Source organism: Mycoplasma sp. 13536 (assembly GCF_055523495.1).
The window spans coordinates 346,029-403,699 of the sequence record NZ_JBVFVC010000001.1 but is presented as its reverse complement, the minus strand read 5'-3'; the positions used below and the strand labels follow the sequence as shown (position 1 = coordinate 403,699).

45 protein-coding genes (2 of these 45 cut by a window edge) are annotated in these 57,671 nt (G+C 28.3%); 14 read left to right on the top strand and 31 right to left on the bottom strand.

The features are described from left to right. From AC0B4N_RS01580 to AC0B4N_RS01515, 14 genes are all read right to left on the bottom strand, one after another. Positions 1–540, bottom strand: partial view of a nicotinate-nucleotide adenylyltransferase gene (locus tag AC0B4N_RS01580; RefSeq protein ID WP_465102151.1) — the 5' portion only. The gene continues 534 nt to the left of window position 1, outside the view; only the first 540 of its 1,074 coding nucleotides appear in the window; its start codon is at positions 538–540; the stop codon falls past the left edge of the window. Positions 541–548: 8 nt separating this feature from the next. Further along, positions 549–1,790, bottom strand: coding sequence for a Y-family DNA polymerase (locus AC0B4N_RS01575; RefSeq protein ID WP_465102150.1), 1,242 nt, complete (start codon positions 1,788–1,790; stop codon positions 549–551). Beyond that, on the bottom strand, positions 1,774–2,205 hold the full coding sequence (locus AC0B4N_RS01570) for an iron-sulfur cluster assembly scaffold protein (protein ID WP_465102149.1): 432 nt from the start codon (positions 2,203–2,205) through the stop codon (positions 1,774–1,776). Before AC0B4N_RS01570 ends, AC0B4N_RS01575 begins: the two co-directional genes overlap by 17 nt. Further along, positions 2,195–3,352 carry an aminotransferase class V-fold PLP-dependent enzyme gene (locus AC0B4N_RS01565; RefSeq protein WP_465102148.1) on the bottom strand — a complete coding sequence of 386 codons (1,158 nt, stop codon included), beginning with the start codon at positions 3,350–3,352 and terminating at the stop codon, positions 2,195–2,197. Before AC0B4N_RS01565 ends, AC0B4N_RS01570 begins: the two co-directional genes overlap by 11 nt. Beyond that, on the bottom strand, positions 3,352–3,780 hold the full coding sequence (locus AC0B4N_RS01560) for a hypothetical protein (protein WP_465102147.1): 429 nt from the start codon (positions 3,778–3,780) through the stop codon (positions 3,352–3,354). The genes AC0B4N_RS01565 and AC0B4N_RS01560 overlap by 1 nt, the downstream gene beginning before the upstream one ends. Next, on the bottom strand, positions 3,781–4,233 hold the full coding sequence (locus AC0B4N_RS01555; RefSeq protein ID WP_465101275.1) for a transcription antitermination factor NusB: 453 nt from the start codon (positions 4,231–4,233) through the stop codon (positions 3,781–3,783). A 327-nt stretch (positions 4,234–4,560) separates the two neighbouring features. Next, entirely contained in the window at positions 4,561–6,318 is a 1,758-nt protein-coding gene (locus tag AC0B4N_RS01550) for a hypothetical protein (protein ID WP_465102146.1), read from the bottom strand. A 522-nt stretch (positions 6,319–6,840) separates the two neighbouring features. Continuing rightward, positions 6,841–8,025 carry an IS30 family transposase gene (locus tag AC0B4N_RS01545; protein WP_465102145.1) on the bottom strand — a complete coding sequence of 395 codons (1,185 nt, stop codon included), beginning with the start codon at positions 8,023–8,025 and terminating at the stop codon, positions 6,841–6,843. Positions 8,026–8,137: 112 nt separating this feature from the next. Beyond that, positions 8,138–10,627: an MYPU_1760 family metalloprotease gene (locus tag AC0B4N_RS01540; RefSeq protein WP_465102144.1), complete on the bottom strand. Its 2,490-nt coding sequence runs from the start codon at positions 10,625–10,627 to the stop codon at positions 8,138–8,140. Positions 10,628–10,778: 151 nt separating this feature from the next. Further along, a complete protein-coding gene (gene fusA / locus AC0B4N_RS01535) occupies positions 10,779–12,869 on the bottom strand; it encodes an elongation factor G (protein ID WP_465102143.1) in 2,091 nt (696 codons plus the stop codon). 26 nt (positions 12,870–12,895) lie between these two features. Further along, complete coding sequence (rpsG, locus tag AC0B4N_RS01530) at positions 12,896–13,366, bottom strand: 30S ribosomal protein S7 (RefSeq protein ID WP_099309118.1); 471 nt, start codon at positions 13,364–13,366, stop codon at positions 12,896–12,898. A 48-nt stretch (positions 13,367–13,414) separates the two neighbouring features. Next, complete coding sequence (gene rpsL / locus AC0B4N_RS01525) at positions 13,415–13,825, bottom strand: 30S ribosomal protein S12 (protein WP_099309117.1); 411 nt, start codon at positions 13,823–13,825, stop codon at positions 13,415–13,417. Between the two features lie 319 nt (positions 13,826–14,144). Continuing rightward, a complete protein-coding gene (locus AC0B4N_RS01520; protein ID WP_465102142.1) occupies positions 14,145–14,951 on the bottom strand; it encodes a hypothetical protein in 807 nt (268 codons plus the stop codon). Beyond that, positions 14,926–16,164, bottom strand: a complete 1,239-nt coding sequence (locus AC0B4N_RS01515; protein ID WP_465102141.1) for a S8 family serine peptidase — start codon at positions 16,162–16,164, stop codon at positions 14,926–14,928. The genes AC0B4N_RS01520 and AC0B4N_RS01515 overlap by 26 nt, the downstream gene beginning before the upstream one ends. A gap of 391 nt (positions 16,165–16,555) precedes the next feature. On the opposite strand from AC0B4N_RS01515, the gene AC0B4N_RS01510 reads away from it, so the two are divergent. From AC0B4N_RS01510 to AC0B4N_RS01490, 5 genes are all read left to right on the top strand, one after another. Beyond that, positions 16,556–17,740, top strand: coding sequence for an IS30 family transposase (locus tag AC0B4N_RS01510; protein ID WP_465102140.1), 1,185 nt, complete (start codon positions 16,556–16,558; stop codon positions 17,738–17,740). 298 nt (positions 17,741–18,038) lie between these two features. Beyond that, positions 18,039–19,385 (top strand): BMP family ABC transporter substrate-binding protein, encoded by a 1,347-nt coding sequence (locus tag AC0B4N_RS01505; protein WP_465102139.1) that lies wholly within the window; start codon positions 18,039–18,041, stop codon positions 19,383–19,385. Positions 19,386–19,483: 98 nt separating this feature from the next. Next, entirely contained in the window at positions 19,484–21,751 is a 2,268-nt protein-coding gene (locus AC0B4N_RS01500; protein WP_465102138.1) for an ATP-binding cassette domain-containing protein, read from the top strand. Beyond that, positions 21,751–23,364, top strand: coding sequence for an ABC transporter permease subunit (locus AC0B4N_RS01495; protein ID WP_465102137.1), 1,614 nt, complete (start codon positions 21,751–21,753; stop codon positions 23,362–23,364). Before AC0B4N_RS01500 ends, AC0B4N_RS01495 begins: the two co-directional genes overlap by 1 nt. A 1-nt stretch (position 23,365) precedes the next feature. Further along, positions 23,366–24,313: an ABC transporter permease gene (locus tag AC0B4N_RS01490; RefSeq protein WP_465102136.1), complete on the top strand. Its 948-nt coding sequence runs from the start codon at positions 23,366–23,368 to the stop codon at positions 24,311–24,313. Between the two features lie 163 nt (positions 24,314–24,476). Here the strand turns inward: AC0B4N_RS01490 and aspS are convergent, their stop codons facing one another. Together aspS and hisS are read right to left on the bottom strand one after the other, a co-directional pair. Beyond that, on the bottom strand, positions 24,477–26,183 hold the full coding sequence (gene aspS / locus AC0B4N_RS01485) for an aspartate--tRNA ligase (protein ID WP_465102135.1): 1,707 nt from the start codon (positions 26,181–26,183) through the stop codon (positions 24,477–24,479). Then, the gene (gene hisS, locus AC0B4N_RS01480) at positions 26,184–27,527 is read right to left on the bottom strand and encodes a histidine--tRNA ligase (RefSeq protein ID WP_465102134.1); all 1,344 of its coding nucleotides are present in this window, start codon (positions 27,525–27,527) and stop codon (positions 26,184–26,186) included. 246 nt (positions 27,528–27,773) lie between these two features. On the opposite strand from hisS, the gene infC reads away from it, so the two are divergent. The 3 genes from infC to rplT are packed head-to-tail and all read left to right on the top strand — an operon-like array spanning position 27,774 to position 28,985. After that, positions 27,774–28,409 carry a translation initiation factor IF-3 gene (gene infC / locus AC0B4N_RS01475; RefSeq protein WP_465102564.1) on the top strand — a complete coding sequence of 212 codons (636 nt, stop codon included), beginning with the start codon at positions 27,774–27,776 and terminating at the stop codon, positions 28,407–28,409. Further along, positions 28,390–28,578, top strand: a complete 189-nt coding sequence (rpmI, locus tag AC0B4N_RS01470; RefSeq protein ID WP_465101248.1) for a 50S ribosomal protein L35 — start codon at positions 28,390–28,392, stop codon at positions 28,576–28,578. Before infC ends, rpmI begins: the two co-directional genes overlap by 20 nt. 56 nt (positions 28,579–28,634) lie before the next feature. Then, positions 28,635–28,985 (top strand): 50S ribosomal protein L20, encoded by a 351-nt coding sequence (gene rplT, locus AC0B4N_RS01465; protein WP_465101249.1) that lies wholly within the window; start codon positions 28,635–28,637, stop codon positions 28,983–28,985. Positions 28,986–29,031: 46 nt separating this feature from the next. On the opposite strand, the gene whiA is transcribed toward rplT, so the two are convergent. Next, positions 29,032–29,898 (bottom strand): DNA-binding protein WhiA, encoded by an 867-nt coding sequence (gene whiA / locus AC0B4N_RS01460; protein WP_465102133.1) that lies wholly within the window; start codon positions 29,896–29,898, stop codon positions 29,032–29,034. Positions 29,899–30,695: 797 nt separating this feature from the next. After that, positions 30,696–32,228: a transposase family protein gene (locus AC0B4N_RS01455; RefSeq protein ID WP_465102132.1), complete on the bottom strand. Its 1,533-nt coding sequence runs from the start codon at positions 32,226–32,228 to the stop codon at positions 30,696–30,698. 232 nt (positions 32,229–32,460) lie between these two features. Between AC0B4N_RS01455 and AC0B4N_RS01450 the strand changes: the two genes are divergently transcribed. Together AC0B4N_RS01450 and AC0B4N_RS01445 are read left to right on the top strand one after the other, a co-directional pair. Further along, a complete protein-coding gene (locus tag AC0B4N_RS01450) occupies positions 32,461–34,530 on the top strand; it encodes a S8 family serine peptidase (protein WP_465102131.1) in 2,070 nt (689 codons plus the stop codon). Further along, a complete protein-coding gene (locus AC0B4N_RS01445) occupies positions 34,523–35,377 on the top strand; it encodes a hypothetical protein (protein WP_465102130.1) in 855 nt (284 codons plus the stop codon). The genes AC0B4N_RS01450 and AC0B4N_RS01445 overlap by 8 nt, the downstream gene beginning before the upstream one ends. 308 nt (positions 35,378–35,685) lie before the next feature. Here the strand turns inward: AC0B4N_RS01445 and pyk are convergent, their stop codons facing one another. Beyond that, a complete protein-coding gene (gene pyk / locus AC0B4N_RS01440; RefSeq protein ID WP_465101253.1) occupies positions 35,686–37,119 on the bottom strand; it encodes a pyruvate kinase in 1,434 nt (477 codons plus the stop codon). Positions 37,120–37,353: 234 nt separating this feature from the next. Between pyk and AC0B4N_RS01435 the strand changes: the two genes are divergently transcribed. Further along, a complete protein-coding gene (locus AC0B4N_RS01435; protein WP_465102129.1) occupies positions 37,354–39,282 on the top strand; it encodes a DNA gyrase/topoisomerase IV subunit B in 1,929 nt (642 codons plus the stop codon). 39 nt (positions 39,283–39,321) lie between these two features. Here AC0B4N_RS01435 and AC0B4N_RS01430 read toward each other — a convergent pair whose 3' ends face one another. From AC0B4N_RS01430 to AC0B4N_RS01395, 8 genes are all read right to left on the bottom strand, one after another. Then, on the bottom strand, positions 39,322–40,311 hold the full coding sequence (locus AC0B4N_RS01430) for a ribose-phosphate pyrophosphokinase (RefSeq protein ID WP_465102128.1): 990 nt from the start codon (positions 40,309–40,311) through the stop codon (positions 39,322–39,324). 357 nt (positions 40,312–40,668) lie between these two features. Beyond that, on the bottom strand, positions 40,669–41,043 hold the full coding sequence (locus tag AC0B4N_RS01425; protein WP_465102127.1) for a hypothetical protein: 375 nt from the start codon (positions 41,041–41,043) through the stop codon (positions 40,669–40,671). Continuing rightward, the gene (locus AC0B4N_RS01420) at positions 40,976–41,485 is read right to left on the bottom strand and encodes a hypothetical protein (protein WP_465102126.1); all 510 of its coding nucleotides are present in this window, start codon (positions 41,483–41,485) and stop codon (positions 40,976–40,978) included. Before AC0B4N_RS01420 ends, AC0B4N_RS01425 begins: the two co-directional genes overlap by 68 nt. Continuing rightward, positions 41,475–41,855, bottom strand: a complete 381-nt coding sequence (locus tag AC0B4N_RS01415; RefSeq protein ID WP_465102125.1) for a hypothetical protein — start codon at positions 41,853–41,855, stop codon at positions 41,475–41,477. Before AC0B4N_RS01415 ends, AC0B4N_RS01420 begins: the two co-directional genes overlap by 11 nt. Positions 41,856–42,270: 415 nt before the next feature. Continuing rightward, positions 42,271–43,803 (bottom strand): transposase family protein, encoded by a 1,533-nt coding sequence (locus AC0B4N_RS01410; protein ID WP_465102124.1) that lies wholly within the window; start codon positions 43,801–43,803, stop codon positions 42,271–42,273. 61 nt (positions 43,804–43,864) lie between these two features. Beyond that, positions 43,865–45,553: a S8 family serine peptidase gene (locus tag AC0B4N_RS01405; RefSeq protein ID WP_465102123.1), complete on the bottom strand. Its 1,689-nt coding sequence runs from the start codon at positions 45,551–45,553 to the stop codon at positions 43,865–43,867. A gap of 571 nt (positions 45,554–46,124) precedes the next feature. Continuing rightward, on the bottom strand, positions 46,125–47,030 hold the full coding sequence (locus AC0B4N_RS01400) for a hypothetical protein (RefSeq protein ID WP_465102122.1): 906 nt from the start codon (positions 47,028–47,030) through the stop codon (positions 46,125–46,127). Then, the gene (locus tag AC0B4N_RS01395; RefSeq protein ID WP_465101259.1) at positions 47,030–47,947 is read right to left on the bottom strand and encodes an RluA family pseudouridine synthase; all 918 of its coding nucleotides are present in this window, start codon (positions 47,945–47,947) and stop codon (positions 47,030–47,032) included. The genes AC0B4N_RS01400 and AC0B4N_RS01395 overlap by 1 nt, the downstream gene beginning before the upstream one ends. Before the next feature lie 50 nt (positions 47,948–47,997). Here AC0B4N_RS01395 and ffh point away from each other — a divergent pair, with 50 nt between their 5' ends. After that, positions 47,998–49,347, top strand: a complete 1,350-nt coding sequence (gene ffh, locus AC0B4N_RS01390; RefSeq protein ID WP_465102121.1) for a signal recognition particle protein — start codon at positions 47,998–48,000, stop codon at positions 49,345–49,347. Between the two features lie 66 nt (positions 49,348–49,413). Here ffh and AC0B4N_RS01385 read toward each other — a convergent pair whose 3' ends face one another. Together AC0B4N_RS01385 and AC0B4N_RS01380 are read right to left on the bottom strand one after the other, a co-directional pair. Beyond that, positions 49,414–50,328 (bottom strand): hypothetical protein, encoded by a 915-nt coding sequence (locus AC0B4N_RS01385; RefSeq protein ID WP_465102120.1) that lies wholly within the window; start codon positions 50,326–50,328, stop codon positions 49,414–49,416. Then, positions 50,321–52,291 (bottom strand): S8 family serine peptidase, encoded by a 1,971-nt coding sequence (locus AC0B4N_RS01380; protein WP_465102119.1) that lies wholly within the window; start codon positions 52,289–52,291, stop codon positions 50,321–50,323. Before AC0B4N_RS01380 ends, AC0B4N_RS01385 begins: the two co-directional genes overlap by 8 nt. Before the next feature lie 163 nt (positions 52,292–52,454). Here AC0B4N_RS01380 and AC0B4N_RS01375 point away from each other — a divergent pair, with 163 nt between their 5' ends. Both AC0B4N_RS01375 and AC0B4N_RS01370 read left to right on the top strand, forming a co-directional pair. Further along, positions 52,455–53,639, top strand: a complete 1,185-nt coding sequence (locus AC0B4N_RS01375) for an IS30 family transposase (RefSeq protein WP_465102118.1) — start codon at positions 52,455–52,457, stop codon at positions 53,637–53,639. A gap of 271 nt (positions 53,640–53,910) precedes the next feature. Continuing rightward, positions 53,911–54,903, top strand: a complete 993-nt coding sequence (locus tag AC0B4N_RS01370) for a TMEM164 family acyltransferase (protein ID WP_465102117.1) — start codon at positions 53,911–53,913, stop codon at positions 54,901–54,903. A gap of 777 nt (positions 54,904–55,680) precedes the next feature. On the opposite strand, the gene AC0B4N_RS01365 is transcribed toward AC0B4N_RS01370, so the two are convergent. Further along, positions 55,681–56,490 (bottom strand): hypothetical protein, encoded by an 810-nt coding sequence (locus AC0B4N_RS01365; RefSeq protein ID WP_465102116.1) that lies wholly within the window; start codon positions 56,488–56,490, stop codon positions 55,681–55,683. Beyond that, positions 56,453–57,671: the 3' portion of a S8 family serine peptidase gene (locus tag AC0B4N_RS01360; RefSeq protein WP_465102115.1), read on the bottom strand. It continues 563 nt past the right edge of the window; the window shows 1,219 of its 1,782 coding nt (coding positions 564–1,782); its start codon lies off the right edge, out of view; the stop codon is at positions 56,453–56,455. The genes AC0B4N_RS01365 and AC0B4N_RS01360 overlap by 38 nt, the downstream gene beginning before the upstream one ends.

The following is a 57,671-nucleotide window of genomic DNA, read 5'->3' as shown; positions in this document are numbered from 1 at the left end:
TAAATATAGGCCTTTGCTTTGGATATATTTAGCTACTTTGGCATCCACTATATTTAAATAACCTTTTTTGTAATCAGTTGATGAATATTCATAAAGTTGATTATTAAGTAAAATACCACCGTATTTTTTAAGATTTATTTTATTAATTTTTTTAGTACGTTTGACACAAACTATTTGAGTTAATTTGCTAATTAACTCAATATCTTTTCATTTATCTAATTTAGGTAAGTTATCTGATCCAATAATTAAATATAATTCGTCATTTTTATATTTATTTTTTACATATTTTACAGTATCAATTGTATAACTTACCGTATTACGCTTTATCTCAAAATCACATAGCTCCATTTTATCTTCTAAAACTAAGTTAATCATATTAAGTTTGTCAGTTGGTGAAATTGTTTTTTGTTTAAAAGGCGAATTGTAAGTTGGCACAATTAATAATTTATCTAAATTAAGCTCATTAATAACATACTTTGCAATTTCAATATGACCTTTGTGAATTGGATCAAAAGAACCGCCATAAATTCCTATTTTCATGTTTACTCCTATTTTTTAAAAATTACACTGCCAAGTGGATTATCACCATAGCGATTCTTACGATTTTTAATCTTTTGATAATCAGATAAAGTATAAATTTTATTTGTTTTACTCTTATGTTTTAATTTTGAAATAATGAAATCAATTTGTGAAAGATCTTTAACATCATTAGAGAATAATGAAATTTTTTCATAGTTATTATAACTTTCACTAAGGCCAGAAATACGAACCCCAATACCAAGAATTTCTTTATCTAAAAAGTATTTTTGATAAAGAAAATATGCTTGTTTTTTTATATCTTGGTATTTAAAAATATTAAAGTCTAATTGTTTATTTTTTGACACTCAGTTTTTTGTTGGCATCCGCACAACTAATGTAATTAAATTACCAACTTTTTCATATAGATTTAATCGATTACTAACTTTTTGAATCATTTTGTTTAATGCATTGTAAATAATCAATTCGTCTCGAGTAGAATTTCCAAAAGTTACTTCATTACCGATTCCTTTTAATGTTTCTTCTATTGATATATCATCTTGTAAATCAATATTTAAAGCATCGTAATATTTAAAAGCGGTTGTTCCTAAAACTGATTTTAAAAGTGGATTAGATAAATCAAAAGCATAAAAATCTTTAATTTTATAAATTCCAATTTTGTTTAATTTAGTTGCAAGTTTTGCCCCAATTCCATGGAATTTAATAATATCTAAATCAAAAAATTTTTCTCGATAATTGTCTTTATTTGTCAAACCAACTCCAAAGGGTTTGGAAATATTTGTTGTCATTTTTGCATAAAATTTATTCAAAGAAATTCCAACGGTAACAGGTATTTTAAATTTTTCTAAAACGTCACGTTGAATCTCTTTGGCAATTTTTAGAGCCATTTCATCATTATCAATTGTATCTTCCTCAAAATAAATATAACATTCATCAATTGATGCAATTTGTAATTTAGCTAAGTATTTATTACGTAAATATTCAAAAATAGCACTTGAAAGAGTATTATATAAATCATAGCGCGAAGCAACTACCGCAGTCTTTGGTTCAATATTTTTGATTTCGTAAATTTTTTGTCCAGATTTACAACCAAGCACACGCAATTCATAACTAATTGATTCAGCCACAGCGTGAACTGCATTTTTCGCTATGGCAACAGGTTTATTATTTAATTCAGGATAAATGGTTCTAATCGCACTAACGAAAAAACTGTCAAAATCGACATGAAAAATATAACTATAACGTTTTTTCAAATTCTTCCTTAATGGCATTGGCTGTTAATAAACTACATGATAATCTACTAAGGTGTTTTTTAACATTAAAAAACACTCATAAATATTCTAAAGGTTTTAATTCTTCATTAGAATATTTTGAAGGCTCATTTAAAAATTTTTCATATAAGTTTATCACATTGATTATTTCTTCTTTAGATTTATTTAATAATGTTTTTAATAATATATCTGTTGAGGCTATAAAAATAGCACAGCCATGGCCATCAAATTTAGCATTTGTTAAGACATTATTATCTCAAGTTAGTTTAAGCTCTAATTTATCAGAACAAGTATTTGAATAATAGGTATTTGCTCCTTCACTAACCTTAGATTTGAGCAAAGGATTCTTATAATGTTCCATAATTATTTCACGTGCTTCATTTGGATTAAAAAGCATAAAAATCACCTCCATGTTCTAATTCATAAACTAATTTATCAATATCCTCATATGTATTATAAATGCCTAATGAAATTCTTAAATATGAATATTCGCTATGCAAATTACGCAAGTATTGTGCACAAAAGATTCCAGAAATAGTATAGATATTTTTAGATCCTAAATAAGTAGCAACATCTTGGGGGTTTATCCCCTTAACATTAATTAGACAAATGTAATCCCCAGGTTTTGAAAAAATTTCAATATTACTTAACTTACTTAATTTATCATGTAAATACATTGATAAATTAAGTAATATTTCTTGAGTTTTTTGGTAACCAATACTCTTAAAAAACTCGAGCGATTGATCAAACATATATATGCCAGCTAAATCGGGAGTCCCTGGTTCAAAAGCACTGATATGCTTTTTTAATTTTCATTCTAAATCATCTTTTACTTCAGCCACACTACCTCCACCATATTTAGCAGGTGATAATTGACTTAATAAATCATCTTTAATTATTAAAAGACCAAGTCCAGTAGGACCATAAAATTTATTAGTACTAAAAACAATTATGTCACAAAATTTAGTGCTAACTTGATAATGACTAATAGCTTGTGCTGCATCATTTAAAACATAAGCACCTTTGGATTTTGCTAATTTATAAATTAAGTTTAAATCAAAATCTTTTGCAAAATTATTGGTTTCCTGGCTATATGAAACTAATTTTATATTATTATATTTTTTTAAGTCGGAAACTAAATCAATGCTCATGATTATCTTTGATTTAGTTTCCTTTGCAATTTCCATTCATGGAATAATGTTTGAGGAATGGTTGTATGCACTTAATAATATTATGTCTTGAGGTTTTAATAACCGACCAAACATCCTTGCAAACAAATTAACTGATTCAGTAGTTCCGCTTGTAAAAATCACTTCAGTTTTTTTAGCATCAACTAATTTGGCAATTTTTTCCCTAACATCGTTAATCTTTTGGTTAATAAATGAGCCAAGTGGAGTGTCCGCAGTTCTTGAAGAAATTGACTTAGAAAGATAAAATTCATTTAAAGCATTAATAGCACAAAGTGGTTTTAAAACTAGTGCTGCGCTATCAAAATATGTTAACTCTTTCAAGATAGGAAATTGATCACGAATATCTTGATTCATTATAAAGTATTCCTTAAAATGATTCTAAGTTGTGTATTATAATTATCTAATTCTTTAATTTGATTTAAAAAAGCATAGTAAAAATTACGTTTTTGGTGATTAAACTCAATTAAATTTCGTTTGGATGATAAATCAACTTCAGTTTCAATTCTACCTCATAATAAGTTATTATTACCAACTTGATGGTAAATATAAAAACATAAAAAATTATATAAAATCTCTTTATCTATATTTTGGGTAATATATTTCTCAAAAAGTGAATAAAGGTGATTGATAAAACCATTAAGTTTAAAATGCACCTTAGGATGCAAATCAAACGTTACATTTTTTACAGCTGAGTTAAAGATTTTTAAATCAATAAAGGCTTGGATGATATTACAAAGTCGTTTTTTTAATCTTTGAAAATAAATCAACTGAATTAAATTCATTTATTTAGAAACAGATTCAAGTTTAATTAAGAATTTATAAAAATTTTCTAATAAACCATTAACAAATTTATAAATTCTATTTTCAAGCAATTCTTTGCCATTTTTTTCAGGCATACTAAAAAACAACTTTGTAATAATAACAGCTTCACTAATCACAATCTTTGGATCTAAACTTCAAAACTCATTTGCTCCGCTAATTAAAATAGCTTTAACTAACGGGCTAATTCTATCTCACTCTCACTCTAAATTAATTAACTTTTTATAAACATCAATGATAAAGTGGTATCTTTCTTGAATTTCATGCAATTTAGTAATTTGCTGCAATGTTAATTTTTGGTTATTTTGGGCAATTAACTTTGCATCTATATTTTGTTCTAAAAGTTCGCAAGTATAAATTTCTGAAATAACTTCAATTCTTTGCTCTCGCATACTTTTTTGTTTCGTACGTTTCAATATTCCTCCCTGTTATTATAAATATATAATATATATTATATATTAAACTTTATATATTAATAAAAAAAGTAGTATCACTAAACCCTGGCACAAAAAAGCTAACATTTTTACAGTGTAAAAATGTCTAAATTTTATACCCTTTAGTTAATCAAAAGTGGTTTTAGTTAACTAAAGGTGTAAATATATTATTTGACATTAGTACACTATTTTGTATTAGCTTTGCCATGCAACTATCTTAATATATTTTTACATTATTTTATTATTTTTCGTTAAAACAGTGAGTATCAAGAAAAATACAAGCATAAGACATCTTATGCTTGTATTATATTATTGAGTAATTATTTCGACTTTACCTTTAGAAGTTTTAAAAGTAAGAGGTTTGTTTAGGAAATTATGATTATCTCCATCTTTATAAAGTCCAATTAGTGTAAAAGTTCCTGAGAAATCATTTCTCCCAGCTGTTCATGGGGTTGTAGTGGATAATTGAAATGTCACTTTACCATTTTGTTCACTTATTTTCTTGTCAGTATGTGTGGGAGCTCATGCATTGGCCTTATCTTTGTATACCTCTGAATTTGAACCTTCATCACCTTTTATAATATATGCAGTTCATCACTTTCTACGAACTTCATTATCATACATAGATTTATCAGATACTATTTCGAATAATACATAGGAATCAGCACTTGAATCTACTTTTATAGTAACACTGTCAAATTTTCTTTCCTGTGCGGGAGGAGTTTCACTTGTAGATCCAGCATCAGAACTACCTTGAGCTGTGCTAGTAGATTCCTCGTTTGTTGTTTCGCTATTGCCTGATGTTCCATTATTCTCAGTACCTGGTGTAGTACTAGTACCTTCAGTGGAAGCAACACTACCTGGGTTTTGGGCATCTTGCTGTTGACTATCTTGTACATTAGAATCAGTTGATCCGTCATTTTCTGAATTTTTACTGTCAGCTACTTCAGTTTTAGTAGAATCTTGGCCCCCTATTGCACTATTTCTAGGGGGAATAGGTTCTTCTTCTTTTGCAGAGTTAGAATTATCTTTTGATGTATCTCCATCTGTTGAACTACTTGGATCTTGCCCTGGTGTTTCGGTAGTTTTTTGATCAGAAGGTTGATTACGGTTAGTGCTTTCTGGATTATCAGTAGGCTGAGATTTAGTATCTTCTTCCTTAGTTATTGTTCCTGTATCTGTTTCTTGATCATCATTGCCTTGAATTGGTTTCTCTACTGGTTGATTAGGAGCAGAATAGTGCCCTGGTTGGGCATTATCTCTCGAATCATCTGCACCGCTTGAACCATTATCAGTACCATTGTTTGGTTTTTCTTCATCTGGTTGTTTTACACCAGTTTCAGGTTCTTTTGTTGCTGGTTCTTTTGGAGATGGGTCATTGGCCCCTGGGTTAGATGGTGTATTTTCTTCTCTTGGAGTTTCTTGGGTGTTATCACTATTACCTGGCTCTGTAGTTGGATCTTTAGGAACTGGAGTAGGGTTTGGTTCAACCTTTGATGGTTCTTGGGCATCATTACCAGTACTTGTCTCCTTTGGTTCTGTCTTAGGAGGTTGTTGGGTGCCGTTAGTTGGGTCTTTTGGAGCAGGGTCACTAGTTCCTGGATTCGATGGTTCATTTTCTTCTCTTGGTAGATTAGGATTTGCTGGCTCTTCTTGTTCTCTATTTTCAATAGGTGGATTTGTAGCTACTACATCAGTTAAGGTTGTAAATGGGCGTTTGACATTAAATAATGTGTCATTGTTTACCTTAATGGTATCTAATAAATATGTAGTTCCTTTTGTTAAGCCAGTAATAGTAATTTTATATTCATTATCAGCTGGTTTGTTTAAACTTGAAACTGTAAAATTATGAGTTGTATCATTAATTTTTACATTAAGTTGATCATTTGCTTGTAGACCAGTAATTTTAGCGGTGAATTCAGCACTTGTTTGAGTTACTGTAATTGCACTAACATTCTGAATTCTAAATACTCTTTTGTCTGGTTGCTTTGCATTGCACGAAACAGCTGTAACAGCGGAAATAGTAACTAAGTTTGTTGTTACTAATAAAAATTTACGTAATTTCATAACGTATCTTCCTTTCATATAAATATATTTATATAATAATTAATTTGTCTAAAATCAAACTAATAGATTTGTTAATCTACTTTAATTTTAATATATATATATATATATATATATGAATAAAGTTAAAAAACTTAACAGTTTAAAAATATTCAAGAGAATATTAATTGGAAATGTCACATGCAAGTTTTTTTGCATGTGACATTGTTTTTGTCTGCCTTGTAATAAAATAGTTGTATTAATAAATTTTAAAAAATGAAAGAAGACTTTAAAATTATATGAAAAATTTAGAAAAATATATTTGTGTTTTTGACAAATATCGAAAAGAAAATAAATATGTTTTTTGGAAAAGTCACTTGCGAGATGTTAACAAAATAATTGTCTTTTAATTTTAACATAATTTTTAGATAAAAAAATGTATGAGAAAAACAGAGAACACGGCAGTGTTTTCTCGTTGGTTTTGCTTACTTTTGCCAAAAGTAAGGCCCCTTTGATTGCAATCAAAGGCGGGGGATTAAAAAAATTTTAGGTTATCTTATATTTCCGGACAACTTGCCGATAGTTATTTATTTTTTCCATCATATAATCAATTTCTTGCTGAGAGTATTTATCTAAGCTTTTTCCTTTGGGAATGTAATACCTAATTAAGCGGTGCATATTTTCTATTGAACCTTTTTGTCATGAACTATATGGTTGGCATTTAAATAATCTTTCAGTTGGAATGACCTGGTGCAATAAGACATTTTCACTACCATTATCAACTGTTAAAGTTTTAATGTCTAAGTTATGTTTCTTGATTAGTTTGAGAAGAGTTTGTTTTGTAGCTTTGGAGTTGCGTTTTGAGAGCATAGCATAAGACATTCTGGTTTGCCGTTCAATTATGGTCACAATACAATATGTATCATTGATTTTACCAATAACGGTGTCTAATTCAAAATGTCCGTGTTCAGTGCGATCATTAATATAAGCTGGACGTTTCGAAATTTCTGTAGCATATTTTAATGTTTTAGGTTTGGTTTGCTTCTTGTTCCTTATGCCATATTTTCCTTCAGATTTTTTAACAATGTGGTCAAATTCAAGGAAATAAGGGTATTTTTTGATTATTTTATAAATTGTACTAGGTGAAGGAACAAATTCATCAGGGGAGAATTTTTTAAAAGAATTCACAAGATAGGTAACTGATTTCTTAACTTCTTTTTGCTGCAAATTCTTTTTATTTCTATTTTTATTGTATGTATTAAGTTCACTATACCAATACTTTCTGTAGGCCTTTCATTTCTCTTTAATTGTATCACTTACAAAAAAGAGTCGCGAAAATGAATAGCCTAATAAATGTTCGTATAGCTTGGTAAAATTAAGGGTTTTAACCCGCATTACTCTTTTTGAACACTTAGGACAAACATAACGATTTTGTTTATCTAAACCAAGTGGTCTGCGATTTGTAATAATTTGGATTTTACTTTTTATACTTCGAATGTCTCTATCAAAAATCTTGGCTACTTCTTGGATTGAGAAGCCTTCAGAAAGTTCTTGTAAAATATTATAAAGTTGTTCTAGATCGATTTGATCTGATCGTAATTTTCGATGCGACTCAAGAGCTCCTTGCATTTTCAAGATAGTGTTGTAATTCTCTTCAATTTTAAAATGTTGATATTTATTTTCTTTTCGATATTTGTCAAAAACACAAATATATTTTTCTAAATTTTTCATATAATTTTAAGGTCTCCTTTCATTTTTTTAAAATTTATTAATACAACTATTTTATTACAAGGCAGACAAAAACAATGTCACATGCAAAAAAACTTGCATGTGACATTTCCAATTAATATAGTTTTTTAACAACTGTTTTACCATCAATATTTTTTATTATAAATTTATCAAAGTTAGAAACATTATGATTTGTGTTTCTTTGGTTTGTTACAGGACGTTGAGTTGGCAAGGTTATTTGTGATGAATTTAACTCATTTTCTGTAACCTTGCCATCTTTATTTAGATCTGTTCAAAGGTATACTTCTGAGTTTTCTTTCACTTCTAAAAAGTCCTTGGTAATATAACTTAAATAATTATTATATCCGATATTATTTGGGTATAATCTATTACTAATTTGTTTTTGACGGTCCTGAGTAACTATTTTTTCTCCCTTATCATCTTCAGAATATAAATTAGCACCTTGATCAAAGTTTTGAAGACCAAAGAAGTTAAAACTGTTAGAATATTCCAATAAACTATGTTTATATTCACCATTAGCATCCTTTATAACTAAACCATCAACTTTTTGATTTGCATCGATAAAGCCAGAAAATTTAAGCCTATCTGGTCAACCTACAACACCTGCACCATATCCTGGTTGACCATCTGTTACATCTGAACGATAAAATACTTGACTAATAGTTTTACCATAGCCCATAGTATCTAAAAATAATTTATAAAATTCTTTTGATCGAGATCTAGTTTTTTCTGGTGCTAATTCACCTATTTCACTTTCAGATCCTTCCTTTTTAAATCTAAATTCATTTATTTCAAATACTGAATTAGGCATAATTGCAACATTATATTTAGTTGGATTATCTAAGCCATTGCCCAATTTATCAAACCAATATCTCGCAGTTAAAGAATCAAAATTATTTAAATATGTATGTGACCAATCCTCCGTATTATGACTTGGATAAAAAAACACCATTCATTGATTATTTTGATTTTGAGTATAGTATCTAAGTCCAAATCAATTAACCGTGCTTTGCCTTGCATCATGCCTTTGTTCTGATTTATTAAGATCATTAATTGAAAAGTATGATTCATAAGCATACTTAGTATATTCTCTAGGAACTAATTCAGTCATGCTAAAAGTATATTTTAACCTGTTAATACTTGTAGTATATACCCCACTAGGTGATACACTTAAAGTTTGACTTTGAGATTTATTTTTTAAATGTTCTGGTGTATTTAATTCATTGGCTAAACGTCACATATCATTGATTGATAAGTTGTTGTACAATAGATTCTCTTTGTTCGTAATATTTAATTTATCTAAAACTTCATCACTTAGATACCCTTTTTGCGATACATCATAATTTAATAAATTGTAAAAATTACTTACAAAATAAGAATTTCAAAATTGCCTTTGGCCATGCGAATGACCTTGATGACCAAAATTAGCTGCAGGATTATAATAAAGTTCAGTAGTTTTCATTTGGTTAATATCTTTTGCTTCTTGGTCTGTAACATTTAATTTATTGCCTTCAATTAAACCTGTTTCAGCATAAGACATGGTTCAATGGTGCATATATTCATGAAAGATTGTTTGCATTAAACTACCAACTATTTCATATAATGAAAAGCCTTTATTATTTAGGTTTGTTCCGTTAACATAAATCCTTTTTTCAAGTGGACGATATAAACCAAGAGATTGACTAGTTATTTCAGATACGTTATTAATAGTAATAGAATCCAAATCCTTTACTTCTTGCCCATACGGTATTTTACGCTTAAATTCATGGGCTATTAGTAAAAGGACTTCTTTATTAAGTAAGTATAGAGGGCCACTTTGGTTATAACCATAACTATATTCTTTAAAGATAATTCCAGTTATTTTATCTTTATATTCTAAATATGATAAACCATTATAGGATTTTTGTTCAACTTTATTTAGATCTTCATATAAGATATAGTTTAATTCATTTAAATCTTTTTGCTTTTCTTGCGAGTTTAAAAAAGAAAAATATCTTTCACCTTCATTTATTGGAAGAAATTTATTTATTACTGCTTTTTCTTGTTCAAGTGGTTTTTCTGGTTGGGTGGATCCTGGATCTTCAACTGGTGTTTTTTCTTGGTCTTTCCCTCCAGGTATTTGGACACTATTATATTGCTTATCTTTATCATTGCCCAAGTCTGGATCAGTTGTACTAGTGTTTTTGTTGCTTGGCGGCTTTTGGCTTCCAAGATTTTGACCTGGTAAATTAGTTTGATTAGCTTGAGATTGCTTAATTTCTGCTATTTTAGCAAGCAAATCATCTAATAAACTTTTTTCTGCAGTAAGTAATTGTTTAACATTGTCCTCTAATAATGAAAAAGCATTTAAAGCAACATTCACACTATTTTCATCTTCCAGGGTAATATTATCTTTATTTTTGCTTAAAACTACTGCATAAGCGGTTTTAAAATTATTTACTGCAATTTCGGATGGATCATGCTGTGGCTGTGGAGCTGGTTGGTCTGGTTTTTGCGGTTTTTCAACACTCGCACATGATACAATTGCAAATGATGAAATTGCTACTAAATTTGTAGATATAAGTAAGAATTTACTTCGTTTCATTTTATTATTCCTTTATTAAACTTTACCTATTAATTATATAATTAAATAGATATTAATAAAGGAATTTAAAATATTTTTCTAAGAAAACTTTATGTTGGCTAACTAATTAATAAAAAATATCTTGCAAAGCAAGATATTTTGATTCAAAGAATTAATCCTCGTCTTTAGATTGTAAGTTTCTTCTCTTAATAATTTCATCAGAAATGTTTTTAGGTGTTTTTTCGTAGTGATCAAATTGCATTTGGTAAGTTCCACGACCTGAAGTCATTGATCTAAGTTCTGTTGAATAACCAAACATTTCTGAAAGTGGAACCTGTGCTCTAACAACAACGGCTCCATCGTTTCTTTGTTCTTGGTCATTAACAAGCCCTCTACGACGTGATAAATCACCAATTACATCTCCCATGTGATCTGAAGGAACAACAACTGAAACATCCATAATTGGTTCAAGTAATACTGTTCCAATTTGGTCTTTAGCTTTAGTAAGAGCTTTAGAAGCTGCTATTTTATAAGCCATTTCTGAAGAGTCAACGTCGTGGTATGAACCATCAAATAAGGTAGCTTTAATATCAATCATTTGATATCCAGCTAAAATACCAACAGCCATTTTTTCTTCAAGACCTTTCTGAATTGATTTAATGTACTCTTTTGGAATTTTACCACCAACAATTTTATCAACGAATTCAAACCCACCATCTGGGTTAGGTTCAAATTTAATTCATACGTGACCATATTGACCTTTACCACCAGATTGTTTAATGTGTTTTCCTTCAACATCAGCTGTTTTGGTGATAGTCTCACGATATGAAACTTGTGGAGCTCCAACTTTAGCTTGAACACCAAATTCACGTTTTAAACGGTCTACAATAATATCAAGGTGTAATTCACCCATACCAGCAATAATTGTTTGACCTGTTTCATCATCTGTATAAGTTCTAAAAGTTGGGTCTTCCGCTGCTAATTTTTGTAACCCTAATGAAAGTTTTTCAGTAGCAGCTTTTGATTCTGGTTCTAAAGCTTGTGAAATAACTGGCTCGGGGAAAACCATTTTTTCTAGTACAAGTTTTGGTGATTTTTCATCAATTAAAGTATCACCAGTTGTTGTGTATTTAAGACCAACCGCTGCTGCAATATCTCCAGCACGACATTCATCAATTTCAACACGGCTGTTGGCATGCATTTGTAGCACACGTCCAATACGTTCTTTTTCACCCTTAGTTGAGTTAAATACGTAGCTTCCTTTGTTTAATACCCCACGGTATACACGGAAGAAAGTTAATGAACCAACAAAAGGGTCATTCATAACTTTAAATGCTAAAGCAGCAAAGTTTCCTTCATCGCTAGCTTCAACACTAACTTCATTTTCTCCTTCGTGTGCTCTAATAGCAGGAATATCTAAAGGTGAAGGTAAATAATCAACAACCGCATCGATCATTTTCTTAACACCTTTGTTTTTAAATGAAGTTCCACAAACTACTGGGAAAAATTCAGAAGTTAAAGTTGCTTTTCTAATTGCAGCTTTAAAAGCATCAAGTTCTACTTCTTGTCCTTCTAAAACAGCCATCATTAATTCTTCATCAAAAGCAGCAACTGCTTCTAATAATTCTTGACGTTTAATTTCAACAATTTCTTCTAAGCCAGCAGGAATTGCTGTTGGGAATTCTTCTTCTTGAGGCTCCCCATTATATGTATAAGCTTGCCTTGTAACTAAATCAATAACCCCTTTAAAATCTGATTCAGCTCCAATAGGTCATTGAATTGCTACTGCATTTCCACCTAATCTTTGTTTTACGGATGCAACAGAAGCAGCAAAATCAGCTCCTGCTTTATCCATTTTATTTACGTATACAATACGTGGAACTTTATAATTAGTTGCTTGTCTTCAAACTGTTTCAGTTTGAGGCTCAACACCTGATTGAGCATCTAAAACAGCAACTGCCCCATCTAAAACACGAAGTGAACGTTCAACTTCAACTGTAAAATCAACGTGTCCAGGGGTATCAATAATATTAATTCTTTTACCTTTTCAAAAAGCAGTGGTTGCTGCTGAGGTAATAGTAATACCTCTTTCTTTTTCTTGTTCCATTCAGTCCATTTGTGAAACACCATCATGTGTTTCACCAATTTTATGTATTTTACCTGTGTGGAACAAAATTCTTTCTGTTGTGGTAGTTTTACCTGCATCAATGTGGGCCATAATACCGATATTACGGTAATCTTTTAAATCATAATCTCTAGCCATAATATAAATTAATATTAACTAAAAGACTATCATCTGAAGTGTGCAAATGCACGGTTAGCTTCAGCCATTTTATGCGTGTCTTCACGTTTTTTAATTGCTCCACCAGTTTTCTTTGATGCATCGATGATTTCATTTGCTAAACGAACATCCATTGTTTTTTCGTTTCTTAATCTTGCATATTGCACTAATCATCTAAGTGCTAATGTTTGTTTTCTACGAGCAGGAACTTCGGTAGGCACTTGGTAGTTTGTTCCACCGATTCTTCTGGTACGAATTTCTAGTTGTGGAGTAATGTTTTCAACTGCTTCTAAAAACACTTCCATTGGTTCTCTACTTGTTTTTTCTTTAATTAATTCAAATGCTGAATATAAAATATCTTGAGCAATTGATTTTTTTCCGTCAAGCATAATTTGGTTAATTAATTTTGTAACTACTACTGAGTTAAAAACTGGATCTGCAAGTACTTCACGGATTGGTGCTGATTTTTTTCTTGACATTTTGTCCTCCTTGATTTTATATTAAATTAATTAATAATTACACTTATATTATTTTGCTTTTTTAGTACCGTATAAACTACGGCCTTGGTTACGTTTTGCAACACCAGCTGCATCTTGGGTTCCACGTACAATGTGGTATCTAACCCCAGGTAAGTCTTTAACACGACCACCACGAATAAGCACAACAGAGTGTTCTTGTAAGTTGTGTCCTTCTCCTGGAATGTAAGCTGTAACTTCCATTTGGTTTGATAATCTAACACGAGCATATTTACGTAAAGCTGAGTTAGGTTTTTTAGGTGTCATCGTTGCAACACGGGTACATACACCACGCTTAAATGGTGAAGCCATTTTTTTAGCTTTTTTAATTAATGAGTTATATGTTAATGATAAGGCAGGTGCATTTTGTTTCTTAGTTTTAGAAACACGGCCATGATTAACTAACTGATTTGTTGTTGACATTGTGATTCCTTTCTTTATATATTTTAATTGGTTAATGTTGTCAATATAAATAAATATAATTTTACAAAGATAAAATTATGATTTTATTATACCATAACAACTGGTCCTAGTGTATCATAAAAAAATTTTTTTAGGGCTGCATAATATACATAAAAGTTATTAAGTGTTAATATTTTTACATGAAAACTAAACAAAAATTAACATAAATATTAAATTTATTACTAAAGTATAGTATGTAACTAAATTTTATTATTCAATTTTTTAAATGCAAATAAAAAGTTAACATGTAGTAGTGTTAACTTTTTAGTATTATAAAATATTAGATATTGCTATTTTTGGGGATATTAAAAGTAAAGTTATAATTATCTAAAGAATCTAACTTATTAATAACTATATAATGTATTGTTGATGTTGTGCTTAACGCTTGACTAGCTACACCCCTACCTGACCCTTTTGCTTGAATTTCTACTAATTTATATTCAAGGTTTATGTTTTTATCAAGGATATTAACTTTTTTAATTCAATATCCAGAACCTTTTACAACCTCATTAATGCTTCCAGTGTGATAGTTCAAGCCGTTAACAACCAAAATAGTATTTTTACTAAAATCGGTATTTTTAAAAATATCTTTAATATCTTTGTATTTATCGGAAGCTAACTCATGATTCGAATTAATTAAACTAAAAATCTTATTTTTATTTAATTTTATATTTTTTTCTTGTCATTTATCAATAACCTCTTTTCTGGCTTCGGATAACTTTGCACTCTTTTCGGCTCTATCTTTTTCATCATAATTTGTTATAGGTTTATGATATTCATTATAAGCATCATTATGCTTTTTTATAACTTCTGCATGTTCATTTTTAAAAGCATCATCAAAAGATGAACTTTCGACCAATCTATCATAATTAACACTAGACCACAAAGCATTATCTATATGCACAGACCTGTTAGGATAATGAAATCTCACAAGTCTTTGACCATCATCAGTTTTTGATTCAGAGGAGTAAGGATCGCTTGTTAAATTAGAACATGAAATAGCAGATAGTGGAATGAGAGTTAAAGAAGGAATAATTAAAGAATAAAATAATCTTTTAAATTTAGTTTTTTGATCTTTTAATTGCATAAGTAAATGCTAAATCCCTTTTTATATCATTGTTATCATATCTTAAAAGATTGAAATTATAATATCCACTTGTTTGAGCTGTAAATTCTACTGTTTCTGTGTTTCTCTCGCCTAAAATAGAAGATGTTAATAAATTATTACTTGGATCGAAAACTTTCAAATCAAAATCAACTATATTTTGCTTATTTCTTACTTCTGCTAATCATGAAATATTTGCTCTAATTGTATCTCCTTTATTTAAATAAATACTATGGTTTGTAGTAAATTTAGGTCCAGTTTTTTTATGGTATTTAAGATTTTTAACAGCTTGATCCACAAATTCAAACTGAGGTATTCCAAACCCTGTTTCATTTGTATAAACAGAATTTGTGTATCTTGGTTTTACAGATCCTGAAATTATTGCAGATTTAGCAATTATTGAATCATGTCCCAAATTAAATCAATATGGATTTCTTTGAATGACCATTGATGTTAAAGCAGTAATGACCGGTGTTGAAAAACTTGTACCGCTTCCAGAAAAGAAATGATCGTCCGTTCTCGTTGAAAAATTATAAGATCCACCAGATGTAACGGCGGTTATATAGTTTTTATCGCTACCGATTTGACTATAATTTGTTTTAGTTTGTAAATAGTCGTTATTAATAGCACCAATAACTATACTATTTTTAGATAAAGCAATGCCTGCCAATGGCTCATAAGCCTCTATAAGTTTTCCATCTTTTTTTCAATCTTTAAAATTATTACCAGCTGATATAAAATTAACAAGTTCTGGGTTTGACTTAATTAATTCATCAAAATAATGTGAATTATTATTATATACTTGACTTTCCTTATTATTTTTTGGATCAAATACACCTCAACTGTTGTTTACTATTTTTACACCTTGTCCTAGGAAGAAATTCATTTCTCCAGCTAGTCCATTTCAACGTGTGTTTAATTCAACACTCCATAAAGTAGCAGTGGGATTTATCCCCTTTTGTCCAACTAAAATTTCACCCACATTATTAGCATGATTGCTATATGATTCTGTATAGAAAAATTCATTTCTCCAGTGAGCTCCATTTCCATATTTTTTGTTTCAGTAAAAAGGTGATAAATCATTATTAATTACACCTTCAGACTCTAAAATACCAACTTTAATTGGGTTCTTATTTACGTATTCTTTGAAATGTGAAAAAATTGTGTCTTTTGAAAGTCCGACTAAATTATACAAATGATAGTTGTCAGAACCCCTGTAATCAAAAGCAACTCCTAAATTAAATCTTGGATTGTTATCAGTGTTTATAGATGTGGTTGTAACTACACTTTCTTTTTTACGTTTATTAATAAAATCTTCATGAGTATAATCGGTTTTAAAACCAAAAACACTTGAGACATCTTTGTCTTCAGTTCCATATTTATTTAGTGCTTCTTTAAACTTATCATAGTCTTGCGAGCTAGTTATAGCTATAGAAATAGTTTTTAAAAAATCACCAATAATATAAACTTATTAATTGGAAATGTCACATGCAAGATTTTTTGCATGTGACATTGTTTTTGTCTGCCTTGTAATAAAATAGTTGTATTAATAATTTTTCAAAAAATAAAGGAGACCTTAAAATTATATGAAAAATTTAGAAAAATATATTTGTGTTTTTGACAAATATCGAAAAGAAAATAAATATCAACATTTTAAAATTGAAGAGAATTATAACACTATCTTGAAAATGCAAGGAGCTCTTGAGTCGCATCGAAAATTACGAGCAAACCAAATCGATCTAGAGCAACTTTATAATATTTTACAAGAACTTTCTGAAGGCTTCTCAATCCAAGAAGTAGCCAAGATTTTTGATAGAGACATTCGAAGTATAAAAAGTAAAATCGAAATTATTACAAATCGCAGACCACTTAGTTTAGATAAACAAAATCGCTATGTTTGTCCTAAGTGTTCAAAAAGAGTAATGCGGGTTAAAACCCTTAATTTTACCAAGCTATACGAACATTTATTAGGCTATTCATTTTCGCGACTCTTTTTTGTAAGTGATACAATTAAAGAGAAATGAAAGGCCTACAGAAAATATTGGTATAGTGAGCTTAATACATACAATAAAAATAGAAATAAAAAGAACTTGCAGCAAAAAGAAGTTAAGAAATCAGTTACCTATCTTGTGAATTCTTTTAAAAAATTATCCCCTGATGAATTTGCTCCTTCACCTAGTTCAATTTATAAAATAATCAAAAAATACCCTTATTTCCTTGATTTTGACCATATTGTTAAAAAATCTGAAGGCAAATATGGCATAAGGAAGAAAAAACAAACCAAACCTAAAACATTAAAATATGCTACAGAAATTTCAAAACGTCCAGCTTATATTAATGATCGCTCTGAACACGGCCATTTTGAATTAGACACCGTTATTGGTAAAATCAATGATACATATTGTATTGTGACCATAATTGAACGGCAAACCAGAATGTCTTATGCTATGCTCTCAAAACGCAACTCCAAAGCTATCAAACAAACTCTTGTCAAACTAATCAAGAAACATAACTTAGACATTAAAACTTTAACAGTTGATAATGGTAGTGAAAATGTCTTATTGCACCAGGTAATTCCAACTGAAAGATTATTTAAATGCCAACCATATAGTTCATGACAAAAAGGTTCAATAGAAAATATGCACCGCTTAATTAGGTATTACATTCCTAAAGGCAAAAGCTTAGATAAATACTCTCAGCAAGAAATTGATTATATGATGGAAAAAATAAATAACTATCGACAAGTTGTCCGGAAATATAAGATAACCTAAAATTTTTTTTAATCCCCCGCCTTTGATTGCAATCAAAGGGGCCTTACTTTTTGCAAAAGTAAGCAAAACCGACGAGAAAACACTGCCGTGTTTTCTGTTTTCGCATACATTTTTTATGTAAAATTTATGTTAAAATTAAAACGCAATTATTTTGTTAATATCTCGCAAGTGACTTTTCCAAAAAACAAAGTAATATTTAACTATTAAGTTATGTTTATTAAAATCAATAATTGTGTATAATATTATTAAGCACATAAATTAAATATATTTTCAATCAAACTATAAAAAAGGAGCATTTATGCAATTTAAAAAATTATTATTAACAATTTCTGGAATTAGTACATTCCTAGTGCCAGCTGTTGCGGTGTCTTGTGGGGGTTCTCAAACTCGAACATCTGGATACTACAGACGTGATAGTGACTACGTAAGATCTTCAGAAAGAGTTGCAGCACTTACAACAAACTCAACTTTAACTCATGATTTTGCGCAATCAGAAGCAATTAAAGCAAAAAACATTAAATTTACTTTAATTACTGATACAGGTAACGTTACTGACAAATCATTCAACCAATCAGCTTGAGAAGCGTTAAATGCTATTGGTGATCAAACTCAAAAATCAGATACAGAACAATCATTTGAGTTTGTTACAGTAAAACCACGTAAAGATACATATCAACAATCATACAATACTGCTGTAGATACTGGTACTAATGTACTTGTTTTACCAGGATTTGCCCACGGCGAAGAAATTAGTAAATTCATTAAAGCAAATAAAGCAAAATTACAACAAAAGAAAGTTGTTATTATCGGAATTGACTTTACTGTAGAAACTGACTATGAATACTTCTATGCACTTAATTTTGATGTTAACCAAGCTTCATGACAACTTGGATATGCACTTTCAAAATACTTATCAACAGAGTTTGGTAGTGCACCAGATTCAAGAAAGGTTGCTACATTAGGTGGAGGAGCATTCTTTGGGGTTACAGACTTTATTACTGGATATTTAAAAGGTATTAAAGCATGAAATGATGCCAACCCAACTTTAAAAACAAAACATGCTGATAGTATTAATTTAAACGCAGGATTTGAAGCTAATGACGCTCAAAACTCTGCAATTACCAATATGTTAGGGACAGGTGCTAAAATTGTTTATCCAGTTGCTGGACCTGCAACAACTCAAACAGTACAATCAGTTACAAGTAATGAATCATACCGTGATAAATTAGTTGTTGGAGTTGACGTTGACCAATCTAAATCAATTCCAGCTAGTTCAGGTTACTTTGCTACTTCAGTACTAAAGAATATTGCACAAGCAACATATGACATTATTTTAGCTAAAGTATTTGGAATTCAAGCGCTTGAAACCAAAATTTCAGCCTTCAAACAAGGTGACAAAAATAACTACTATGGTGGATTTGGTGACGGTTGAGTAGGTCTTGCGCCTTCAACAATTGCTGATACAGCTAAGAGAGAAAAAATGCAAGCTGCTATTGAGGAAGCTAAAACTAAATTCAATGCACTTTCAGCAGATGACAAAGCATTTGTTAGTGCACCAAAAGCTACTAAAGAATCACAAGCTGCTACCGACGAAAACTCAATTAAAACATTAGTTGATACACTTTTAGCCGCAGTAAATCAATAATTTATTCAAAAAGCTATTTTATTAAGCCGCCTGATGGCGGTTTAATTCTTACAAATGATACCTTTACTTTTTATTATATCTAGTGAAAGGAGGTTAAAATGGAAAAACTTAATGCTATTGAATTTAATAATATTTCTAAGTCCTTTGGAACTATTAAGGCTAACCAAGAAATAAGTTTTCAAGTTGAAAAAGGAACAATACATGCACTAATTGGTGAAAATGGTGCTGGGAAAAGTACCCTTATGTCAATTTTATTTGGGCTTTATTCACCTGATAATGGTGTTATTAAAGTTAATAATAACGAAGTATTAATCAAAGGGCCTAATGATGCTAATGCTTTAGGTATTGGTATGGTGCACCAACACTTTAAATTAGTTGATGTTTATACCAACTTAGAAAACATTGTCCTTGGTGCTGAAGATATCAATAAAAATACTCGTGTTATTGATTATGCGCCAGCAATTAGAAAAATTAAAACAATTCAAAATAAGTTTGATTTACATTTTGACTTAAATAAACTAACAGGTACTGAAACAGTTGCTACCCAACAAAAAATTGAGATTATGAAAATGCTTTACCGTGATTCAGAAATCTTAATTTTTGATGAACCTACAGCTGTTCTGACAGACCAAGAAATCCAAGGTCTTTTAAATACTTTCAAATTATTTAAAGAACAAGGTAAAACAATTTTATTTATTTCACATAAATTAGGTGAAATAAAAGAAGTTGCTGACAATGCAACTGTTATTCGTCATGGAAGAGTTACAGGTAATTTTGCCGTTAAAGATGTTTCAATTGAAGAAATGGCTAACCGAATGGTTGGCGGTGAAGTTGAAAATGCCCGTAATGAATATACCGACACAACGAAAAATAAAATTATTTTAGATGTACAAAATGTTTCTACAGAAGGTGAAAAACCCCTTAAAAATGTTTCATTACAAATTAGAAGCGGTGAAATTGTTGCTATTGCTGGAGTTGAAGGCAATGGTCAAACTGACTTAGAATATGTTATTAGTGGGATGAAAAAACCTTCTAACGGAACAATTAAGTTAACCAAAACACCTTTAATTAAAGAAAAATTAAAAATAATTGAAAAAGCCAATATAAGAAAAATTTACTTTAATGATCTAATGTTCTTTTTAACATTTATTGTTGGTACGATTTTAATGGTGTTAACACCAGAAGCAAAAGATATAAACGTTATTTATAAAATAATTGGTGGATTTTTATATGCTATGACAATTGTATTTTTCTTTCAATCTTTTAATAGTGAAGTAAAAAACCGTAAGAAACTTGAAAATATTGTCTTTTATAATTTTTCAAGTAAAACGCGCCGGCTTGTTTACTTAACAAAAATATCATATTTAGTTACAACATTAACTTTATTAATTTTATGGCTTTCAGGATTTATTTTAAATGAATCTCAAATCATACCATTAGTTTCTTTAGCTATTTTCTTAATTAATGGGCTACTAATGGCTTGAAACTTAGTTTTCATCTTTAAAGCTTTACATATTTCCAGACAAATCTTTGATAAAAACAATTTAATTCGCCATGTTGCTGTTATTCTGCTAAATTCAATTTTATACATTGTGTCATTTATTATTTTAGTGTTTATTGCTTTTACAAATATTAGAGCAACATTAAGCACAACAACTAATAATGTTATTTATGTAATAATGTATATATCTGTTTTAGTTTCTGCTGTAGCATTATTAATGCATTTTTATAGTTGAGAATTATTCTTCGCTAAATCAAATGACAAAGAACAGCTGCAAGACCAAGATGAATATTTAGATTTAGAAAATCTTTCAGTTTACGAAATTTCAAAGCTTGGTCTTTCATTTATTCCAAGTGATAGACATAAACATGGTTTAGTACTGGACTACAACATTAAATACAACACTGTCTTGCGTAGGCTTTGAGATTCTTCTTATGTAAAATTTGGTATTTTTAATGAAAAAGCTATTAAACAAGAAACTAAAAATATTATTGAGAAATATGATGTTCGAGGAGCCCGTAATGGTATTTCCCAAGCTCGCCAACTTTCTGGTGGGAACCAACAAAAATTCATTGTTGGTCGCGAAATGAATTCTCCTCATGACTTTATTTTAATTGTGCAACCAACTCGTGGTTTAGACGTTGGAGCAATTAAAAACATTCACGAACAAATTTTAGAAGAAAAGAAGAATGGTAAAGCTATTTTATTAATTTCGTATGAACTTGATGAGGTTTTAGCTTTAGCTGATAAAATAGCGGTTATAAATACAGGTGAAATCTTAGCTGTTAAAGAAGCTAAAGATTTAACCAGAACTGAAATTGGTATTTATATGGCACATAAAAACGAAGAGAAAGGAGCAAACTAATGAAAAAAGGTTTATATGCAGATAATCCTGTTGTAGATTTTGGGGAAAGAACTCGTAGATTCTTTATGTTTGAAGAAAAAGCAAGCAGTCGTAGAAAGATTTTTGCATCTATTTGAGCTGTTTTCTTTGGATTACTATTTGCTTCAATCATTTATTGAATTATTGGAAGTACTGGCGATAATCCCCAAGATACAACACTTTTCTCATTTGTAACATATATTTTTAGATTCTCAAGTACTGAATCTAATAGAAGTGTTTTCTTACTTTATTTCCTTTTCTTTGCCTTTTCTGGTTTAGCCATTTCAATTGGTTTTAAATCAGGGTTATTCAATATTGGGGTTTCAGGTCAAATGACCTTCCCTGCAATTATTTTCTTTGCAATTATTATTGGTTTAAAATTAGATATTGAAAAGATTTCATTAGAGTTCTTAGTTGGAATGTTCTTTGTCTTTATAATCATGGGAATGTTTATAGGACTTATTTCAGGATTCTTAAAAGCATTCTTTAATGTACACGAAGTTATTTCAACGATCTTTTTAAACTGAATTATTACATATATTGCAAAATATTTATTTACACAAGGTAATGAAGCTTTTGGGAAGGAAGCTTTTAGTTACTTTGACCCAGTTAGTGGAACAAAAAATATTTTTATTAGTGCCGAACATCAAAATTTATTTATTTATTTTGGAATTGGCTTAATTATCGCTTTAGTTGTTTTTGTGTGATTTATTTACAGTAAAACAGCTATTGGATATAAAATCAAAATGGTTGGTTTAAATAAAACTAATGCTAAATATGTTGGTATTAACGAAAAATTACTTATAGTAACCATTATGGGGATTTCAGGCGCTTTATCTGGTGTTGCTGGGTTTTTCTTAATTATTCTTAAGAACAATAAATTAGAAGCAGCATCTGCGCCTATGGGAATTGGATTTGAAGCAATTGCAATAGCCTTAATTGCTTTAAATAGTCCAATTGGTGTTTTATTTACGTCAATATTCTATTCTCTTATAAATACTTCTCAAATTGGATTTAGTTTCTTAAGAGGATCTGAAAAAGTTACTTTTGACTTTTTCCCAATTATTACTGGTATCATTATCTTTATGTCAGCTTTAGCAATTATTTTCTATAAATTTAGGGTAATGAGAACTATGGCTAAATATGGATATTTAAGTACAAATAAAACTTATTGATATAACTTTAAAACATACCACATTAGTAAATTTAAATATATTTTACCTGAGAAAATTAACTTATTTAAACTATATATAACTGGTATTAAAACTCGTTTAAACTTTAGAAAACAAGAAATGCAATATCAAAAAGATGTTTACAATCAAATCAAAGCTTCAAAAAATATGAGTGAAGAAGAACTTTTAGATTTTTACACCAAATTATCTAAAGCTAAATTCGACCATATTGCAAAACGTAATGAGGCTGGTTTAAACCAATATCGTGATTCAAAGAATAAATTTAAAAACCAAGTTCAAAACCGTAAACAAAACTTTAATATATTAAAAGAATCATTATTCTTAGACTTTAATAAGAAAGTTTTAGCAAAATATAAACAAACTTTCAAAATTAAAGATTTAACTGTAGAAGGAGGAGTGTAATATGGAAATAATTCTTAGTTATACATTTTTCTTCTTTGTTATCCTTCTATTAGGTACTATTTCAGGTATTTTCTCTGAAAGATCTGGAACTGTTAATATTGCTATTAATGGATTTATGGTCTTTGGCGCAGCTGTTTATTCAATATTTAGTGTCATCTTTACTGATTCACTAAATATTACTAGTGCTTGGTCACAAATTCCACTTACTTTATTAGCTGGACTTGTTACTGTATTATTTGGTCTATTGTTTGGCTTAGCAGCTGTTAAATTCAAATCAGACCAAACGATATCTGGTTTTGCTATTAACGTTTTAGCAACTGGTATTGCGGCAATGGTAGTTTTATATTTAACAACCAGAACTCAAAAAGCAGGATCAGTTATTGTTTTTAGAGGACGTGAAGAATTAGCTTTATCTCCTGCAATTGGAACTTACCGTAACATTGTTTCATTTAAATTAGCAGTTGTTATTATAGTAGCTATATCCTCATGGTTTGCACTTAGAAAAACAAGATGAGGTTTAAGATTTAGATCTGTTGGTGAAAACCCTCAAGCAGCTGATGTAGCCGGAGTAAATGTTAATCGTATTAAATGACAAGGTCTAGCGATATCTGGATTTATTGCGGGGATTGCTGGTGCGATCTATGCTCAAGTGCAAATTAATATTTTTTCACTTTCAAAAGATGTGCAAGGGTTTGGTTTCATCGCCCTAGCCATTATGATTACCTCAAGATGAAAAATTAGTTTTTCAGTAATTGTGTCATTATTCTTCTCATTCTTACTTGCATTCTCATTCTATGGAATTAATACCCTTGGTGCTTCATTAAGTAAATTTGCAGATTTATTAGCAATGATCCCATACTTAATTACCTTAATTATTATGATTATTTCAAGTAAGAATTCATATGGACCTGCAGCTGCAGGTATACCTTATGACAAGTCCAAGAGGTAATAAAGCACATTACTCACTTAACAATAAAATAATAACCAATATTTGGTTGTTATTTTATTTTTTAAGTTATATATAATTTATTATCATTTATATCATGAATTTTATTAAATGCCAGCATGATTAATTTAAATGTAAAAAATCAACCTATTTAAATAGGTTGATTTTACTTATTATCTTTAATAGTTAAATAAATTTCATCTAATTGATCTTGTGCAACATTTGATGGTGCACCAGTAAAGATATCCTCGCCCTTAGAATTTTTTGGAAAGGCGATAACATCTCTAATGCTACTATGACCTGCTAAAATCATGATGATTCGGTCAATTCCTAAACCGATACCACAATGAGGCGGAACACCATATTCTAATGCATTTAGGAAAAACCCAAATTTAGATTTTTGTGTTTCTTCATCCATTCCAATTAATTCAAAAACAGTTTTTTGAGTTTCCTGATCAAAGATTCTGGCAGATCCTGATCCAAGCTCAAAACCATTTAAAACCAAATCATAACTTTTAGCTTTGACTTGTGATTTATCTAATTCATTAATTTCTTCTAATGAATGATTAAATTGAGTAAATGGGTGATGTGCTGCAGCCCACGAGTTTGTCTCATGATCATATTCAAACATAGGAAAGTCAATAATTCATTTAAATGCATATTCATTTGATGCTCAATTGAATCATGTATTTAATTCTGTTCTTAAAGCACCTAAGGACTGTGATGCCTTTTGGTAAGTGTTAGCAACAATTAAATATGTACCATCTTGTTTTGTTTGGCTATTAATTAACTTTTGAACGGGCTCTAATACTTTTGATGCAAAGTTTGAATGGTCTATTTCTCCATTATTTACAACAAAGTAAAACAAGGCATTTGCAGCATTTTTCTTAGCAATTTCTTCTAATGATTTAAATTGTTTTTTACTTATTTGTTCAGAAATTTTTAATAATCTTTTGCTTGATGCTTCTTTAATAATGTTAAAATCCGATTCAGCACAAAAATCATTAATATCAATAATATGATTTTTAAAACGTAAATCAGGTTTATCACTTCCATATTTGGAAATAGCCTCATCATAAGTAATTCTTTCAAAAGGAATTTTTATTTCAACATTCATTGTTTTTTTCATAACATATTGGAACATTTGTTCAATCAATGTTTGAAAGTCTTGAACATCAGTAAAACTAGTTTCAATATCTAGTTGAGTAAACTCAGGTTGGCGATCTTTTCGTGAATCTTCATCTCGAAAACATCTGGCAACTTGAAAATATTTTTCAAAACCTGAAATCATTAACAATTGTTTAAATAATTGAGGGCTTTGAGGTAATGCATAAAAACTATTTAAATTACGAGTAGGAACTAAGAAATCCCTGGCCCCTTCTGGTGTGGCTTTTGAAAGAATTGGGGTTTCAATTTCCATAAAGTCTTGGTTTTGCAAAAATTCTCTGAGAGCAAAAATAAATTTATTACGTAATGAAAGTGTTTTTTGCATTATTGGTCTTCTTAAGTCTAGAAAGCGATTTTGTAGCCTTAATTCTTCCTTAACTTCTATATCATCACGAATTTGGAATGGTAATTCATTTGCCGCTTTAGATAAAACTTTATATTCTTTTACTATAACTTCAATTTCACCAGTAGGCAGATCTTTATTAATATCTTTCCGTAGTTCCACTTTACCTGTTACCTCTAAAACACTTTCTTTAGTAAAGTTGATTGGTTGATTAAATATTAATTGAGTAATACCAAATTTATCACGTAGGTCAACGAAGTTTAATTCTCCAAATTTACGTTTGTTTGCTACCCAGCCATATAAAGTCACAATTTGACCAATATTTTCTTTTCTTAATTGATTATTATTAATTTTTTTTGTCATTTATTCCTCCTCTAAAAGTTCTTCCAGAGCACTTAAAGTATCTTCTTGTATTTGTTCAATATCATTAATTAGGAAATTAACAAGTGAAATAATTCCATCGTCTTGCTTTGAGAATGTTATTCTTTCTTTAGTCTCTAAGTTTTTTATAATAAATAAATCTGGATATTTTAAATCTGTTGTAATAATGTAATTAGCATTATATTTGCTTGCTTTTTCAAGCACTTTCTTAGATTTAACTAAGCTAAATTCAAAAATAGCTTGGAAGTTTGGGATTTGACTTAAAGCAATATAAAATTTCATTAAGGCAGCAATATCTGCCTCTTTATTTGAAGCACACAAATAAAGCTTAGTGGTTTGGTCTGCTTCTTTTAGGTTTTCAATTGATAATGATTCACTATTAGCAAAAAAGTCAATTAAACGTTCAACCCCTAAAGCAAAACCAACACTTGACAAAGATGGGCCGCCTAACTCACTAATTAAATTAGAATATCTTCCACCACCAATAATTGCAGCTTGTGATTTATCAGAGCGAGATGTTGCAATAAATTCAAAAACTATTTCATCGTAATAATCCAATCCTCTAACCAAATCCTGTGATACCTTATAATCAACACCTCAATCTTTTAAAGCTTTACACAAATTATCAAAATATGTTTTTGATTCACTTGATAAATATTTTGAAATTTTAGGTGCTTTTTTAACAAAACCAAGTTGTGAATCAATTTTATCATCTAAAATACGTAATACATTACCACTTTCAAGCCTTTCTTGGGAAATGCTTGAAAGTTGTGATTTATAAGGATGAAAATATTCTTTTAAGGCTTGTGAATATTTATCTCTTGTTTGTTTGTCGCCAATTGTATTAATTTTTAAGGTAAAGTCATCATTAGCAAAAACACTTAAAAGATTATTAGCTAATAAAATTACTTCTAAATCTTTTAAATAATTTTTTTCTCCTACGTGCTCAAAGCCAATTTGATAGAATTGGCGGTATCTACCTTTTTGAGGTTGCTCATAACGGAACATGGGACCTATATAGAAGAATTTTTGATTTGGGAGTGTGTTCCATTTATTTTCAACATAAGCTCTTACAAAACTTGCTGTTCCTTCTGGTCGTAATACAATATTTCTATTACCTTTATCAGTAAATTGAAACATTTCCTTACGAACTAAATCGGAATCTCCAACACTTCTTGAAAACACTTCTTGGTTTTCAATAACGGGGGTATCAATTTCTTGGTATGCTTGCTGTTGTCCTAAAATACGAGCCACATCAAAAATATGATTTCTAATTTGTGTTTTTTCTGGGGAATAATCGATTGTTCCTTTAATTTTACTTATCATAAAACTCCTTAAAATTTTAATATTTATATAATTATAATATAACAGCAAAAAGTTTAAAAAACAAATTAAATAAAATTCTTTTTTTGTTAAAATATATAAGCAATATGTTTAATTGCAGAAAGTAGAATCACTTCTCACCTGATGGCCCTATAGCCTTGGGTTTAGCTACAATTAAATGCATCAATAATGGTGCTTTTTGGTAGGTCGAGTGCGATTACTTTTTTAAGTTATTTTTAATAAGGAGAAATTATTAATCATTCAGATAAAAGAAAAAGGCCTGTTGCAGAGCATTTTGTAAATCATGATATCCCTTATCCAAAGGTTTTTGTTATCGATTCAAATGGTGAAAAAGTTGGTGTACGAACAAAGGGTGAAGCTCTGGAATTGGCAATAAGTCAAAAAATGGATCTAGTGTTAATTAGTGTTGATCCAAAACCTATTGTTAGAATTCTAGATTATGGGAAGTTTAAATACGACCGTAAGAAAAAACAAAAAGAAATCAAAGAAAAGCAAACGAATATTCAAAATAGAGAAATTCGTTTAACACCAATGATTGGTGAAAATGATTTATTAACTAAGAGTAGAAAAGCACGTGATTTTTTACTTGATGGTGATCGTATTAAAGTATCCGTAAAACTTAGAGGTCGCGAAATAGGGAGAAAAGACTTAGGTTTAGTGGTTTTAGATAGATTCTTTACTTCATTAGAAGATATAGCTGATAAAACTACCGAACCTAAATTAGTAAATGATCGTTTTTTAGATATGAATCTCCAACCCAATAAAAATAAAATCGCTAAATACTTAAAAGAAAAGAATCAGGGAGTTGCTAATGCCTCATCTGATTCTGAACAAGGAGAAAAAAATGCCAAAAATGAAAACTAAAAGTGCTTTAAAGAAGAGAATTAAAGTTACTGGAACTGGTAAAATCTTAAGAGAACAAGCTTACCGTTCACACTTAGCACAAAATAAATCAACCAAACAAAAACGTCATGCCCGTAAATCTGTTTTAATGTCTAAGAGTGACTTAAAGAGATTTAAAGCTTTAATCTAATCTTGCTACCAAGGTTTCAAGATATTTATAATTATTATTAAGAAAGGAAATAAAATATGGCAAGAGTTAAAGGCGGAACAGTTACAAGAGCTAGACGTAAAAAATGACTAAAATTAGCAAAAGGTTACTTTGGACATAAATCAATTGGTTATAAAGTAGCAAAGCAAGCTGTTGTTAAATCATGAACATATGCATTTAGAGACCGTAAACAAGTTAAAAGAAACTTCCGTAAATTATGAATCGCTCGTATTAATGCTGCAACTAGAGCAGAAGGAATTAGTTATTCAAAATTTATTAATGGTCTTAAAAAATCAAACATTTTAGTTAATCGAAAAATGTTATCTGAATTAGCAATTCATGAACCAAAAACCTTTTCAATGTTAGTTGAATTAGCAAAAAATGCTTAATAACTTATGTATATAATATAAAAGTATTGGAGTAATCCAATACTTTTTATTCATTATTATTTTTATGGTTGTTTACTACCTTGTCAAGTTTTCTAAGTCAATGATTAACGCCACTTTTAGTAATATTATTGTTATTTTGCTCATTTTGCATTAAAACTAATTCATTTAATGACAGTCACGGATTTTCAATTCTAAGCCTAAAAAACATTAGTTGATCATTTGAAAATAAGTTAATTAAGTTATTTTCGAACATATAGTTAATATTATCAATATGTTTGATTGAGCTATTAGCAACTTTTTGGAGATTTGAAAAATCAATATTATTAATTCTATTTAAAATATTATCTTTATCTCGCAATATTTTAACATTTTGAAGCTCAAATCATGCCTTTTTAGCAGCAATTGCTGATAAAAAATCTAGTAATTCATCTATTTTTTTAATATATAAAATATAGCGGCTACGTTTTTTAAGTAAGTGGAAATTAAAATTATATTTATTAAGTTTGGCTAAGATTTGACTACTTTTTTTTAAAGATAGGGTAGAGATTTCAAGATGGTATGAAGTAGAATTAACATCTGAAATATTACCAGATCCTAAAAATACTCCTGCAAAAAAAGATGTTAAATACTCCTCTTTGTTAAAAATATTAGTGAAGTTTATCGAGTCCTTGTGTAGCATTATTTTTTGCTTTCATTCATCTTTAGAGAGGAAATTCAAATTCAGTTTTTTTATTTTATTTATAATTTTATCTTTAATATAAGTATTCTTAATAATTAAAATATAGTAATCATTGTCTAATTTAGAGTTAGCAAAAAACAAACCTTTTAAAAGATATAAATCTTCAAGAGGTTTTTTTGAATTTATTAAGATTTCTTTTTTTATTTTTGATGTAAAGGATACTTTATTTTTCATATTTTTGCCCCCACTAATCTTATGGAATTTACTTATTATATCATAGTTATATATTTATGTTTTATTAGTAATTAATGATAATATTTATAAAAGTTGAAACCATATAAACAATTAACGCAAATTCTTAGTTGCGATATAGAAGTTTAAAAATATAACATCAATATATTGGTTTTGGAAATTTTTATCTGAAATTTTTGAATTATGATATTAGAATAATAAATTTTAAAAAAATGAACAATCATTAAAATCATGGAATTAGAGCATTTAATAAACATTCTGGTAAAAATTTCAAAAAAAACAAAATATACAAAATAGTTTTTAAGCAGAATAAAAAATATTAAGAATTATATTTTTCCATTTTATACTTTTCTAAATTGCACATTGCAATTTTTTTATTATTGTGTAGAATAACTACTTTTTTGCACTACTTTTTTAATTTTTTGCCCAGAATGTTGGGGTTAATCATTTTTTTATTTTTTGATTTATATTATGATGCTTTTGTTGCAAAAAAAGATAATGAAAAAACGAACCAAAAAAATTTTTTTCTTCTTTGGCAACTAAATTGGAAAATTTATATATTTTTTGGTGTTTTTACTGTCTAAAAAATAAAGACATAATTATGTATATTGTTAAATTAACTATAAAATTTCAAAATGAAACAAAAAGATTTTTAAACCCCCCGCCCTTGATTGCAATCAAGGGGGCCTTACTTTTGAAAAAGTAAGCAAAACTCCCAGAAAACACGTGCCCGTGTTTTCTATTTTTATTATTTTCTTTTTTATTAAAAAATATTAAAATTAATACGCATCAATTTTTATTTCATCATTGATGCTTCTGTGTAATGTTCGAAGTATCTCTAAATACTCAGTCATAATCTTATTGGCTTCAAGGTTATTTCCTTGTGCATTCACAGAGACACTATTAAACTTTGAGATGTATAATTCAAGAGTTTTAAAAAATGAGTTTGTTTTCTTATGGATAAATGCTAGTTTTCCAACGGCAGGGATAGAATAATCTAAACCTTTCTCAAGAGCTCACATTTCTGTAAAGCTTAGATATTTTCCATTAGGTTCTTTGGCAAAGTATTTTTTTCCATTATATTTAAAATACAAATTATCATCAGAACAATGTACTAACACAACATCAGAATTATAAGGAAATATAATCCTTTTGTCATGCATATCGAAAGCTGCAAGGTTTTTACCTTGGTATCTAACAACACCATTTAAAACTTTTCTATTAATCTCTAAATCAACGGCTCAATTGCCGTTTTTCTTTCCTTCTTTTTGAAAGACATTATGTTTAGAAATTATTTTTTTATTCCTTGTGTTGTAATAATTTTGAAATACTTCGTTGTTTTGCTTTAAATCGTTAATATCTTTATATCCGTTTTCATGAATTAATAATGGGTATTGGTCTAATGATGTTCTAAAAGATCTCTCAACGTGAGGTTTATGTTTGGGATTAGATGAACTGAGTACTTCTATTCCTTTTTTATTTAAATCTTTTTCAAAAATTGTTTGTGTGTTTTCGTTTCCCCAAAAAGTTCTTCTTTTATCAGTATAAATTTTCTTTGGAAATCCATATTTCTTAAATACTATTTCTAACAGTCTTTGATATCCTAATGTTGTTTCTTGTTCTTCAAATCATGCTGCTAATAATGTTCCAGTGGCAACATCAATTGCATGATAAAGATAGAATGGTTTATTATTTTTTAAATATGGTTCAAGCTGAGCATCAATTTCAACAATTTCACCAAATTCTAAATTTTTCTTTAGACCCAAAACTTGTCTTTGTTTTTCGTTTTGTTTAATTTGTTTATAATATTTTTTTAATAGCAATGTTGTCTCTTGTGAAGTTTTCTTCTTTGATAATTTTGCTATTTTTCTTCCTCTTTTGGTTGTATGTATATTAAATAATCCTAATTGTTTGAATCTTCTTACCAAAGTTTTGTAAGAAATTTTTTGCCTTATAAAAGAACCATATTCTGAATAATAATAACTTTTAAACGAAAGTTGGTTATTTGTTAGAACGTTATTTAAAATAATTTCACATGTTTTTAAATAATCTTTAAACACTAATTCAATTTCTGAATCTGTAACTTTGCAACTTCTTTGTTGATTTTTATTTTTATGACTGATGTCAATTTCTTGATTACTTTTTATTATTTTTTTATATCTTTTTACGGTTGATACACTAAGGTTTGTAATTAAACTAAGTTGAGATAAAGATTTTTCAATATTAGCAGCAATTAATATGAGAGATTGCTGTTTTTTTAGTTCGTAGTTTGTTAAGTTTTTGTACTTATCTATGTTATGTTTGATTCTCATAAATAATTTATACCACATTTTAATTAAATTAGTTCATTTTCGGAGGGATTTATATATGGGCCTAAATATTTGTCATTGGACACTTTTCTAAAATGCACATTGCAATTTTTTTATTATTGTATATTATGTTATAATTATAATAGATCAAGAGATATCAAAGACATATTTATAACTGTTTAGAATTAGGTTTATTGGCTTATTGTTATTTTTAGAAATTAACAAAGGAGAACAAATGAATAAATCAAGAATAAAAAAACTTATTTTATATCCTTCTGGTGCTTTTTTGGGCGCACTTACGATATTTATATCATCACCATATACTTATCGACAAAAAACAAATTTCTGGTATGAAAATCTTAATAATGAAAAATTTGAAGTTAGAGGTCAAGGAACAACTATTGCTTTAAACCAAAATAACGAGGCTATTTCTATTCCTGGTAACAATGACTTTGAACTAAAACTATTGTTAAACCCAGGTTTTGAAACCGAAAATGAAGAATTTTTAACTAAATTTAATAACGATTTTATAAATAAAGTTAATCAAAATAATTTAATTTATAAATCATTTGAAAAACTATCAATAATGCCTATTGTATGGTTTTATTTTGAAAACGAAACAGATAGGGAAAACTTTGTCAATAAAATTAAAGATTGGAATGAAATTTACAAATTTATTATTTTTGAAAACAAAAATACTAGTCCACAAAATTATACCTCTCAAAGTTATGGCAGTTCCTCTGCATATCTTTATAACCAAAGTATTAAAACAAACAATTATATGAGATATGGAATTGATTCAAATTTCGAAAAATACAAGCAAAGTGTCAATAAAAACATTGATATTACAAATGCATCAGGATATTTAGACAATTCATATGTTAATAAAGTAGGAGTACTTGAGGCTTGAGCTTACCCATTTGATAAAAATTATCAAAAGCACTTTAAAAGCGGAATTGAAATAAATGATCTTAACGATAAAAAAGATGATTATTACAAAAGTCATTCAACATTTGTTTCGATGATAGTTGGAAGCGAACACGGTATAGATAAAACTTCTAAAATACACTTACACACATTTAATAAATTTGATGGCCAATGAATGTCAATTATTGAAAAAATGGTTAAAGAAGAAGGTATAAGATTAATTAACCATAGTTATGGTTACACAATGCGCTATGACGTAAATGGTACTGAAAAAATTCATCACAAATATTTAGAAGGTTACTCTGAAAATGCATATTTTTTAGACTATATAACGCGCAAGTATGGGGTAATAAATGTCTTTTCCGCAAGTAATGAGGGAAAAGATAATGATCACCTTATTACAGGACCCCAATTATCGTTTAATTCTGTTATTGTAGGAGCATTATCTGATTGATCAACAAAAACAAACTTAAAATATAACACTGTAGCGGATTATTCTAATTATAGGTTGCATAAAGAGTACGAAAATATCTCAAAGCCATTAGTTGTTGCTCCCGCATATTTTTATGATCCAGTTTATAATGTTAATGAATATGAGCATGGAACAAGTTATGCTGCACCAGTCGTTACTGGTTTAATTTCTAATTTACTCAAATATAGATCAGATATTAGAAATAGCGATTATAAAATACCAATTGTAAAAGCAATTTTATCGGCATCTGCTGTTAGTCCAAATCACGATAATTTAACCTATAAGTCAAGTGGTTATGAACAAAAATTTGGTGCTGGAACAGTAGACTTTAAAACAATGTTAGAAGCAGCTAACAATTATTCAACACTAAAAATTCATCCAACTAATGATAGTGGTTTTGTATTTTCAAGTAAAGAAATAAATTTAAAAAAGAATCAAACGATAAAAATATCTAGTTCCTGAATGTTTAATGCTGGTCTTTTAAATCAATCTGAAGTTAGGCCAGAGTATAAAGAAAATACAAGTTGGTGAAATTCATTTTTAAATTTCTTTTCTCCATCACGTAAAAGAAGCCAAGAACTAGAAAAACAAAAAACTATTGCCGAGGGTAAAATATGAGATTTATCTCATAAATCTGAGATTCGTTTGACTCAATCTGAGGCAATTAAACGTCAAAACAACAATTGATTTTCTGATTATGACTTATATTTAGAAAAAAAGGAATCAAATGGAAAATGGGTTGTTGTGAAGATGATTCAGTCTGCAGTGAGTAATGATGAATTACTTGAATATAAAGCAACTTCTTCAGGGACTTATAGATATCGCATTAAAAAGTATGAGAAATATGACTTTAGCAATTCTGTATATGATTTAATAGCAACTACTCACGTGGTTAAAAATGAATAAAATAATTAGAAAATTGCTAATTAGTCTCATGACTTTAGTAGTTCCTATAACTTTATTTTCATGCAATGATAGCCAACCTGTTAGAAACGAACCTCCTGTTATTATAGCTGATAAGCCAGATGAATATTACGAAAATCAACTTAAAGAAATGTATGAAGATATTTACCAAGTATATGAACCACTTACAAAAAAAGGGGTTTTTGCCCCTAAAGAATGATTAGAGGAAGATCAAAAAACAATTAAAGAACAATATAAGCAAAAAGACATCGACACATTTAATATAACATTTTTCAGTAATTTTCCACCTTATTTAGATGATCTTAAAAATGAAAAATGGCTTCAAGCTACCTATGTTCAAATAACTACTAAAGAGCAGTTCGATACTTACATTATCAAAAGATTTAAAGAACTAAATCAATCTGATGAATATAACAACGACTTAAAGATAAAAAAACTATTTGAAGAATTATATTTAAATAAACAAGATGCCTATGAACTTTTAGAAAACAATGTCATTTTTATAAAAAGATTTTCTGGTAACAATAAATCTCCGGTTGGTGGCTTTATAATTCCAATTTATGATAATAATGAAGTAATAATAACTTCATTTGGCACATACCCTAAACTGGATCCATCAGCTCTTGTAAAGCCAACTGTTTATCGACCAGATCCGTCCCGTATTTGAGAAGTTTTCTTAATTAAAAAAGGATTTAAATTTACATTTAAAGATATTGCAAGAGATTTAGAGACAACATCCCGAGATTTTAGGAATGAAGTCCATGATTGATATAAAAATGTATTTTTAAAACACTATTTAAAAGGTAAAACAGTCAATAAAACCTCTTAAGTTTTAACTTAAGTGGTTTTATATTGTATTTTGTTGATAAAAATTGTTATTAGATTTATTATTTAATATTTTCAATGTTTAAACTTTTTAAACTATTTTTATATAAATTGTCAAATATAAGTTTTTCCTTAAAAAATTAATAGTTTATATGTGTGTAAACAGTATTTTAATCATGTTTACGAGATTTTTCTGAATAAGCTTCTTAAGCAAAAGTTAAAATGCAAGTTTTTTGGTATTGCATAGTTTATATTTTTTATTTGGAAATTAATAGAATTAAAAACAAAGTATCCTTTTGAATACTTTGTAAATTAAGCAACAACTTTTTCAGTAAATTTATCGTTCTCAACAACGATGTATTTATCACCTGTTTGAATGCCGTATGGTCTTAATGCCTCTACACCTTTGCATGTGCTTTCTTTAATTAATGGGAATAATGTTTTTGATTCAACAGAAACAAAAACACCTGAATAAGCCCCGAAACCACCTAATAATTTTTCGTCATTTAAAATACCAATAGTTAAGGTGTTAGGACGGAATTTTGCAACACGTTTTAATAATTCCCCAGTTCTTGAAAGCACGACAATGTATTTATATTCGCCTGATTTCACTTTTTTAGCAATTTCGTATGCAATTCTAGTACGTTTGTCACTTTGGTCTGAATTTTGTCATACACTTTCTAATTGTCTTTCGTAGTAATTTCTTGAGTAGAATTCTTTTTCTGCACGTCTTGAAATTGCTGTCATAGTTTTAACTGCTTCAACCGGGAATGAACCATTAGCGCTTTCTCCGGAAAGCATAGTTGAGTCAGCTCCTAATTCTACAGCGTAGTAAACATCTGTTACTTCTGCTCTAGTTGGGTGAGGTGAATTCTCCATTGAGTCAAGCATTTGAGTTGCTACGATAACCATTTTTCCAGCTTCACGACATTTACGAATCATTTTCTTTTGGTAGTATGGAACATCGTAATAAGGAATTTCTAACCCTAAATCACCACGAGCAACCATAATACCATCAGATGCTTCAATAATTTCATCGATATTTGTACATCCTAAGTGAGATTCGATTTTTGAAATAATTTGAACGTGTTGTCCACCATTTTCATCAAGTAATTTTCTTAATTCATTAACATTTTTTGCTGAGTTAACGAATGATGCTGCAACATAGTTAATTCCTTGTGTAATACCAAATTTTACATCGTTAATATCTTTTTCAGCTAAAAATGGTAATGAGAAATCAACGCCAGGTAAATTAACACGTTTATTTGTTTTTAATTTATGTGTGTTTTCGGCTCTAACTTTTACATAACCTTGCCCAACCTCTGTAACAACAGTAGATAATTTACCATCATCAATTAACACTTGGTTACCAATTTGAAGGTCTTGAGCCATGTCATAAGCAACACTAATTTCGGTTGCAGTACCTTCTAGGTTTTTGTATTTATCTGCTGTTGTATGTATTAATAAGTAATTTCCGGCTTCAACAACTTGACCACCATCTTTCATTTTTCCAATTCTAATTTCTGGACCTTTAGTATCTAACATTAAAGATACTGGAATTTGTAAGTCTTTACTTACTTGCTTTGCAAGCTTGAATTTATTAGATTGTTCTTCGTGAGAACCATGGCTAAAGTTAGCTCTAATAGTAGTTACACCATTTTCCACCAACGAACGCAATGTTTCATAGTTATCACTTGAAGGACCAATAGTCGCCACAAGCTTTGTTCTTTTGTCTGTAATTTTCATTTGTAATTAAACTCCCTATTCTTTTGATTTTGAAAATTTATACTATTCTAAGATTTACTGATATTTTAGATTAATATTAATATAATTGTAACAAAAAAAACAATTTTAATAACTTAATTATTATGTTTTATTAAAATTGTTTTTCTAAAATTTTGTTATATAGTAATAGACCATTTTAATGGTATATTGTTTTTATAATTAAACAAAAATTATTTTGTATTATAATATACAACTATGGAAAATAATTACACTGCGGAGAATATTAAACAATTAAAAGGTCTTGATGCTGTTCGTAAAAGACCAGGTATGTATATTGGTTCAACTGATGTATATGGTTTACATCATTTGCTTTGAGAAATAGTTGATAATTCTATTGATGAAGCATTAGCAGGATATGCTTCAAAAATAATTGTTAAATTACGAGGGGATGGATCAATTTATGTTTCAGATAATGGAAGAGGAATCCCAGTGGATAAAGCCAAAAATGAATCCAAAACGGCGGTAGAAATTGTTTTTACTGAATTACATGCTGGTGGAAAATTTGATTCTAATACTTATAAAGTATCAGGTGGATTGCATGGTGTTGGATCAAGTGTAACTAATGCTTTTTCTACAAAATTAAGTGCTACAATTGCCCGGGGAGGTAAATTGTATTACACTGAATTTGCCCGAGATAAAATAATTCAAAGAACTCAAATTATTGGTAAAACAAAAGAAACTGGGACAATAGTTGAATTTTGACCTGAATATGCTTTATTCAAAAAAGCCAAATTTAGTTTTGAAAGAATTGCTGAAAGGTTGCAAGAAAGTGCTTTTTTAATTTCAGGGTTAGAAATTGAACTTTATGATGAAATTAATAATTTAGAACAAAAGTTTAGATATAACAATGGATTAGTTAAATTCCTTGAATTTTTAAATAATACCCGAAGTCCATTAAATCCTCCTGTTTCTTATAAGGAAATAAATCGAGATATAGAGGTTCATTTTTCATTTCAATGAAATGATTCATATAATGATGGTTTAATACTTAGTTTTGTGAATAATGTTAAAACTAAAGATGGCGGAACACATGTTTTAGGCATTAAATCTGCTTTTAATAAAATTATTAATGAATATGCCCATAAAGATGGATATTTAAAAGGAAATAATATGTTTGATATTACCGATATTATGGAAGGTTTTACTTGCATAATATCGGTAAAAATACCCGAAAATATGCTTGAATTCGTTAGTCAAACTAAAGATAAATTAGGAACACCAGAGGCTAAAGCATGTGTTGATGAAGTAGCTTCTAGTTTCTTAGAATCATGACTTAGTCAAAACAAACCACTTGCTAAAATAATTATAGAGAAAATTCGTAAAGCATATGATGTAAGATTAGAAACTAAAAAGAAGCGTGAAGAAATTAGAACTTCTAAAAAAACTTTATCAGGTAAGAAAATTATTAGTGATAAATTAACCCCTGCTAGTTCGAAAAAAGCACACGAGCGTGAACTATTTTTAGTTGAAGGAGATTCAGCTGGTGGTTCAGCAAAAAGTGGACGAGATCGTAATTTTCAAGCTATTTTACCATTAAGAGGTAAAGTAATTAATGCTGAGAAAATTTCCCTATTAGAACTTTTAAAAAATGAAGAAATTGTAACAATTATCAATGCAGTAGGTGCTGGTATTGGCAAGAACTTTGACTTAACTAAATCAGAGTATGGCAAAATTATAATTATGACAGATGCCGATACTGATGGGGCCCATATTCAATGTTTATTGTTAACATTTTTTTACCGCTATATGAAACCATTAATTGAAAATGGTTATGTATATATAGCAATCCCGCCCCTGTATAAAATAACTAATAAAACAAGCAAAAAAAGTCAATATCTTTGAGACGAGCAAGAACTTAGGGATACTTTTGAATCAAAAGGTTCAAATTTTGAAATTCAACGCTATAAAGGTCTTGGAGAAATGAATGCAGATCAGCTATGGGAAACTACCATGGATCCTAAGTCTCGCACATTAATACGTGCTACAATTAATGATGCATATTTAGCAGAAAGGCGTATTAGCACACTTATGGGGAATGATTCAACTAAACGTAAGGATTGAATAGATAGCAATATCATATTTGATGACTACGATGATTATTTAGAAAAATTTGCGAAGCTATAAAAAAATATATTCAAGTTTAAAACTTGAATATATTTTATATTAACAGGATTCCTTTGTGCAAATTGAAATTTCCTTACGGAAATCTTTATAAACCGATGAAATACTGTTTTTTGTAAGAGTTGCATTTATTACTCTTGCTAAAAATGGACCAAGTGAAATAACTTTTAGTTTTTTAAATTTTTGAGACCATGCACTATTGTCAATACTATTTGTAACTATAACTTGGTCAACATCAGGATGATTTTCAAAGATTTCAAAACCTCTTGTAAAAATACCATGTGAAGCAGCTACGATGATTTTTTTAGCACCTTTTTGCTTTAAAGTTTCAACGGCTTTTAAAATGGTACCGCCGGTATCAATAATATCATCAATAATTACAGCATTTTGGTTTTCAATATTGCCTAGAATACCCATAACTTCTGTTTTGTTAACTTCAGTGCGACGTTTATCTATAATGCAAATTTGCACAGTATCTGCAATTAATTCAGCAAGGGTTCTTGCACGAACTGTCCCACCATGATCTGGTGATACAACGGTAAATTTTTCTCCAGTTTGCTTTAGAGCATAAGCAATTGGATATTGGCCTTTTAATTCGTCAACTGGAATATCAAAGAAACCTTGAATTGAAGGATTGTGTAAATCAACACAAGTTACTTTACTTACTCCTGCTTTTTGCAATAAATCTGCAACTAACTTAGCACCAATTGATTGGCGCCCACTTGCTTTACGATCTTGGCGTGCATATCCGTAATAACTTAAAATAACATTAATAGACTTTGCACTACCACGTTTTAATGAATCAACAAATAATAACAGTTCCATAATATTATCATTAACGGGGCGAGAAGTGCTGGCAATCAAAAAGACATCTTTGTCTCGCACGGTATGTTCAGATACAAGCATTACTTCTCCGTCAGCATAAACAGTTCGCTCAATTTTTGACATTGGTATATCTAAAAGTTGTGAAATTTCACATGCTAAATTTTCGGAATTTTTCATTCCGAATAAAACTATATTTTCTTTATGCATAATTATGTTTATATTATATTTAATTATTATTTATTTGCTAGTGAAAAATTAATAAATCCTTGCTCTGTCCAATGACATAATAAAAGTTGATAGATGAGTATGCAAATGCTTTAAGTATTAGCATTACTTCAAAAAAGTTTTAAAAATTATAGTTTAATAGTATTGGTTAAAATGCCTTACTAGAATTTTGTTCCTGCATTTTTTCTAAGTTGTTTAAGTAGAAATCTTTAATATTTTACTTTTGTTATGGATATTCCGGTTTGTTTGAATATCTATCTTATGCTTAAAAAATATTAATTTTGTTTTATTATTCGGAAATTTTCCAGATTTAACTCAATAACAATTCTATTTTGAAAATTAATCTTTGTAATATTTCTTAAATTCTTCTTTGTATCACTTGCTTAATTTATTGTAATATTCTTTTGATTTTTCAAGTGGGTAATAGAGATTAAATTTATTATCAGCAAAATAAGTATTAAGTTTAAAATTTTGCTTTTTAGGTAAACTTAATACTTTTCACTTTTGATCTTTAACAATTCTATCATCACCAATTCGAGTATTATAATCATAGAAAACATTTAATTCAAGAGAATCATCAGTTATAAAAGGAATAACAAGATTATGAAATGATCCTTGTTTATTAGATTGTAAGATATAAAGATCATTATTTTCTAGTAGTTGATAAATATTTTGGTAATTTAAGAACTCTTTTTCAAATTGGTTTATAATCATCTGCTGAATTTAGCTCTTGATATCTTTTAATTATGATATTATCAAATTCCTGTTTAGTAGATATTTTGATAACCTTACTTTCATTTATTTCACTATAAAGAGGATCTGTTACATGATCAAAAAACTTGTATTTTCAAAAATATCCATGCTTAGCTTGATTTTGTTGATTAATTTTTGTATAAACCTCTTGAGAAACCGGAAGGTATAATTCACTTATTTTTGAAATTGAATTAAGTTTATTTTCTAGATCATAATGAATTTTTACAACATCTATTTCAATGTTTAAATTTTCTTTGTATGCTGCTGAATCATTTTTTATACTTCTAGAAGTTTCTTTATCTGATTTAGGATCTTTAGTGGGAACATTTGTAGTTGAACAAGAAAAAGTTACAATAGGCATAAGTATTGCACTAAATAATAATATTTTTACTTTATTTTTCATTTCGTACCACATGTGTTACAGCAATTATATCGTCAACTGAATTTCCAAATGTACTTGAAGAAACCTTATTAATTCTATATCTATAAACTCCAGAGTTAAAAACATTATATTCAATTAGTTCATCGTTGCTTGTTTTTGTGTACACTCCTTTAACTGTTATTCAATTTCCTCTTGAATCTTTTCTCTCGAGAATTAAGTTATAATCAGAAAATCAATTTCCACCTTGCCGTTCAAATGTTTCTTTATCTTTTAATCATAATTCATCATTATGCGTCTTTTTTCATTTTGCTTCTTCATGAGCTTTTCTCGAATTAGAAAAGAAATTTAAAAATGATCCTCACCAATTTGATCTTGGTTCATTATTTTTCAAAATACCTGCATTAAATAATCATGTAGAATAACTACTTTTTTGAACTACATTTTTAATTTTCTGCCCAGACTGTTGGGGTTAATCATTTTTTTATTTTTTGATTTATATTATGATGCTTTTGTTCCAAAAAAAAATAATGAAAAAACAAAGAAAAAAAATTTTTTCTTCTTTTGCAACTAAATTGGAAAATTTATATATTTTTTGATATTTTTACTGTCTAAAAAATCAAGACATAATTATGTATATTGTTAAATTAACTATAAAATTTCAAAATGAAACAAAAAGATTTTTAAACCCCCCGCCCTTGATTGCAATCAAGGGGGCCTTACTTTTGAAAAAGTAAGCAAAACTCCCAGAAAACACGTCCCGTGTTTTCTATTTTTATTATTTTCTTTTTTATTAAAAAATATTAAAATTAATATGCATCAATTTTTATTTCATCATTGATGCTTCTGTGTAATGTTCGAAGTATCTCTAAATACTCGGCCATAATCTTATTGGCTTCAAGGTTATTTCCTTGTGCATTCACAGAGACACTATTAAACTTTGAGATGTATAATTCAAGAGTTTTAAAAAATGAGTTTGTTTTCTTATGGATAAATGCTAGTTTTCCAACGGCAGGGATAGAATAATCTAAACCTTTCTCAAGAGCTCACATTTCTGTAAAGCTTAGATATTTTCCATTAGGTTCTTTGGCAAAGTATTTTTTTCCATTATATTTAAAATACAAATTATCATCAGAAGAATGTACTAACACAACATCAGAATTATAAGGAAATATAATCCTTTTGTCATGCATATCGAAAGCTGCAAGGTTTTTACCTTGGTATCTAACAACACCATTTAAAACTTTTCTATTAATCTCTAAATCAACGGCTCAATTGCCGTTTTTCTTTCCTTCTTTTTGAAAGACATTATGTTTAGAAATTATTTTTTTATTCCTCGTGTTGTAATAATTTTGAAATACTTCGTTATTTTGCTTTAAATCATTAATATCTTTATATCCGTTTTCATGAATTAATAATGGGTATTGATCTAATGATGTTCTAAAAGATCTCTCAACGTGTGGTTTATGTTTGGGATTAGATGAACTGAGTACTTCTATTCCTTTTTTATTTAAATCTTTTTCAAAAATTGTTTGTGTGTTTTCGTTTCCCCAAAAAGTTCTTCTTTTATCAGTATAAATTTTCTTTGGAAATCCATATTTCTTAAATACTATTTCTAACAGTCTTTGATATCCTAATGTTGTTTCTTGTTCTTCAAATCATGCTGCTAATAATGTTCCAGTGGCAACATCAATTGCATGATAAAGATAGAATGGTTTATTATTTTTTAAATATGGTTCAAGCTGAGCATCGATTTCAACAATTTCACCAAATTCTAAATTTTTCTTTAGACCCAAAACTTGTCTTTGTTTTTCATTTTGTTTAATTTGTTTATAATATTTTTTTAATAGCAATGTTGTCTCTTGTGAAGTTTTCTTCTTTGATAATTTTGCTATTTTTCTTCCTCTTTTGGTTGTATGTATATTAAATAATCCTAATTGGTTGAATCTTCTTACCAAAGTTTTGTAAGAAATTTTTTGCCTTATAAAAGAACCATATTCTGAATAATAATAACTTTTAAACGAAAGTCGGTTATTTGTTAGAATGCTATTTAAAATAATTTCACATGTTTTTAAATAATCTTTAAACACTAATTCAATTTCTGAATCTGTAACTTTGCAACTTCTTTGTTGATTTTTATTTTTATGACTGATGTCAATTTCTTGATTACTTTTTATTATTTTTTTATATCTTTTTACAGTTGATACACTAAGGTTTGTAATTAAACTAAGTTGAGATAAAGATTTTTCAATATTAGCAGCAATTAATATGAGAGATTGCTGTTTTTTTAGTTCGTAGTTTGTTAAGTTTTTGTACTTATCTATGTTATGTTTGATTCTCATAAATAATTTATACCATATTTTAATTAAATTAGTTCACTTTCCATGGGATTTATATATGGGCCTAAATAGTTGTCATTGGACATGGTTCATTATTTTTCAAAATACCTGCATTAAATAATCACGAACTTGAAATTTTAATGCTCTGACCATTTCTTAGTCATAATTCATTACTTGTAATAATATCTTTGCCAGTATTTAAAGTTGGATTTACTTTTGCAGTTTTATAATTATTTGCAGCTTCTATCATTTTTATTGCATCAGGTGTTCCTGCACCATATTTTTGTTCAAACCCACTGGTTTTATATGTTAAATTAGAAAATTTAGGACTAACTGCTGATGCTGATAAAATAGTTTTAATAATTGGAATCCTAAATTCACTCGCATAAATAGTTGGATTTATTTTTAAGAAATTAGAAACAAGCCCAGTAATTAAAGGAGCTGCATAACTTGTTCCTTCATCAAACTCATATTCTCTTTTCGTTCATGATTCATAAAACATATTGTAAAATGTACCAGGTGCGACTACTAGAGGTTTAGCTAAGGTTGCATATTCAGGTGCTAAGTTATAGTTTGTATAATATGATGTTTCATTTTTTTTAATATTTTTGCTGTTAGCTTTTTCGCCCAATGCACCAACAACAATTGAATTAAATGATAATTTACTCTGAGTAATTTGGTGTATTGGATTATAACCATCATTTCCCGAAGAAATAACATTTATTACACCGTATTTACGAGATATATAATCTAAAAAGTAAGAATTTTCGTTATAACCTTCAAAGTATTGTGGGTTTATATATTTTTGACCTGTTTTACTATCTATATAATAAAGTTGTGGCCCATAGCTATGATTTATAATTTTAACACCATCGTCTAAAACCATTTTCTCTATTGCATCTTGCCATTGTGTGCCATTTGTAAATTTTGATAAATAAATTGTAGCAGATCGATCAACACCAAATTGACTACCTGCAATCATTGATACAAAAACACCATGTTTTTCAAGTGGTGACTGAGATTCAATAACTGATTCTTCGTTTACTTTTAAGCCACGTTTGAAAAATTCAGAGTATTTATAATCAAATTTTTCATTTCCTGCTTCTAAAATACCAATTTTAGTAGTTTTATTTTCTGTGAGCCCTGCGTCTCCTTTTAGTATTGATAGATTTTCCTCCACTGATTGTTTGAAATTATTTATACTTTTTGTGGGGGCATTGTTTAAATTTGAATATGTTTTGCGATAATATTCAAACCCTGAACTATTACCTCAATTCCATTCTTTTATATTTTCATTCTTATAAATAATTATTTGAAAAATTTCTTTTCAATCTTTGATTTTTGTGGTAAAATTTTCTCTGTCGCTTTCTTTTTCAAAGTAGAAGTAAATAATTGGCATTATTCTACTTGGATTACCAGAAATAAATTTTAATTTATTATTTTTAACTTTATTAATAAAATCATTATTAAATTGTTGAATAAAATCAATGTTATCAGATTCAAACCCTGGATTCAATAATAATTTTAATTGATAATTATTATCAACGGGAACATTAATTATTTCCCCATTATCTGATAAATCTTTAACGAATGATTCTTCCCTAACTTGGAATTTATCGTTAGTTAAATTACTATATCAATAATTATTATTTGTTTTTTGGTTAATTGTTTTTGAATGGGGTACTAATACTGTACCAATTGTTGCTACTATTCCCAAAGGAATTAGTAGCTTTTTTTTAATGCTTTTTAACATAAGTATTTTTTTTCTTTCTAATATTTATTTGAGTTATAATGTGGTATATCTTTTTTAATTACCACATTATAATTATATAATACATTTTATATTATTATATTCAATAAAAGATATATATATATATATATATATCTTACTTTATAATTTATCATTTATAAATTTATTAAAATTTAAAAATATCAGTTTGTAAAAAACTATGTACGAAAATTTTTATGATACTTTTACTTATTCCCGATTTATTCTGTGCATCCCAAAATAAATATTGGATAAAGTTTACTCCAGTTCTTTTAATTATATTACTTAATATATTCATTGGTTTTAGTGATAGTTTATAAAATTTTTTATTTTATCTGTTTAAATCAAATTTTAAGAAATACTGCTTTTGATATTTAAAACGATTATTTTGGTGCTTTTCGTATGAACTGAAAGATAATTTTATGAATTTTTTGGGTTATTCTGTGGAATCTTATTAGACAAAATTTTATACATTTGTTAGTTTTGTAAGTCTGATAGCAACACTTTTCTTTTTATAAAAAATATTCGGAATTTGTCCGAATACTTTTTATATGTATTATTCTTTATCTTTTTTAGTATGATTATAGATTAAATTGGCTAATTCTTCTTTTGACATTTGTTCATAACCAAAGATGTTCAATGTTTCAGCCATGCGGTGCAATTGTTCTTTAGGCAATTCTATAATTTTTTCAATTGCTAAATCTTTTTCTGTTTTTTGAACTGTTTGATTTACTTCATCTTGGTTGGTTGTTTGGCTATTATCAGTTGTGCTAGTTTGGTTTGTAAATTGGTCAGCATTCATAGCCCCAAAAGGATTATTTATATTACCATTTTTCATATTTTTATTTCATTGTTCCATAAATATAGCACTATCACGTTGAAGTTTTTGCATCATAAACAATTGTTTAATTTTAGTGACATTTTTAGAAATAAAGAAAAAATGGATAACGCTTAAAACTAAGATGGTAATATGCATTACCAAAGCAATTAAATTAAAATTATTTGATATATTGTAATTTCCTCTAAGCGTACTATTAATTAAATTAATAATTGAAAGAATTCCGTGAAATTTTGACAGCAAGATTGCACCGGTAGATAAAATTGCAAAGCTTTTAAATTTATAAGATTTAATTGTTGATGAGATACCAAAAGTAAATACTAAGATTGGTAAAAAAGATGTTATAAAGAAATCAATAAGAATTTGTGTTCTTCACACTACATCATAATCTAAAGTTATGTTATTATTGTTAGTATTTGGTGTGTTTTGAGTTTGTTGTTTTAGAGCCTCAATATAAGCTGTTTTATTTGCTAAAACATTAAAAAGAGGTACAAGGGATAAAATTGTGATTAGTGCTCAAAAAGCGATAAATAATATTATCCAAATTCTGAAGTGGTTTTTTTCATTATTTCATAAGTTGTTTAAATCAAGGTCTTTTTCATTAATTCTAAATGTACTACTCATTATTCTCCTTTTATAAATTCCTCATAATTATACTCTGCTATATTAAATTCAGAAGGCGGAAGTGAAAAAAAATGCATTTGTTTTTTTGTAATTGGATGTTCAAATTCTAATTTATAGGCATGTAAGTATTGGCCAAAGTCATTTATCTTTTTATTGTACATTGGATCACCATAAATTGGGTTACCAATATATTTTAAGTGAACTCTTATTTGGTGTGTTCTTCCGGTTTCTAATTCACATTTAACAAGTGATTTAGGTTTTTTATCTAAATAAAAACTTTTTAGCACTGCTACATTTGTGATGGCATGTTTTGCATTTAAATTTGTAACTGTAAATTGCTGTCTGTTTTTTTGATCTCTTCCGATAGGTAAATTAAGTTTTAAAAGTGAATTTTCTAAAATACCATCACAAATTGCCAAATATTTACGATTTATTTCGTGATGAGCAAATTTATCTGCTAATAAATTATGAACTTCATTATTTTTAGCAATTAATAATAATCCGCTTGTATCTTTATCAATCCGGTGCACGATGCCTGGACGTAATAATCCATTTTCATTTGATAAATTATTTTTAAAATGATACAAAAGTCCATTAACTAAAGTTCCTGATTCATGACCCGGTGAAGGATGGACTACAAGTCCACTGGGTTTTTCTAAGACTGAAAGGTATTCATCATCATAAATAATTTTTAAATCCATTTTTTCAGGTTTAATATCTAATATTTTATCAATTAATCGAATTATTAGTATTTTTTGTCCTTCTCGTACTTCAAATTTAGGTTTAAGTATTTTGTTTTCATTTACAAAAACTGCACCTTCTTCAATTAAAGTTCGTGCATCATTTCTTGAAATATTGGAATTATTTGAAATGTACTTATCAATACGTTCTTTATATTCTACATTTATTTCTATCATTTGTGTTATTATATCAAAATTTATTTAAATAGTTGTGGTAAAATTTAAATATGTTAGGTTTTTTAGAAAAAAGAATGCAAAAGACCCTTGAGAAATTATCAAAGAAAATACAATTAACAGAAGCAGATATTCTCGAGGTAACTAGAGATATTAAATTAGCATTGTTGGAAGCTGATGTTAATTTAAAAGTTGTAAAACAATTTATAAATAATGTTAAAGAAAAAGCTTTAACTGACCCAAATTTAAAAAAGTTAAATCCTTCACAACATTTTATTAAAATATTGCATGGCGAGCTTGTAAAGATTTTAGGTCAAGAAGGGAGTGAATTTAAAATTACTAAAAAACCATACATCATTATGATGTGTGGTTTGCAAGGTTCAGGAAAAACAACCTCAAGTGCTAAACTTGCATATTATTTACGTAAAAAGAAATTTGTTGAAAATCCATTAGTTGTTGCAGCGGATATTTACCGGCCAGCCGCTGTTGAGCAATTAGTAACTTTGGCTAAGAGTATCCAAGTTGATTATTTTGAACAAGGGGTAAATGCACCAGTTGATAAAATTGTGGAAAATGCCCTTGCTCAAGCTAAAGTAAATAATAACGATTTAATTATTATTGATACCGCCGGTAGGTTATCGATTGACGAACCCTTAATGGATGAATTATTTAGGGTTAAAAAGATTGTTAACCCTAATGAAATTTTCTTTGTAGCTGATGCAATGTCAGGTCAAGACATAATTAATGTTGCTTCTACTTTTAATGAAAAATTAAAATTAACAGGAACTATTATTAATAAACTGGATTCAGATGCACGTGGTGGTGCCTCATTAAGCTTAAGGTATATTTTAAACATTCCAATTCGTTTTATTGGTACAGGTGAAAAGATTTCTAATTTAGATTTATTCCATGCCGATCGGATGGCTGATCGTATTTTAGGTATGGGTGATGTAATGAGTTTAATTGAAAAAGCTCAAGATGTTATTGATCAAGATAAAGCTACTCAAATGGTATATAAAATGTTTTCTGGTGAATATACCTTAGATGATTTACTTGAGCAAATTCAACAATTCCAAAACCTTGGAAAATTTGGAAAAATATTAAAAATGTTACCAGGTAATTTATCTGATAAAATAAATAATGATCAAATTGATAAGGCAGAATCCAAAATGCATTATTTCAAAATATTAATGTCATCAATGACTAAAAAAGAACGTAAGAATCCAAAATTATTACGCCAAGCCTCTCGTAAAGAAAGAATATTAAAAGGAAGTGGTCGTAGCGCTCAAGAATTTAATAAGCTAATGTCTGATTATGATTCAATGGTAAAAAGAATGAGTGAGATGGGCAAAAAGATTAAGGCAAATGGCGGAGGCTTTGATCCTAAAATGTTTGGTTTTTAGAATTTATGCAACAAGAAAACAACAAAAGATTTACACTTTTGTTGTTTTCTTGTTGCCTTATTAAAATTAATCTTTATAATACTTTTTAAATTCATTATTGAATCATTTGAAAATTTCAATACTTGCTATTCTTACTTTCTCATTATACTCAGTACTATTATTTGAATCTGTATCAAATTTATATACAAATTTAACTGGTTTATTTTTTGGAATTGTAAATACAACTCATGAACCTTTTTTCTCTCTTGGATCAATATATTCTAGTGTAACAGGCCTTGGAGGAAGTATCATATTTACAATATTGACTAAAATTGTTCCGTCTGGTTTATCAAACGGAATAATGAAATATGGCAAATCATATAAATCATTTTCCTCATATGTGTTTGAAATATAAATATCATTAGATTCTAAAATTTTATTTAGATTTTGATTATTTAAATATAACTTTTCAAAAGTTGTAATAATTTCCGAATCTTGTGTTTTAATAGTACCAATATTGTTTAATTCCTTAAATCGTGTTATTATTAAGTTGTTAAAATCGTCTTTTGAAGATATTTTTGTAAAAAAATTATTAGGGAATTTTTTTTCTTTTAAATGAAAGAATTTGTCATTAAAATATTCTGACCTGAGTTCGTCATTAATTATTCAAGTATATCCTTTTATTGAATTAGGAACAAACTGCTCAAATTTCACAAAATTGTCAAATTTATTAAATAGTTTATCATAAATTTTTTGGAACTCAGTTTTAGCGGGTTCATAACCTTTGATTTCTTTTTTGGGTTCTGTACTAGTTAGTTCATTTTTGTTTTTGGTGTTACTTTTTATTGAAGAAATTATGTCTTGTTCACTATCAAGTTTTGTCTTTTTTTCATCTTTTGGTTTATTAACTGGATCTCTATTTTGGTTTGGAGCACAAGATAATGCAATTAGCGGGGTTAATACAGGAGACAAAGAAACTAATAATTTATTTATTTTAGTCATTTTGTACCACATGAGTTATTGCAACAATATCATCTACGGAATTAGTGAAAGAACTTGAATACCATTTTCTAACACTATACCTATAAATTCCAGATTCCAAAACTTTATGTTCGATTAATTCATCATTAGTTACAACAGTTGAAATGCTTTTTACTATTTTTCAATTTCCATTTGATTCTTTTTTCTCAAGAGTTAAATCATAGTCTGCAAACCATTTATTATTTTGACGTTTTTTAGCTTCTTCTTTTTTTAACCAGTATTCACCTTTATGAGTTTGTTCACTAAAAAACTTTTTAGTGAACAAGGATTCGATAGTTTCATCATTTGATAAAGTATAATTACTATACTTGTAATCCCACCAGTTAAGTTTTCTACCAGGTAATACAAACATTAATTTAGTATCAGGTCATTTTAAAATACCTGCATTAAACATTCAAGAGCTAGAAATTCTAATAGTTTGACTTTTATTTAATTCTAATTCAGAACTAGTAAGAACATAACTACCTGAGGACAAAGTTGGATTAACAGCTGTTACTTTATGATTTTGGGCAGCCTGTAACATTCTTGCAAAATCAGGGGTGCCAGAACCATATTTTTCTTCATAACCACTAGTTTTATATTTTAACTCACGAGCTTTAGGACTTACAGATCCTGCTGATAAAATAGATTTTATTATAGGGACTCTTTGTGTGCTGCTTTTAATGTCTGCTCTCGATTTTAATAAATTTGAAATCAGTCCAGTAACTACTGGAGCAGCATAACTTGTTCCATGCTCATATTCATTAACATTATAAACTGGATTATAAAAATATGCGGGAGCAACAACTAATGGTTTAGATATATTTTTATACTCTTCTTCTAATCTATAATTAGAATATTCAGCAACTAAGTTTTGAGATATAGTGAATTCATTTGATTGATCTGAAAGTGAACCAACAATAATAGAATTAAATGATGTTTTATCATTGCTTATCTTATGTTCATCAATTTTGCCATCATTACCTGCGGATATTACGTTAATAACTCCATAATTACGAGATAGATAATCTAAATAATATGCATTTTCAGTATATCCAAAGTAGTTTTGCTTTCTATCCTTTTTATATTTTGTACCATAGCTATGGTTGATCAATCTAATTCCTTGGTTAATAACCATATCTTCTAAAGCTGTAGTTCAATCCCCATCAGTACTAAAGGTAGATAAAAATACTTGTGATGTTTTATCAATTCCTCATTGACTTCCATCTATTAATGAAACCATTGTTGAATGGCTTTTAATATTATAATTAGTTTTACCTGTAGAGTTTAATTCATTTAATCTTATGCCACTTTTAAAATATCTTTTATAATCGTTATCAAATGGATGTGTGTAAACTTCTAAAATTCCTATTTTGTTGTTCGAAGTACTAGAACGTTGCTCTTTTTTTAAGTTCACAATTGAAGCGTTTTTATCGATAGTTAAACCAAATTGTTCTACATTTTCTACCTGTTGTGGTTTTATAACTAATCTTTTTGAATTATAGTTATATGAGTTTCAAAGACCTTGTTCATTAATATGATTATTTTTATATACAATAATTTGATAAACGCCATTTCAGTCACCAATTGCATTTATGAACATTCTCCTTTGTGCTTCGCTTTCGAAGTAAAATCAAACTATAGGTATTATCTTGCTTTCTTTATAAGAAGCAAATTTTAAATCGATAGATTTAATTTTAGCTATAAAATTAGCATTAAAACTTTCAATAAAATTTTCATCTACAGTATTAATATCAGGGTTTAAAAGTAATTTTAATTCAAAGTTATTATTAATTTTTCACTCAGTTTCTTCCCCATCCAGTGATAAAGTAGATATACTTTGTTGTTCTCTAAATTCGATTTTTTTAGTATTGATATTTTTATACAAATCTATTATTTTTTCGTTTATTAATTGTTTTGAAGAAAGTGCCACAAGCGGCAGCATAACGACAGGTGGTGCTAAGATTTTCCTTATTATATTTTTAAATTTTTATTAATTGGAAATGTCACATGCAAGTTTTTTGCATGTGACATTGTTTTTGTCTGCCTTGTAATAAAATAGTTGTATTAATAAATTTTAAAAAAATGAAAGGAGACTTTAAAATTATATGAAAAATTTAGAAAAATATATTTGTGTTTTTGACAAATATCAAAAAGAAAATAAATATCAACATTTTAAAATCGAAGAGAATCATAATACTATCTTGAAAATGCAAGGAGCTCTTGAGTCACATCGAAAATTACGATCAGATCAAATCGATCTAGAACAACTTTATAATATTTTACAAGAACTTTCTGAAGGCTTCTCAATCCAAGAAGTAGCCAAGATTTTTGATAGAGACATTCGAAGTATAAAAAGCAAAATCCAAATTATTACAAATCGCAGACCACTTAGTTTAGATAAACAAAATCGCTATGTTTGTGCTAAGTGTTCAAAAAGAGTAATGTGGGTTAAAACCCTTAATTTTAGTAAACTATACGAACATTTATTAGGCTATTCATTTTCGCGACTCTTTTTTGTAAGTGATACAATTAAAGAGAAATGAAAGGCCTACAGAAAATATTGGTATAGTGAACTTAACACATACAATAAAAATAGAAATAAAAAGAACTTGCAGCAAAAAGAAGTTAAGAAATCAGTTACCTATCTTGTGAATTCTTTTAAAAAATTATCCCCTGATGAATTTGCTCCTTCACCTAGTTCAATTTATAAAATAATCAAAAAATACCCTTATTTCCTTGATTTTGACCATATTGTTAAAAAATCTGAAGGCAAATATGGCATAAGGAAGAAAAAACAAACCAAACCTAAAACATTAAAATATGCTACAGAAATTTCAAAACGTCCAGCTTATATTAATGATCGCTTGGAACATGGTCATTTTGAATTAGACACCGTTATTGGTAAAATCAATGATACATATTGTATTGTGACGATAATTGAACGGCAAACCAGAATGTCTTATGCTATGCTCTCAAAACGCAACTCCAAAGCTATCAAACAAACTCTTCTAAAACTAATCAAGAAACATAACTTAGACATTAAAACTTTAACAGTTGATAATGGTAGTGAAAATGTCTTATTGCACCAGGTTATTCCAACTGAAAGACTATTTAAATGCCAACCATATAGTTCATGACAAAAAGGTTCAATAGAAAATATGCACCGCTTAATTAGGTATTACATTCCCAAAGGAAAAAGCTTAGATAAATACTCTCAGCAAGAAATTGATTATATGATGGAAAAAATAAATAACTATCGGCAAGTTGTCCGGAAATATAAGATAACCTAAAATTTTTTTAATCCCCCGCCTTTGATTGCAATCAAAGGAGCCTTACTTTTGGCAAAAGTAAGCAAAACCGACGAGAAAACACTGCCGTGTTTTCTGTTTTCGCATACATTTTTTATGTAAAATTTATGTTAAAATTAAAACGCAATTATTTTGTTAATATCTCGCAAGTGACTTTTCCAAAAAACATGTTAAAAAACTATAATTATATTTATCTTTAAAATATATTTATATAGTATAATAAAGGAAATTTTCAATATCAAGAAAGGGAAATATGAATTTTTGACATTATCGCAGAAATATAGCAGATTTTAGCAGTTCAAGGCCGTTATTTTTATCATTTTTTGTACTCAGTTTATTTGTAATCTTATTTTTATACATTTACCGCAAAAGGGTATATAACTATTTCAATCAAGAAGGCAAAAAATTTATTTTCAAAACACTATCACTTGAAAATTTATTTGTGGCAATTGGTATTTTTACCACAATATATAATTTAATTCGCTTAGGTTTTTTAATTGGAATCGATTATCCTTATAAATGAGAATTGTTCCCATTGCATTTATGTAGGTTTTTTAGTTTTACAATCCCTCTTTTATATATATTTAAAAAAGGTCCTAAAATTAATATGGTAAGTATTTTAGCTGTCTTTGGAGCGATATTTGGATTTTTATTTGCTGATTTAGGAGCAGATCCAGTTGCAACCCAAATTGACAGAGAATATAACAATCTTAAAGAAGGAACTAGAGAGTGAAATAATGCTGGTTTTAACTTAGGATATGACAACGTTCTATTTTGAGATTTTATTTTTGCTCACTCATTTGTTTTAATTATGCCAGTATTTACCCATATTGTATATGGTCCAAAAGCAAAAATAAAATTAAGAAATTTTGTACAAGGGTCAGCCTTGATGCTTGGTATGTTAGTTTTAGTATTAATTGGTAATATCGTGTTGTTCCAAGGAATTAAGAATTCTAATAATAGAGTTCAGATCCAATGGATATCTAATTGATTCTATTTAGGTGCTAAAGGAATTAACACTTTAGGTAAACTATCTAAATGACCATTTTCTCCAATCATCTTTGGGCTTGCTGGTGTATTAGTTAATATCCTTGGTTATATCTTTTATATGTTTATGTCAAGTATTGACTTTGAATTTAATAAATACTATTTGCCTAATAAAGTATCACGTAAAAGATTTAAGGATGTTTGAAATGAACTAAAAACTCCTTGAAAAGAAATTTTAAATTTTAGAATTAAGGAATAGGAAACAAGAATAATAAATATGCTGACAAAGAATATTCGAACATTTACGAATATTCTTTTTATATAATGAAAGAGTTTTATAACAAAAGTTAAGCTCAAAATGACCAAAGATTAATTTAAAAAATTAACATAAAAAAAATGAATGGATTAAATAATCCATTCATTTTTTATAGCCTTTAGGTTTAGTGTATTTAATTTGATTTTTATTTAAAATTAAAACCACTATATAAAGTGTAGTGGACTTATTGATAAGTAGCATGATCGTTTTGTTCAACTTATTATTGCAGATAAAAATTATATGAGAACTTACTTGTAAATTGAGTATTTATATCCCTTGGTTCTTTAGGTGTATTTAAAAGAGGATCAGGTATAAAGAGGAATGAAGTTGTTAAACAAGGATGCCCCTTTGTAAGATACGGTTAACTATATACAACTTATAACACTTTTTTAAAGAAACAAAATCAAACATCCACTATATATATAATTTTTCTACTTTTAAAATGCGAATTATGAGTTAATTAAAGAAGATAAAGATAACAATCGAATCTATAGGTTTGCAAGAAAAAAGTGTTGCAAACAATGGTATAAAAGTATTGACTTTATTTTAATTATAAGAAACATGCTATGAAACAAATTGCTATGTATTTGATCCCTCTAAAGATACAAGATTCTTTATTATAATAAACCCTCATAAGTTTTACCAATTTATTTAACTTATGAGGGTTTATTTAAGTTTTAGACATGATTTTATAATTTATAATTTTTATATAAGATAGTATTATTTATATACAAAATCCATATGCAAGCCATCAGGGCTAGTTGCATCGCTTTTATCAATAATTAAAAAGTATGTTTTAAATCAATTATCGCTACCTACTGCAGTATTAGAAGCATAAATAGCATCATTATGAAACATATAAAAATTATATTTATCATTATATGAAAATGAAATCTTTAATTTTTTTGTGTTTTTATCAAAAATAAAATCATTTATATTTAACTTCTTTTCTCTATTGTCAGACTTAGCAAAAATTTGAGAATTATAGTTATTTAAAATTAATAAATCTTGTTTATTAAAATCGATATTATCTAGAAGTTCATTAAATTCACTTGTAATTTGTGTTTTTTCAGAGTAGTAAGTAGGATTTTTAGTTTGTAATAATTTTATAAAATCTTCTTCGCTTTTAATTAAATATGTTGTTTTAGTAATATTTTTAGTAATTCATTTAGGTGTTGAATTTGGATAGTTGGAATAATCAATATAATTAAAATAACTATAAGCAATTCCAGTTGTATCATAATATTTGCTTTCTTGATGCTCTGGATATAAAACTTTATGTTGCTGATATTTTTGCTTATCTTCTTCAGTTACTCTATCTAAATCTACTCAAAAAAGAATTGGAGAATAACCTTCCTTAGTTCAAACTTTTTTATTAGTATTTCAATATGTATGTACTCCAATACGTGATAATCTGTTAATCTTTTCGTGCTCAATAAAATAAATGGATATGAGTGTTAATGGAATGGCAAGTAATCCAAAACCTAATAGACTATATTTTAAGATTCTTTTTTTGGTCTTCTGTAACATAAGTTATTGCCACTTCAACATTTTTGCGGGTTGTTTTATAAGTATAAGCTTCGAAAGTATATAACCCTGAATACGGAGCAACAAACTCAACAACTTCCACGTTTCTATCACCATTAATTCCAGAGACAAGAACATTACCGTCTTTCGTCTTTATCATAAAATCTATATCAGTAGAGTCATTTGAACCATTATATAAAAATGCTAATGTAGCGCGAACTTTTTCGCCGGCACTAAAGTATACTTTTCTTGAGTTTTGCCCAACATCAGGATTTTTATCTGTTTTCTTTAAAACTATTAAAGAGCGCATTGCTTCTTGAATTTTATCATATTGAGGAATACCATAACCAGTTTCTGGTGTATATATGCTTTGTATTTCCTTTGGTCTTCTTGAACCACTAATTAATGCAGATTTAAAAATTATCGAGTCAGAACCTAAATCAAAATGTCACTTATATTTTTGTTTCAACATACCAGCAATTGTACTAATTACTGGAGCAGAAAAACTAGTTCCTATATTTGTATAGCCTCCTGTTACCCAGTTTCCATTATTATCTTTATATTTATTTCTATCTGTAAAACGATAATAACCACCAGGAGCTACAACAGAAATAAAGTTTTTATTATTTCCAATTTGACTATATCCTGATTTTTTCTCAAGATTATAATTATCAGTAGCTCCTATGATTATGCTATTTTTTGATAGTTGAACACCATCAATTTCTTTTTTTCCTTTGTCAAAACCATTACCAGCGGAAAATATATTAATTAATTCAGGATTATTAAATATTAAATTATCCAAATAATTATATAAACCTCGATTTCAGGCAAGTCCTGTCGAATCTAATGACCAACTATTATTTACAATGTTAGTGTGTCCTAATAAGTAATTTAATTCACCCGTAATACCGGTCCAAAATAAATTTAATTCTACAGAAACAATACCTAGTGTTTGATTAATTCCCTTTTTTCCTGCTATCAATTCAGCAACCTGAGTAGCATGCCTAGATCAACTTTCATGATAAAACAGTTCATTACGCCAAGAAACACCGTTTCCATATTTTTTATTTCAAGTAAAAGCATCAGAATCTGTTTCGACAACTCCGCCAGATTCTAGTACACCAATATTTACTTTGCTATTAATATAATTATTAAAGTGTTCCTTACGAGTTTTTTTATCTAAA